48 protein-coding genes, 1 tRNA gene and 1 pseudogene are annotated in these 50,797 nt (G+C 60.6%); 28 read left to right on the forward strand and 22 right to left on the reverse strand.

Translation table 11 applies throughout. From position 1 onward, the window contains the following. Positions 1–268 (forward strand): annotated as a pseudogene (gene murQ, locus MAMT_RS11610) (N-acetylmuramic acid 6-phosphate etherase); the annotation flags it as partial. Positions 269–274: 6 nt separating this feature from the next. On the opposite strand, the gene nth reads toward murQ, so the two are convergent. From nth to MAMT_RS03500, 4 genes are read right to left on the reverse strand one after another with little or no spacing between them, the layout of a single operon-like run. After that, positions 275–967, reverse strand: a complete 693-nt coding sequence (gene nth / locus MAMT_RS03485; protein WP_178086896.1) for an endonuclease III — start codon at positions 965–967, stop codon at positions 275–277. Further along, positions 964–2,358, reverse strand: a complete 1,395-nt coding sequence (gene rimO / locus MAMT_RS03490) for a 30S ribosomal protein S12 methylthiotransferase RimO (protein ID WP_246186504.1) — start codon at positions 2,356–2,358, stop codon at positions 964–966. The genes nth and rimO overlap by 4 nt, the downstream gene beginning before the upstream one ends. Then, entirely contained in the window at positions 2,355–3,443 is a 1,089-nt protein-coding gene (locus MAMT_RS03495; RefSeq protein WP_142659632.1) for a helix-turn-helix domain-containing protein, read from the reverse strand. Before MAMT_RS03495 ends, rimO begins: the two co-directional genes overlap by 4 nt. A gap of 14 nt (positions 3,444–3,457) precedes the next feature. Next, a complete protein-coding gene (locus tag MAMT_RS03500) occupies positions 3,458–5,788 on the reverse strand; it encodes an FtsK/SpoIIIE family DNA translocase (RefSeq protein ID WP_142659633.1) in 2,331 nt (776 codons plus the stop codon). A 319-nt stretch (positions 5,789–6,107) separates the two neighbouring features. Between MAMT_RS03500 and MAMT_RS03505 the strand changes: the two genes are divergently transcribed. Then, positions 6,108–6,722 carry a superoxide dismutase gene (locus MAMT_RS03505; RefSeq protein ID WP_142659634.1) on the forward strand — a complete coding sequence of 205 codons (615 nt, stop codon included), beginning with the start codon at positions 6,108–6,110 and terminating at the stop codon, positions 6,720–6,722. Positions 6,723–6,761: 39 nt separating this feature from the next. Here MAMT_RS03505 and MAMT_RS03510 read toward each other — a convergent pair whose 3' ends face one another. Beyond that, complete coding sequence (locus MAMT_RS03510; protein ID WP_178086897.1) at positions 6,762–7,076, reverse strand: hypothetical protein; 315 nt, start codon at positions 7,074–7,076, stop codon at positions 6,762–6,764. 16 nt (positions 7,077–7,092) lie between these two features. On the opposite strand from MAMT_RS03510, the gene MAMT_RS03515 reads away from it, so the two are divergent. Both MAMT_RS03515 and MAMT_RS03520 read left to right on the forward strand, forming a co-directional pair. After that, complete coding sequence (locus tag MAMT_RS03515; RefSeq protein WP_178086898.1) at positions 7,093–7,680, forward strand: DUF192 domain-containing protein; 588 nt, start codon at positions 7,093–7,095, stop codon at positions 7,678–7,680. Continuing rightward, entirely contained in the window at positions 7,677–8,468 is a 792-nt protein-coding gene (locus tag MAMT_RS03520; protein ID WP_142659637.1) for a histidinol-phosphatase HisJ family protein, read from the forward strand. The genes MAMT_RS03515 and MAMT_RS03520 overlap by 4 nt, the downstream gene beginning before the upstream one ends. An 11-nt stretch (positions 8,469–8,479) precedes the next feature. On the opposite strand, the gene hpnC is transcribed toward MAMT_RS03520, so the two are convergent. Continuing rightward, a complete protein-coding gene (gene hpnC, locus MAMT_RS03525; protein WP_246186505.1) occupies positions 8,480–9,415 on the reverse strand; it encodes a squalene synthase HpnC in 936 nt (311 codons plus the stop codon). 155 nt (positions 9,416–9,570) lie between these two features. On the opposite strand from hpnC, the gene coaE reads away from it, so the two are divergent. The 4 genes from coaE to MAMT_RS03545 all read left to right on the forward strand — a co-directional run bounded on the left by coaE (position 9,571) and on the right by MAMT_RS03545 (position 14,242). Then, on the forward strand, positions 9,571–10,173 hold the full coding sequence (gene coaE / locus MAMT_RS03530; protein WP_246186506.1) for a dephospho-CoA kinase: 603 nt from the start codon (positions 9,571–9,573) through the stop codon (positions 10,171–10,173). 115 nt (positions 10,174–10,288) lie between these two features. After that, entirely contained in the window at positions 10,289–11,779 is a 1,491-nt protein-coding gene (gene rho / locus MAMT_RS03535) for a transcription termination factor Rho (protein WP_246186507.1), read from the forward strand. Positions 11,780–11,783: 4 nt separating this feature from the next. Next, positions 11,784–12,785, forward strand: a complete 1,002-nt coding sequence (gene galE, locus MAMT_RS03540; protein WP_342799820.1) for a UDP-glucose 4-epimerase GalE — start codon at positions 11,784–11,786, stop codon at positions 12,783–12,785. A gap of 113 nt (positions 12,786–12,898) precedes the next feature. Beyond that, entirely contained in the window at positions 12,899–14,242 is a 1,344-nt protein-coding gene (locus MAMT_RS03545) for a S1 family peptidase (RefSeq protein WP_142659638.1), read from the forward strand. Here MAMT_RS03545 and rbfA read toward each other — a convergent pair. The 3 genes from rbfA to nusA all read right to left on the reverse strand — a co-directional run bounded on the left by rbfA (position 14,239) and on the right by nusA (position 17,919). Further along, the gene (rbfA, locus tag MAMT_RS03550; RefSeq protein WP_142659639.1) at positions 14,239–14,616 is read right to left on the reverse strand and encodes a 30S ribosome-binding factor RbfA; all 378 of its coding nucleotides are present in this window, start codon (positions 14,614–14,616) and stop codon (positions 14,239–14,241) included. The genes MAMT_RS03545 and rbfA overlap by 4 nt on opposite strands. A gap of 132 nt (positions 14,617–14,748) precedes the next feature. Then, positions 14,749–16,572 carry a translation initiation factor IF-2 gene (gene infB, locus MAMT_RS03555; RefSeq protein ID WP_246186508.1) on the reverse strand — a complete coding sequence of 608 codons (1,824 nt, stop codon included), beginning with the start codon at positions 16,570–16,572 and terminating at the stop codon, positions 14,749–14,751. Positions 16,573–16,665: 93 nt separating this feature from the next. Next, a complete protein-coding gene (nusA, locus tag MAMT_RS03560) occupies positions 16,666–17,919 on the reverse strand; it encodes a transcription termination factor NusA (protein WP_142659641.1) in 1,254 nt (417 codons plus the stop codon). Between the two features lie 179 nt (positions 17,920–18,098). Here nusA and MAMT_RS03565 point away from each other — a divergent pair, with 179 nt between their 5' ends. Genes MAMT_RS03565 through lpxB form a run of 3 tightly spaced genes read left to right on the forward strand, consistent with a single transcriptional unit; the run spans position 18,099 to position 21,138 of the window. Beyond that, positions 18,099–18,947: an LpxI family protein gene (locus tag MAMT_RS03565; RefSeq protein WP_142659642.1), complete on the forward strand. Its 849-nt coding sequence runs from the start codon at positions 18,099–18,101 to the stop codon at positions 18,945–18,947. Further along, positions 18,947–19,876, forward strand: a complete 930-nt coding sequence (locus MAMT_RS03570; protein WP_142659676.1) for a Gfo/Idh/MocA family protein — start codon at positions 18,947–18,949, stop codon at positions 19,874–19,876. Before MAMT_RS03565 ends, MAMT_RS03570 begins: the two co-directional genes overlap by 1 nt. Continuing rightward, positions 19,873–21,138, forward strand: a complete 1,266-nt coding sequence (gene lpxB, locus MAMT_RS03575; protein ID WP_142659643.1) for a lipid-A-disaccharide synthase — start codon at positions 19,873–19,875, stop codon at positions 21,136–21,138. The genes MAMT_RS03570 and lpxB overlap by 4 nt, the downstream gene beginning before the upstream one ends. 47 nt (positions 21,139–21,185) lie before the next feature. Here lpxB and MAMT_RS03580 read toward each other — a convergent pair whose 3' ends face one another. Then, the gene (locus MAMT_RS03580) at positions 21,186–22,490 is read right to left on the reverse strand and encodes a tetratricopeptide repeat protein (protein ID WP_142659644.1); all 1,305 of its coding nucleotides are present in this window, start codon (positions 22,488–22,490) and stop codon (positions 21,186–21,188) included. 67 nt (positions 22,491–22,557) lie between these two features. Between MAMT_RS03580 and MAMT_RS03585 the strand changes: the two genes are divergently transcribed. The 4 genes from MAMT_RS03585 (at position 22,558) to MAMT_RS03600 (ending at position 25,820) form a co-directional block, all read left to right on the forward strand. Further along, complete coding sequence (locus MAMT_RS03585) at positions 22,558–23,160, forward strand: RNA polymerase sigma factor (RefSeq protein ID WP_142659645.1); 603 nt, start codon at positions 22,558–22,560, stop codon at positions 23,158–23,160. Positions 23,161–23,198: 38 nt separating this feature from the next. Next, complete coding sequence (locus MAMT_RS03590) at positions 23,199–23,747, forward strand: hypothetical protein (RefSeq protein ID WP_142659646.1); 549 nt, start codon at positions 23,199–23,201, stop codon at positions 23,745–23,747. A gap of 55 nt (positions 23,748–23,802) precedes the next feature. Beyond that, a complete protein-coding gene (locus MAMT_RS03595) occupies positions 23,803–24,804 on the forward strand; it encodes a S1C family serine protease (RefSeq protein WP_178086899.1) in 1,002 nt (333 codons plus the stop codon). A 101-nt stretch (positions 24,805–24,905) separates the two neighbouring features. Continuing rightward, positions 24,906–25,820 carry an OmpA/MotB family protein gene (locus tag MAMT_RS03600; protein WP_142659648.1) on the forward strand — a complete coding sequence of 305 codons (915 nt, stop codon included), beginning with the start codon at positions 24,906–24,908 and terminating at the stop codon, positions 25,818–25,820. Here the strand turns inward: MAMT_RS03600 and rpsU are convergent. After that, on the reverse strand, positions 25,795–25,989 hold the full coding sequence (gene rpsU, locus MAMT_RS03605) for a 30S ribosomal protein S21 (protein WP_142659649.1): 195 nt from the start codon (positions 25,987–25,989) through the stop codon (positions 25,795–25,797). The two genes, MAMT_RS03600 and rpsU, sit on opposite strands and share 26 nt — an antisense overlap. A gap of 70 nt (positions 25,990–26,059) precedes the next feature. After that, entirely contained in the window at positions 26,060–27,049 is a 990-nt protein-coding gene (locus tag MAMT_RS03610) for a zinc-dependent alcohol dehydrogenase family protein (RefSeq protein WP_142659650.1), read from the reverse strand. Positions 27,050–27,260: 211 nt separating this feature from the next. On the opposite strand from MAMT_RS03610, the gene MAMT_RS03615 reads away from it, so the two are divergent. Next, positions 27,261–27,710 carry a host attachment protein gene (locus tag MAMT_RS03615; protein ID WP_142659651.1) on the forward strand — a complete coding sequence of 150 codons (450 nt, stop codon included), beginning with the start codon at positions 27,261–27,263 and terminating at the stop codon, positions 27,708–27,710. A 40-nt stretch (positions 27,711–27,750) separates the two neighbouring features. On the opposite strand, the gene MAMT_RS03620 is transcribed toward MAMT_RS03615, so the two are convergent. From MAMT_RS03620 to MAMT_RS03635, 4 genes are all read right to left on the reverse strand, one after another. Next, positions 27,751–29,637, reverse strand: coding sequence for a pyruvate kinase (locus MAMT_RS03620; RefSeq protein ID WP_142659652.1), 1,887 nt, complete (start codon positions 29,635–29,637; stop codon positions 27,751–27,753). Then, entirely contained in the window at positions 29,634–30,338 is a 705-nt protein-coding gene (gene deoC, locus MAMT_RS03625; protein ID WP_142659653.1) for a deoxyribose-phosphate aldolase, read from the reverse strand. Before deoC ends, MAMT_RS03620 begins: the two co-directional genes overlap by 4 nt. 69 nt (positions 30,339–30,407) lie before the next feature. Then, on the reverse strand, positions 30,408–31,490 hold the full coding sequence (locus tag MAMT_RS03630; RefSeq protein WP_142659654.1) for a hypothetical protein: 1,083 nt from the start codon (positions 31,488–31,490) through the stop codon (positions 30,408–30,410). Between the two features lie 22 nt (positions 31,491–31,512). Then, entirely contained in the window at positions 31,513–32,469 is a 957-nt protein-coding gene (locus MAMT_RS03635) for a YpsA SLOG family protein (RefSeq protein ID WP_142659655.1), read from the reverse strand. Positions 32,470–32,585: 116 nt separating this feature from the next. On the opposite strand from MAMT_RS03635, the gene MAMT_RS03640 reads away from it, so the two are divergent. Further along, a complete protein-coding gene (locus MAMT_RS03640) occupies positions 32,586–33,041 on the forward strand; it encodes an acyl-CoA thioesterase (RefSeq protein WP_142659656.1) in 456 nt (151 codons plus the stop codon). Between the two features lie 39 nt (positions 33,042–33,080). Here MAMT_RS03640 and MAMT_RS03645 read toward each other — a convergent pair. After that, positions 33,081–33,152: transfer RNA gene (locus tag MAMT_RS03645), tRNA-His, on the reverse strand. 140 nt (positions 33,153–33,292) lie between these two features. Here MAMT_RS03645 and MAMT_RS03655 point away from each other — a divergent pair. After that, on the forward strand, positions 33,293–34,867 hold the full coding sequence (locus tag MAMT_RS03655) for an NAD(P)H-hydrate dehydratase (protein WP_142659657.1): 1,575 nt from the start codon (positions 33,293–33,295) through the stop codon (positions 34,865–34,867). Here MAMT_RS03655 and MAMT_RS03660 read toward each other — a convergent pair. Next, positions 34,839–35,426 (reverse strand): Slp family lipoprotein, encoded by a 588-nt coding sequence (locus MAMT_RS03660; protein ID WP_178086900.1) that lies wholly within the window; start codon positions 35,424–35,426, stop codon positions 34,839–34,841. The genes MAMT_RS03655 and MAMT_RS03660 overlap by 29 nt on opposite strands. Positions 35,427–35,602: 176 nt before the next feature. On the opposite strand from MAMT_RS03660, the gene MAMT_RS03665 reads away from it, so the two are divergent. From MAMT_RS03665 to MAMT_RS03695, 7 genes are all read left to right on the forward strand, one after another. Further along, the gene (locus tag MAMT_RS03665) at positions 35,603–36,487 is read left to right on the forward strand and encodes a carbon-nitrogen hydrolase (RefSeq protein ID WP_178086901.1); all 885 of its coding nucleotides are present in this window, start codon (positions 35,603–35,605) and stop codon (positions 36,485–36,487) included. Next, positions 36,484–37,575, forward strand: coding sequence for an agmatine deiminase family protein (locus MAMT_RS03670; protein ID WP_142659660.1), 1,092 nt, complete (start codon positions 36,484–36,486; stop codon positions 37,573–37,575). Before MAMT_RS03665 ends, MAMT_RS03670 begins: the two co-directional genes overlap by 4 nt. 7 nt (positions 37,576–37,582) lie before the next feature. Beyond that, positions 37,583–38,134: a hypothetical protein gene (locus MAMT_RS03675; protein ID WP_142659661.1), complete on the forward strand. Its 552-nt coding sequence runs from the start codon at positions 37,583–37,585 to the stop codon at positions 38,132–38,134. A 99-nt stretch (positions 38,135–38,233) separates the two neighbouring features. Further along, positions 38,234–39,400, forward strand: coding sequence for a cysteine desulfurase family protein (locus tag MAMT_RS03680; protein WP_142659662.1), 1,167 nt, complete (start codon positions 38,234–38,236; stop codon positions 39,398–39,400). After that, positions 39,397–40,566: an aminotransferase class V-fold PLP-dependent enzyme gene (locus MAMT_RS03685; RefSeq protein ID WP_142659663.1), complete on the forward strand. Its 1,170-nt coding sequence runs from the start codon at positions 39,397–39,399 to the stop codon at positions 40,564–40,566. The genes MAMT_RS03680 and MAMT_RS03685 overlap by 4 nt, the downstream gene beginning before the upstream one ends. A 3-nt stretch (positions 40,567–40,569) precedes the next feature. Further along, positions 40,570–41,364, forward strand: coding sequence for a histidinol-phosphatase HisJ family protein (locus tag MAMT_RS03690; RefSeq protein ID WP_142659664.1), 795 nt, complete (start codon positions 40,570–40,572; stop codon positions 41,362–41,364). A gap of 8 nt (positions 41,365–41,372) precedes the next feature. Then, positions 41,373–41,963 carry a DNA-3-methyladenine glycosylase gene (locus tag MAMT_RS03695; protein ID WP_142659665.1) on the forward strand — a complete coding sequence of 197 codons (591 nt, stop codon included), beginning with the start codon at positions 41,373–41,375 and terminating at the stop codon, positions 41,961–41,963. A 27-nt stretch (positions 41,964–41,990) separates the two neighbouring features. Here MAMT_RS03695 and MAMT_RS03700 read toward each other — a convergent pair whose 3' ends face one another. Then, positions 41,991–44,867: an MMPL family transporter gene (locus MAMT_RS03700; RefSeq protein WP_142659666.1), complete on the reverse strand. Its 2,877-nt coding sequence runs from the start codon at positions 44,865–44,867 to the stop codon at positions 41,991–41,993. 158 nt (positions 44,868–45,025) lie between these two features. Further along, positions 45,026–45,163 (reverse strand): hypothetical protein, encoded by a 138-nt coding sequence (locus tag MAMT_RS11290; protein ID WP_178086902.1) that lies wholly within the window; start codon positions 45,161–45,163, stop codon positions 45,026–45,028. 106 nt (positions 45,164–45,269) lie between these two features. Between MAMT_RS11290 and MAMT_RS03705 the strand changes: the two genes are divergently transcribed. Next, the gene (locus tag MAMT_RS03705; protein WP_142659667.1) at positions 45,270–45,869 is read left to right on the forward strand and encodes an HNH endonuclease; all 600 of its coding nucleotides are present in this window, start codon (positions 45,270–45,272) and stop codon (positions 45,867–45,869) included. Positions 45,870–46,015: 146 nt separating this feature from the next. Here MAMT_RS03705 and purH read toward each other — a convergent pair whose 3' ends face one another. Together purH and MAMT_RS03715 are read right to left on the reverse strand one after the other, a co-directional pair. Further along, positions 46,016–47,548 carry a bifunctional phosphoribosylaminoimidazolecarboxamide formyltransferase/IMP cyclohydrolase gene (gene purH, locus MAMT_RS03710; protein WP_142659668.1) on the reverse strand — a complete coding sequence of 511 codons (1,533 nt, stop codon included), beginning with the start codon at positions 47,546–47,548 and terminating at the stop codon, positions 46,016–46,018. Further along, positions 47,545–48,258, reverse strand: coding sequence for a CehA/McbA family metallohydrolase (locus MAMT_RS03715; protein ID WP_142659669.1), 714 nt, complete (start codon positions 48,256–48,258; stop codon positions 47,545–47,547). Before MAMT_RS03715 ends, purH begins: the two co-directional genes overlap by 4 nt. A 139-nt stretch (positions 48,259–48,397) precedes the next feature. Here MAMT_RS03715 and MAMT_RS03720 point away from each other — a divergent pair, with 139 nt between their 5' ends. After that, positions 48,398–49,198, forward strand: a complete 801-nt coding sequence (locus MAMT_RS03720; protein ID WP_246186509.1) for a class I SAM-dependent methyltransferase — start codon at positions 48,398–48,400, stop codon at positions 49,196–49,198. A 286-nt stretch (positions 49,199–49,484) separates the two neighbouring features. Next, positions 49,485–50,747 (forward strand): DEAD/DEAH box helicase, encoded by a 1,263-nt coding sequence (locus MAMT_RS03725; RefSeq protein ID WP_142659670.1) that lies wholly within the window; start codon positions 49,485–49,487, stop codon positions 50,745–50,747. The last annotated feature ends 50 nt before the right edge of the window (positions 50,748–50,797 follow it).

The following is a 50,797-nucleotide window of genomic DNA, read 5'->3' on the forward strand; positions in this document are numbered from 1 at the left end:
CTCGACCCGCCTCAAAGCGGGAACGGCCACGAAGCTGGTATTGAACGCACTGTCGACCATCGCAATGATTCGGACCAACCGGGTTCGGGACAACCTGATGGTCAACGTGCAGCCGAATAGCGAAAAGCTTCGCTATCGCGCCCTTCGTCTCGTCATGGAACTGGTTCCCTGCGGTGAGGGGGAAGCTCTGGACCGCTTGGAGCGAGCGCAATGGCGGGTGGTAGCCGCCATCGACCTGCCGAAGCAATTGCCTCCGGCGAAAGATTAGCTTGCTTTAACGCTGGAGCGAGGGCATGGGCGGCAGTCCCTGCCGGGGACAGAGGGAGCGGAGCTCGCAGTGGAGGCAGTCCGGCTTGCGGGAGCGGCAACGCGCTCGCCCATGGAAGATCAGGCGGTTGCTGAACGCGATCCATTCCCTTCGGGGAATCCGCTCCATCAGGTCCGCCTCGATCCGTTCCGGAAGCTTCTGATCGGTGAGGCCGAGCCGGTAGGAGACGCGCGCAACGTGGGTGTCGACCACAATGCCGACGGGCAAGCCGAATCCATTGCCTAACACTACATTGGCCGTCTTGCGTCCCACTCCGGGCAGTTCGATCAATTCCTCCATCCTCTGCGGCACCTGCCCATCCCAGCGCTCCTTCAGGATCTTTGCGGCCATCCGGATATGGCGCGCCTTAGTTCGAAAAAATCCGAGGCGCCGCAGGGCATGCTCGAGATCTTCGATGGGGGCAGAGGCATAGCTGGCGGCGTTCGGGTACCGGGAGAAAAGCCCGGCCGTAACCAGATTCACCTGCCGGTCGGTGCAGCGGGCAGAAAGAATCGTAGCGATCAGAAGCTCCAAAGGGTTCCGGTAATGGAGCGCCGGCCGGCTATCCGGATAGGTAGTGGCAAGTTGGCGGCAGAGGGCGGCCGCTCTCCTACGCTCCTTCGGCAGCAGGTCGGAGGGAGGGGGCCGGAAAGGCTTCACGAGCAACGGACACAATCGGTCTCCCTGGCGATTAGATCGTAATCGGAGGCTCCTTGGATCACCACATCGGCGAATGTTCCCGGGGCCAGCTTCGGGGAGACAAAGACCCTTCCGTCGACATCCGGCGCATCGGAGGCGGAACGGGCGAGGCCGGGAGAATCGACCAGCACCCGGATCGTTCTCCCGATGGCGTCGGCAGCCCGGCTTCGGACGATCTCCTTTTGCCGAGCCATGAGCTTTTCCCAACGTCGCTTCTTCTCCGTAGCGGAAATCTGTCCTTCGAGCCGGGCGGAGCGGGTTCCCTCTTCCTGGGAATAGGAAAAGACACCGAGCCGCTCGAAGCGTGCCTCGCCGACGAAGTCGAGCAGTCTCTGAAAGTCGTCTTCGCTCTCCCCGGGAAAGCCGACCAGGAAAGTCGTTCGGATCGCTACTCCCGGAATCTCCCGGCGTAGAGAGGCGAGCAGCTCGCGCAATTGCGCTTCCGAGGTGCCGCGTTGCATCCGTTGAAGAACCGGATCGGAGACATGCTGAAACGGAACGTCGACGTAGCGCACCACCTTTTGAGATGCGGCAAAAGTCTGGATAAGCCGATCGTTCCAGTGCGCAGGGTGGGTATACAGGACCCGGATCCAGAAGTCTCCCGGGATCTGATCGAGAGCGCAAAGGAGATCGGCGAGCGTTTCTCCTCGCGTGGAACCATCCGGCGCCGTTTCGCTTCTCATGCGATCCCTGCCGAAATAGGTGGAATCTTGGGAGATGAGAATGACCTCCCGGACGCCGCGGGCAATCGTCTCTTCCACCTCATGGACGAGGGAAGCGATCGATCGGCTCCGGAATCGGCCGCGGATCCGAGGGATGATGCAGAAGGTACACGGATGATTGCATCCTTCAGCAATCTTGACGTAGGCCAAGTGGCTGGGGGTTAGCGGGAAGCGTGGAGAGGAGAAATCGGGAAGAAAGCGGGAGTCGGAGGAGATCGCATCCCGGCGGAAGCCCTCGTTGCGGATGGGGAGCAGGCGAGCGACATGCTCGGCGATTTTGTCGACTTCGTCCAAGCCAAGAAAGAGATCCACCTCCGGGAGAAGAGAGGGCAGATCTTCGCGATACCGTTGGGCAAGGCATCCGGTCACCACGATCTTCTGAGATGGGCTTCTGCCCGAGCGCTCGCGCTCCGGGTGAGAGGAGAGGACCGTACGGATCGCCTCTTCTTTTGCCGGATCAATGAATCCGCAAGTGTTAATGATGAGAACGTCCGACGACGCAGGCTCGAAAGAGACGACGGCACCCGCCTCCGCCAGCCGACCGAGCATGATCTCGGCGTCGATCAGGTTTTTTGCACACCCGAGCGGGATCATCCCGACGGTCTTCCCCTCAAGCGATAAGGGGGTCATGGGGTCGGAAGGGTAAGTTCTTGCGAAGGCGAGGCGGCGGAGGCCATCGAGACCGTCTGTCCGTCGAGGACGATATCGACGACGGAACTGTTGGCCATCTTGATCTGGAACTTGGGGCCGACAAACTCCTTGCGCTCTCCGGCGTGCAAGAGGCCCGCAAACACCTGACGGCTGTGGCCGTCTTCGATCACGTTGACGTGAATCCACGACTCCTTCTTAGCTTGGAGGACCAGATGGTAGGCCTTTGTCGGGGAGGCGAAATCGGCCGAAGGGGAAGCCGTGTCACCCGAGGTTTCCTCTTGCCCTCCTTGCTCCTCGGTCGTATCCGCTTCCTCCGCCGAAGCGGGCGGAGCCGAGGCCGAAGGTGATTCATTCTGTAGAGTACTCTGCGGAGCACTCGGTTCTTCGATGGGATGGACGGGAATCGCCCGGGCGATTCTTACGGGGGGAGCGCTGGCGGACGCCGGCGGCTCCGAGGGCGAGGAGTTCACAGGAAGGGCCTTGCGAACCTCAACGAATTGCGGCGGCGGGGGAAGCGGTGCCCTCTTGCGGATTTCCGGTTCGACCGGCTTCCGGGCGGCCCGACCTTCGGGGGAGAGCTCCAGGCCGGTGATCTCCTTTGGCTCGGACGGCAGGGGGCGGCGATAGGAGGCTACTTGGTAGACGCGGTAGGCGCCCACCGCGCACATGAGGGCGAAGAGCCCGGCAGCCACGAGGAATGCGAAGAGTTGCGGAGTGAACCAACGCCGCGTAGCGGTCTGGGCTCGGCCTTTCAGGAGAAGCGGCTTTTCCACGGTCGGGTACGGCCCTCGACGCATCGGCCAAAACGCCTGATCCAATTGATCGAGCAGTACCTTTTCGTCCAGGTGGAGAACTCGAGAATAGGTACGGAGGAAGTTGCGAACGTAGGCTGGCGCGGCGAAGCTAGCATAATCATCCTGCTCCAAGGCGGCAATCTGCTCGGGCAAGATCTTGGTCGCTTTGGAGGCCGTATGAATGGTCCATCCCAATGCTTCGCGCGCATCGTGCAGCTGATGGCCGATGCTCTTCCCGGGGGGCAGTCTCTTAATGTTGTCGATTGCCATGGCAGAACATGCCTTTATGCAGTCGGGACCGGACCGTCAAGATCAGCGAGAATTTCCCGGGGCTTGGCGCCGTTTTCCGGCCCGACTAAGCCTCGATCTTGGAGTAGATCCATCACCCAGGCAGCTCGATTGTACCCGAGCCGCAGGCGCCGCTGCAGGAGCGAAGTGCTGGCGCGTCTCTCTTGCCAGAGGATTTCCAAGCACTTTTGAACGAGTTCACGATCCGAATCCGAAAGATCGCTGGTCGGGGATTCCCCAGTAAGCTGATCGTGGAGTTCGTTCTCCATTACCGGCCCTCCTTGGGCGCGAACATAGTCCACGACCTCGGCAACCTCCTCTTCCGTAATGTATGCTCCCTGACCTCGAACCGTTTGACCCACCCCTGGAGGCAAATAAAGAAAATCCCCCTTTCCCAAGAGGTTTTCGGCACCATTTTCGTCCAGGATTACCCGGGAGTCAAGAGAACTGCTGACCTGAAAAGCGATCCGGCTGGGGATGTTGGCCTTGATGACTCCGGTGACCACTTCTCTCCGTGGGGTTTGGGTCGCGACAATCAGATGGATCCCGGCTGCGCGCGCCTTGGCGGAAAGACGCGCAATCGCGACTTCAACGTCCGCGGACGCGGCCTGCATTAAGTCGGCCAACTCGTCCACGACTACGGCAATCGCCGGAAGCGGCTTTGGGGGGGCTTCCTCCGGAGCTTTCTCGCCGGAATCTTCTTGGGAAGGGGGAGACGCGCTTGGTCGCCCGGAAAGCTTCTTGAGAATCTGTGCATTGTAGGCGGCGATGTTGCGCACACCCGCCGAGGCCAAAAGCTTGTACCGCTTCTCCATCTCGGTCGTCACCCACTTGAGGGCGGTAATTACCTTCTTGGGATCGACGACGACGGGTACGATCAAGTGGGGAATTCCGTTGTAGATCTGCAGCTCGACCTGCTTGGGATCGACCAGGATGAGGCGAAGCTCTTCCGGACCGAAGCGATAGAGCAGAGACAGCAAGAGAGAGTTCACGCAGACGGATTTCCCGGAGCCGGTCGCTCCCGCGATGAGCAGATGGGGCATCTCGGCGAGATCGGCGATCAGCGGTTGGCCATAGACGTCTTTCCCGAGGGCGATGGGCAGGCGAGCCCGGGTCTGCTGAAACTCAGGAAGCTCTAGGATGTCACGGAGAACCACGGCAGACTTGTTCGGATTCGGAATCTCGATGCCCACGCTGTCCTTCCCTGGGATGGGAGCGAGAATATTAATTTTCTCCGCCCGCGTCGCCCGGGCAATATCCCTTTGGAGGCTCAGGATCCGGTCGACGCGGACCCCTTCTGCCGGATAGAGTTCGAACCGGATCACCGTAGGTCCCTTGGTGATCGTTCCCAGGGTGGTTTCGATGCCGAAGCTGGCCAGGGTTTTTACCAAAAGATCCCCCGTGGTTCGGAGGTCGGCGTCTCCCGGGCCTCCTTTGCGGGGAGGGGGAGCAACTCGGAGCAGACGGAGGGGAGGAGGACAATAGTCCGTCGATCTGCCCGGGGTTGCTGCGCGGATAAACGGCTCGGCCGTGGGCTTCCGGATCGGCTCGAGAACAGCAGGAGAAGGATCACGCGGTGGAGGCGGCTCGGCCGAGTCGATGATCTTAGGGGAGGGCGCTTCTCGCCGCAAGCTGAGCCGATTCTCCTTACCGGAGAGCTTTCGGGAAAGCAGCCTCTCTTCTTCCGCGAGCTTGCGTTCGGCAAGCTCGATGTGACCCCGCACTCCCTCGCGGCGGAGACGTTCTTCCCGGAAGGACGCCCAGCGCTCTTGGGTCCAGTGTCCGAGACGGATGAGGCTGCGAACGGGTTCCGCCTCATAGAGAATCACCAGCAGGAGAAGGCAGGCGACACCCAGAAAGATCTCATTTCCCGTTTTGCCGAGGGCAGGAGAAAGCACGGGGCGATCGAGTAGCTCTCCGACAAAGCCTCCGCTGCTGCCGATGTTCACGCGATACCGCCAGTCGTTTCCGATGTAGGGTTGAACGTTGAAGAACCCGGCTGCGGCGATTAGGAAGAGAATCGCCCAGAAGAGCTTCCATTTCCAGACCACCCGGGCCTGCAGGCTGAAGGCCATCCCTGCGGTCAGCAGCAGAAACGGGATCAGGTAGGCTCCGAGCCCGAAGAGGGAGTAGAGGGCGAAAGCCGTATAGCCCCCCGCCGGTCCGATCGCGTTGGCGGCCTCGGTCTGATGAGGCCACTGGTTGAAGCTAATATCGCTTGGGCGATAGGATACGAGGCTTAAAAGCAGAAGAAGTGCTAGACCAAAGCAGCAGATGCTGCTGACCTCTGCCAGGAGGCGACTCTTGGCTTTCTCCCAGAGCTTCACGGCGCACTTTATCGCGCCCGAAGGGATGCGGGCAACTCGTTTATTCGTTTGCTCCCCAAGGTCGGACGGCTCATGGCTTCGCGTCGTCGCCGGCGGGCCCGGGGAAACGCTTGGAGCAGGGTGGGAAAAAGTCCTTGCCTTTCCGGAGTGGTTGACGTTTGAGTGACTTTATACCCCGTCGGCTTCCGGTTCGCAGCGTCTTCGGTCAAAAAGGCAAGCCGAGTGCCGCGAGTACGAGGGCGCATCGGTCGGTGCCGGTTGGCGAACGGGTTCGGCAAAAGAGGTAGGAAAAACACAAAGAGCAAAAGGAGGACTCCTTATGGCATACGAAACACCTCAGCTTCCCTATTCTTTGGATGCGTTGGAGCCATACATCAATACGCTGACGATGGACTGTCACTACAACGGCCATCACAAGGCTTACGTGAACAACCTGAACAAGGCTCTTGCCGACTATCCCGATCTGGCGGCGAAGAGCCCGGAAGAGTTGATTCGCGATCTGGCGGCCGTTCCGGAAAAGATCCGCACCGCCGTGCGCAATAATGGGGGTGGCCACGTCAACCACTCGATGTTCTGGAAGATGATGGCTCCTCGCGCCGGTGGCGAACCTTCCGGAAAGCTCCTCGAGACGTTAAAGTCCGGTTTCGGAGGCTTCGCTGAATTCCAAGCAAAGTTCGAGGCGGCGGGCCTTGCTCGCTTCGGGAGCGGCTGGGTCTGGCTGGTGCGCAACCCGGCCGGGGCGCTCGAAATCACGTCTACGCCGAATCAAGACAACCCACTGATGGAAGGGAACTATCCCCTTCTCGGATGTGACGTCTGGGAACATGCCTACTATCTGAAATACCAGTTCCGGCGTGGCGACTGGCTGAAGGCGTTCTGGAGCGTGGTGAATTGGCGAGAAATCGAACACCGCTTCGAAACGAAGGCAGCCTAGGCTCTCCCGCTCCGGTCGAAAGTTTGTAGGAAATGCAGGCTAGAAGGCCATAAATTCAGCGGTGCCGAGAATTAAGTCCGCAAGCAAGCCAAGTCCCCCGTAGGTGACGTCGGCCACTCGCGGGAGAGAGCGGCGCAGGCTGGCATAAGCGCATCCGAAGAGCCGTAGGCGTGGACCGACCCGGGGAAGCAGCGTCTGGATCTCCCGAACGCCATCGTCAAGGCAGTAGAGGTACATATCGTCTCCCTGCTTGCTTCGTTCTTCCATGGTCTTGAGAAATGCCGCAAACAAGGGATTCCTTCGATCGACGGTCAGAAGAATGCAGAGTTGTCGAGAGAAGGGAGCGCGTGGCATGGGCAGCGGGAGGTTAATGCCGGACGTTTCGTGGGAAAGCGAGGTTGAGCCGTTGCGCCGATGGGAGGGGGACGGGCATGCGAGCAATCTTCCTCTACCCGGTTCCGGGTGCAAGGGAAGATGCGGAAGAGTTGTCTTTCTGCTGCTGTTGGCGCAGCTTGGATGGATGCACCCGTTCTCGAGCGCGACGGCTGCGCAGAACGCTGCCGCCCCTTTTCGTCTGTCCGTGGGCACGGGCTGCCTGACCGTCGAGGTGGCACGCACGCATGAGGAACTTTCGCGCGGGCTGATGTACCGCCGAGCGCTGGGTGAGGATGCGGGAATGCTCTTTTTGCTCCCGCGCGAGGGCGTAGCGTCATTCTGGATGGCGAACACCACGATTCCGCTTTCGGTCGCTTTTCTCGATCGAGACGGCATTATCCTCGAAATCCACGATCTTCAGCCGCTGGATACCCGCATCGTCTCAAGCCGGAGCGCGCGGGTTTGCTTCGCTCTCGAAGTCAATCAGGATTGGTTCACCCGACATCGCGTCCGAGAAGGAGAAGGGATCCAGCCGGAGGGAGTCACCTGGCAGGATCTCGCCGCCCAGAAAAGTAAGCCATGAACATCTTTAGCGACTATCATATGCATCCTCAGGGCCATCGGCTTCAGCCGTATGGCCGTGCCCTTCTGGAGCCCTGGTCGGATGCTGCCCGCAAGAAAGGGATTCGAGAATTTGCGATCACCGACCACGATCGTTATCACGCGGGAGTCGACTTCGACAGCTTTCGAGAATGGCGTGATCGCAATGAAGATCTGACGATTCGAATGGGAATCGAACTCGACAATGATCCGCAGAACAGCGAAGTCGGGCTCGCTTGGGTGCAACGGAATTGGGAAAAGCTCGATTTCGTGCTAGGCTCCGTTCACTTCCTGGGCGATTGGCCGTTTGATCGTGCCGGAGAGGATGTCGGCTTTTCTCGGCGACCGATCGAGGAGATTTATCGGGAATATGCCGACGCCTTGCGGAAACTCGTTGAAAGGGGATGGATCGATTGCTTGGCTCACCTGGATTTGATCAAGATATTCGGATTTCGGCCCAAGGCCGGCTTCCTGGGCTACTTTGAAGAGGTACTGCTTCTGGCACGGGAGAGAGACTTGGCCCTGGAGATCAGCACAGCGGGCTGGAGAAAGCCGGTGGGCGAGGCTTATCCGGACGAGGAGATCATACGGCGGGCACGAGAGATGGGCATCCCGATTACCTTGGCTTCGGACGCCCACTCCCCCTTTCAGATCGGGGAAGACTATGAGCGGCTCTCCCTATTGTTGAAAAGGTTGGGGATCGGCGAAGTCGCCCTCTTCGAAGGACACAAGCGGAAAATCGTCCCGCTAGCCGCAGCAGAACGCTTGTGAGACCATTCAGGCTAGCTGCGGCCGGCGTGTAGGAAGGGGCCGAGGGCGGCTCCCTCCGGCGACCGGGGCGAGCCGTCCCGAATACGGAAAAACGCCTTTGCCAAGAGAGTCGGAGCATCGAGAGCGCCGAGGGTAGGACGATGGTGAAGGGTGTCGAAATCGAGGTCGACGATTTTTTCGAGAATGCGCCGCCCGCTGTGCCAAGTGAGCTCGATTTCCCAGCGGAGAGGCCGGGGAAGCGTTTGCATCAATCCGTAGCCTTCGTCGAAGAGTTGAAAGGCTCTCTCCACCTCCATGGCGAGCAGTGCTCGAAAGCCGGGGCTGGCGCAACCGGCGAAAAGACTCTCTTCGGTCACTCCGAAGCGCGCCATCTCGTCCCGCGGCAGATAGATGCGGTCCTTCAGAAGATCGACGGAGACATCTTGCCAAAAGTTCGTGATCTGCAAGGCCGTGCAGATGGCGTCCGATGCGGCGAGCTGCTCCTTTGTTCGCTCTCCGTGGATCAAAAGAACGAGCCGTCCGATCGGATTGGCGCTGCGGCGGCAGTAGTCGAGAATTTCAGCAAACGAGGCGTAGCGTTGCTTTTCCACGTCCTGAGCGAAAGCGCTGAGGAGATCCAGGAAGAGTTGAATCGGCAGGTTGAATTGCTGGATCGTGTTGTGAAGCGCCACGAAAATCGGATCCTCCGGCTCGGAGGCCGGATCGCGGACAGCGGCTTCGAAACGGCGAAGGCTCGCCAGTCGGCCCGAAACAGTCCATTCCGGCGGCATCTGTTCGGTGGCGAGGCTCCCGTATCCCTCATCCGCGATATCATCGGCTAAACGGGCAAAAGCATAGACCGCGTGGATATGAGGCCGCAAAGCGTGGCGGACTAGGAGGCCGACCGGAAAGTTCTCGTAATGATGAGCGATGCGTCGGCAGGCGGCATAGGCCATATCGAGAGTCACGTGCTCCTTCTTTTCCGAAAGAGAGATGTTGTCAACTGGGAATGGATGGGTCGTGTGCAAACGGGATCGACGCCGCGCCTCGGCTACGAACTTTGTGAGAGATGCAGGCTAACCCGGCCCACCCTTCCACTGAATAGACGGGAGCGAATCTTCCTGTGTCCATTTCCTACCTTGGTCTGACTGGGGGGATCGCTGCCGGCAAGTCGACGATCTCGGAGCTGCTCCGGCGAGCGGGCTGGTTCGTGATCGATTGCGATGCGATTGCGCGAGAGTTGACGGCACCGGGAGAGCAAACTTGGCAAAAACTGGTTGACGCGTTTGGTGGGGGGATCTTAAATGAGGATCAGAGTATCGATCGAAAAAAGCTCGGGTCGATAGTTTTTGGTTGTTCTCAGTCGCGGAAAACGCTAAACGAGCTCACTCACCCAGCCATCCTCGAAAGGTGGCACAAGGAAGTGATCCATTTTAGGGTCCGGAACCCGAACGGAAAAATCGCTGTTTCGGTTCCGCTCTTGCATGAAGCAGCCCTGGAAGGAGAGTTCGAGAGAGTCCTCTGCGTAGGTTGCTCCTACGCGACGCAACTGCGACGGCTCCTGGCTCGTGGTTTGGAAAGGGAGGAAGCGGAGGCACGGATCGACAGTCAGTGGCCGACGGCGAGGAAAGCGGAGCGCAGCGACGTGCTCCTGTGGAACGACGGTTCGTTGGAACTTCTTGAGCAGCAATTTTCACACTTTGCTCTCGCCTGTGAGGCGTCCTGAATGCGTTAGCCTTCTTTCGCAGGAAAAGGACGTGCAGCGGAATCCGATCGGAGTCCAAGGGAGGTGGGCGGGCTTTTTATGAAGAGGGGAAGAGGGAAACCTCTGTGGAGAAAGAATGAATGCAGATGACATCGATCAGGAGAAGAGCGAACCCAAAAGCGAACCCAAAAGCGGGCTGAATCGGAACGCATCGGTCGGCACCGGTCCCGTGGAGCAGGACGCTCCTCCCGAAGAACAGCGGCAGTCTCGGAGCAATAACCCGGTGCGCAGCGGCGAACCGCGCGGCGGAGAGCAGCAGAACCGCAAGGAGGGAAGCGGGGAATGGGCGCGGTTTCATCCAAGCGGCCAGCCGCTGGGCTTAAGCGAGCTGCAGCGCCTCTCCTTTTCCGATCTCCAGCAGAGAGCCGCCGAATATCAGATCGAGAATCCCGGCCTGCTGCGCAAGCACGAGTTGATCTTTGAGACGTTGCGCCGGCATGCTCAGCGAAACGGTCCAATTGTTGGAGAAGGCGTCTTGGAGGTGCTCTCCGAGGGTTACGGTTTCCTGAGGTCTCCCGCCTATAACTATTTTCCTTGCCCGGAAGATGTCTACGTCTCTCCGGCGCTTATTCGGCGCAATGGCCTCAAAAAAGGGAACCTGGTTTCTGGGCCCATTCGTCATCCCAAGGAAAAAGAGCGATACTTTTCTCTTCTGCAAGTCGAGCGAGTCGAAGGAGAATCGCCGGAAAAGGTTCGCAATCGGATTTTTTTCGACAATCTCACGCCTCTCTTCCCGAACCGTCGGATTTTTCTCGAAGGGAAGTCCAAAGATCCCTCTCTGCGAGTGATCGACTTGGTGACCCCGATCGGCTTCGGTCAACGCGGACTGATCGTCGCACCGCCGAGAACGGGAAAGACGGTTCTCATGCAGAAGATCGCCAATGGGGTCAGCGAAAATCATCCGCAAGCGCACTTGATCGTCCTGCTCGTGGACGAGCGGCCCGAAGAGGTCACCGACATGGAGCGTTCCGTGCGGGGAGAGGTGATCAGCTCGACATTCGATGAAACCCCGGAACGTCATGTGCAGGTCGCGGAAATGGTGATCGATCGGGCGAAGCGATTGGCGGAGACTAAGGTGGACGTGGTCATCCTGCTCGATTCGCTGACGAGGTTGGCCCGTGCTTACAACACGCTTCAGCCGCACAGCGGGAAGATCCTGACGGGAGGAGTCGACGCCAATGCCCTGCAGAAGCCACGGCGTTTTTTTGCAGCGGCAAGAAACTTGGAAGAGGGTGGGAGCGTTACGATTCTAGCCACTGCCCTGATCGACACCGGGTCCAAGATGGACGATGTCATCTTCGAGGAGTTCAAGGGAACCGGCAATATGGAGGTCCATCTGGACCGTGCCTTGGTTGACAAGCGAATCTATCCCGCGATCAACATCGCCAAGTCGGGAACGCGGAAGGAAGAGTTGCTCTACCACCCCGACGAGATTGCCCGCATTCACGTTTTGCGCCGGGCACTCTCCTCCGTTCCTCCCGTGGAGGCAATGGAGTTGCTGCTGGAGCGTCTGCGGAAGACCAAGAGCAACGTCGAGTTTCTTATTTCGATGAATCTCAAGGATTAGCTTTGTGAGACCCGCGGAGTCCGACCACATGAAGATCCTGGTGACCGGAGGGGCGGGATATGTAGGGAGCATCTGTGTCGAGCACCTCCTGGATTCAGGCATTGCCACGGTAGTCGTCGACAACCTTTCGGAAGGACATCGCGCCGCCGTGGATGAGCGGGCGGCGTTTCACTGTCTTGACTTGCGCGACCGCGAGCCTCTTCTGGCCTTGATGCAGAACGAGAAGCCCGATGCGGTCATTCACTTCGCGGCAAATGCATACGTAGCGGAGTCGATGCGCGATCCATCGACCTATTTTCGGAACAACGTCTCCCACGGGATTCATCTTCTCGACGCCATGGTGGCGACCGGGGTGCGGAAAATCGTATTTTCCTCCACCTGCGCGGTCTACGGACTCCCGTTGAAAATCCCGATCGAGGAGCGAAGCGAGACGCGGCCGATCAATCCGTACGGCGAGTCCAAGCTCTGTTTCGAAAAGATCTTGCGCTGGTATGCTGAGATCCATGGGATCGTCCCCCTGATCTTGCGCTACTTCAACGCCGCGGGAGCATCCGAGCGACGCGGAGAAGACCACAGAGAAGAACCGCACCTGATTCCACGGGTCCTGCAGGTGGCTTTGGGACAGCGCAAATCGGTGGAAGTATGCGGAGATGGCTATGCCACATCCGATGGCACGGCAATCCGGGACTATGTGCATGTGCGCGACCTGGCGGCAGCGCATCTGGCCGTGCTGCAAAGAGAGCAGCCGAGTCTCTACAATGTGGGGACCGGCGAAGGATATTCCGTCCTGCAAGTCATCGAAACGGCGCGCGAGGTTACCGGTTGTCCCATTCCCCATAAGCTGTGCCCTCCGCGCCCGGGCGATCCGCCTCGCTTGGTGGCCGATGTCCACAAGATCCGGCAAGAGCTTTCTTGGGCTCCGGCGCATTCCCGGCTTTCGAAAATCATCGAGAGCGCCTGGCAATGGCACCGGACCCATCCGGCTGGCTATCCGGAGCACTTCTAAAAAAGAGAAAGGCGCGGCAGAGCGCGGGGATCAGGCAAAGAAGGGGTGTTTTGCGTCCATGCCTCGTGCTCTTCCGAAGGGGGCGGGCGCAGCCCTTCCGGAAGGAAGCATGAATGCTGCGATCTCGCCTTTTTTCCCTTGTCGAGGGAGCCATGCGGGGGTACACGGAGACAATGGTCGGTCGAGACCGGGAGAGCCAGGGGAAGGCGTGCGCTAAGCCCTTGGTTCGGAATGGCGCCTTCTCCCTTCTGCTAGGGAGAGCGCACAATGGCCTTCCCACTGATTCCATGGTTCCGACTCGCGATCGCGGCAAACAGAACGACGCCGCGAGAAACGTCTGGCGCAGCTCCAAGGCGGCTCAGGCGGTCGCCGCCTTTCTGTTGGTGTCGCTGCCCATAACTGGTCTGGCGGAGAGCATCCGCCTCGACCGAGCCGATCCGCCGAACGAAGCAATCGTCCGGGTAGTCGCCTATCAACAAGGCCATGATCGCGGCATTGTCCGAATGACTGGAACCGGTTTTTTTGTCAATCCGCATGGGCAGCTCATCACGAATCGTCATCTCTTGTCGCGGGCGGTCTTCTGCTCGGTGCTGGTTCACGGCGTCGAGCCGTTCCGGGTCGATCGCATCTTGGCGGAAGCAGGAGATCTGCTCTTGGTACAGATTGCTCTCCCTCCTGGCGTAAAGGTGGGAAGTCTGCAGCTTCGCAAGAGCCGGCCGGTTCCGGGGGAACCGATCCGGATCCAAGGGTATCCTCTGGGCATCGGACCTACCACGGCCACAGGAAAGGTGATCGGGTTTCGTCAGCACCCTTACCACGGATCTCTTTCCTTCGTTGTGGATGTCCCCACCTTTGCCGGTAATAGCGGGGGACCGGTCCTCGATGAGAAGGGGGAGGTCATCGGAGTCTCGACGTTCCGTTCGCTGGAGGGACCGAGCAGGCTCGGAGGCGCGCTCTGCCCGTACATCCTGATGGAAGAGAGCCGGGTTGTCGATCTTGCGTTTGAGGATTGGTCTCGGCGAACCAGAGGAGGAAGAGGTGCCGTCGGTTTCGCCGCAAAAGGATGGAGGGCGTTACAGCGCAGAGAAACCCGCTCGGCCCGAGTCTATTTTGCGTCGGCTCTCCGAAATCAATCCAAGGCTCCATTGGTCTATCAAGGACTTGCCGAAGCTCTCTTGGAGAGTGGAAAAGCGGAGGAAGCCGCCTCGGCTCTCTCGACCGCAATCGAGGAGAGACCGAAAGATTTCCTCGCTCACCTTCGACTTGCGTCCGTCTATCAACAGCTCGGGAAGCCGGAATTGGCAGCTTCGCAGGAAGCAATTGGCCAAAGGATCGAATGGGCGATCTACTCGCGAATCGAGACGGAGGTTGCGGCGCGCGAGGAGACCGGCCTTCCCGGTCTCTGGCAAAAGGCGCGCTTTATTTTTCAGGGACCGGCTGAGTCCCATACCGATTAACCGCTTTCGGCCGGCGGGTTCTGGTGCGGGACTTGCTGCGTCTCGATTTCCTGAAGGATGCGTAAGATGCGATCGCCTCGTTCCAGGGAATCATCGAAGCGAAACGTGAGTTGGGGAGTGAACTTGGATTGGAGCTTCTTTCCTAGGCGATGCTGCCACTCCCTTCGATGACGATGGAGCAGGGAGAGCAACTTATCCCTCGGAATGGGAGACTCCCATGCGCTGATAAAGACGAAGGCTTCCTTTAGATCAGGGGTCGTTTCGACCGCGGAAATCGTGAGGAGCAATCCTTCGAGCAAGACCTCCCTTTGAAAGAACTGAGCAAGCTCCTTTCGGATGACTTGAGACACCCTGATGGCTCGATGTGTACCCATGGTTGCGACTCCAAACGGTTCTTGCCAAGCGAGACGAAGCAGAGGGCGGGCGAAGGAAAAGAGTGGGGAAGCGGAGGCAAGCGAGCTTCAGAAGAGCGGGCTCGGGCCGCGCTCGGCGGCAAAGCACAACCATCAGAGGCTTTGAGGCACTCGCTCCAACTGATAACACTGAATGATATCGTTCGGCTCGTAATCATCGAAATTGCCGAGGCGCATGCCGCACTCCAGCCCCGCGCGAACCTCCGGGGCTTCATCTTGAAAGCGCTTGAGAGTTTGGATGCTCCCGTCGTAAATCGGCTGCTTGCCACGGAGGACCCGTGCCTGCGCTTTTCGGACCATCCGGCCCGATTGCACCAGGACACCCGCAACGGAAAACTTGTTGAGCTCAAACACCTTTTTGACGAGCGCGGTCCCAAGCACGGTTTCGCGGAGTTCCGGTTCGAGCAGTCCTGCCATCGCGTCCCGCACTTGATCGACCAGCTCGTAAATTACGCTGAAGAGCTTAATCTGGACCCCCTCGCGCTTGGCGGCGGCAGCCGCCGAACTATCGGTTTTGACATTGAAGCCAATCACGATGCCCTCGGAAGCTTTTGCGAGAAGGATATCCGATTCGGTGACGGGTCCGGCCGCCGAGTGAATCACCGAAAGTTCGACCTTTTTGCTCGGAATCTTCTCAAGCTGGCCGACCAGCGCTTCAATCGATCCCTGGGTGTCGGCCTTGAGGACTAGGTGTAAGGTCTTGCGTTGCCCTTCTGCGATTGCCGCGAAGAGATTCTCCAGCGTGACCTTCGGACCCACTTCCTGGCGCGGGCGTTTCAACAAGGCCAGTCGTTCCTCTGCAATCTGCCTTACCCTGCGCTCATCGCTTTCTACGAGGAGCTCTTCTCCCGGAGAAGGAAGGCCGCTTAGGCCCGTTACCTTGACAGGGGTGGACGGTCCTGCTTCACGAACCGTCTTCCCGAGGTCATTGATCAGCGCCCGAACTCTCCCCCAATAGGGGCCGCAGAGCACGACGTCGCCGGGACGCAGGGTCCCTTTCTGAACCAAGATGCTCGCCGTCGGTCCGCGACCGGTCTCCATTTGTGCTTCGATCACCCGTCCGACCGCGGGGCCGTCGAAAAGGGCACGCAGCTCGAGAACCTCGGCCTGGAGAAGAATCATCTCCAGAAGATGGTCGATTCCTTTCCCTTTCAGGGCCGACACCTCGCAGAAGATGGTTTCGCCACCAAACTCTTCGGGAGCGAGACCTCGCTCCTGAAGCTGGGTTTTAACCCGGAGCGGATTGGCGCCGGGCGCATCGATCTTGTTGATGGCGACTATGATCGGAACGTTGGCCGCTCGGGCATGATCGATCGCCTCGATCGTTTGGGGCATTGCACCGTCATCGGCCGCCACGACGAGAACGACGATATCGGTGATCGAAGCTCCGCGAGCCCTCATCGCGGTAAAGGCTTCGTGGCCGGGCGTATCGATGAAAGTGATCGATTTGCCTCCATGATGGATCGTGTAGGCACCGATATGCTGGGTGATCCCCCCTGCCTCTCCTGCCGCCACTCGGGTATGCCGAATCGCATCCAAAAGAGTCGTCTTCCCGTGGTCGACGTGGCCCAGGAAGGCCACGACCGGTGAGCGAAGCTGTAAGTCGGGCGTCACCTCCGGCGCCGGCGGCGGTTCTTCCACGACCTTTGGAGCCGGCGGAGGAGGCCCATGCCGTTCCTTGCGCTCCGTTTGGATCTCAAAACCCATGCGAGCGGAAACCTTTTTGGCGACATCCTCGTCCAAAAGCTGGGTCAGCGTTGGGAAGATGTTCAACTCCATCAGGTGGTGGACCATCTGGAAGGGCTTGATTCCCAATAGGCCGGCCAGATCTTTGACGGCAATCGGTCCTCGAAGGGAGATCGTCTTTCTGCCCTCCGCAGCGGAATCGGCGGGAGTCTCCTTCAGAGTTTCTTCCATGGCAGCTACCGGGCTCGCACTGCTCGTCGGAGGATCCTTTCGTTTCGGAGGAGAAATGGTCTGCTTGGTTTTCGGCATGAAATACTCGAGGGCTTAAGAAGCTTTGGCACAAAGCCGCGCGTTTTCACGCATTTTCTTTACAGTCGCTAAATCAACTTCGGGAAGAACCGAGGCCAGATCCGTCTCTTCGCTTTCGGCTACGGCGGCCGGACTCAAAAAGCCTGCCCGTACGATCTGCTCCGCCGTCGACTGATCCACAGAGAGTGCGGTTGCCATCTCCTCGGTTGCTCGGGCCAGCTTTTGCGCAAAGTTCTCTTCCGCAGATTGCTCCCGGGCGACATCGATTTCCCACCCGGTGATCTTGCTGGCGAGCCACGCGTTCTTCCCTTTTCGTCCCAGGGCGATGGAGTAATTCTCTTCGTCCACCACAACCTTCACGCGCTTGCGGGCCTCATCCAACTCGACGCTTTTGATCCGAGCCGGCTTGAGGGCTTCGACGGCCAACTCGGCAACATCGGGTGACCAGCGGAAGAGGTCGATCTTTTCGATGTGGAGCTCCCGCACGATATTCTTGACCCGTGCACCGCGTACGCCCACGCAGGCTCCCACCGGATCGATCTTCGGGTTGGCGCTCCATACGGCGATTTTTGTGCGAAATCCGGGCTCTCTGGCCATAGCCTTGATCTCGACCGTATGATCCGCCACTTCACTCACTTCCAGTTCCAGCAGCTTGCGAACAAAGTTGGGATGGCTGCGCGAGAGGAGAATTTGGGGCCCGTGCGGGGTGTTGTCCACCGCAACCACATAGGCGCGAATCCGATCCCCGATCACATACTCCTCGGCGGGTACTCGCTCACGTGCCGCCATGACGCCTTCATAGCGACCGAGATCCAGGATCACATCCGAGCGCTCGAAACGGCGCACGGTCCCCATCACGATGTGATCCACACGATCCTTGAATTCGGCGAGCACCATCTCCCGCTCGATCGAACGGATCGTTTGATTGATCGACTGCTTGAAAACTTGCGCGGCGATGCGACCAAAGTCCTTTGGGGTCACCTCCACATCGATCAACTGCCCCAACTGGGCCGAGGGGTCCATCTCCTTGGCGCGCCTCAGGGAAACCTGGTCTCGGGGATCGACGACCTTCTCCACGACCTCAAGATTCGCCCTCGCCGTGATTTTGCCGGTCTTCGGGTGGATTTCTACCCGCAAATCTCGCGCCGGCCCGATACTCTTGCGGGCCGCGGCGAGGAGAGCCGACTGCATGGCTTCCAGAAAGGTTTCTCTACGAATCCCCTTCTCCCTCGCCATGTATTCGATGATGGCCAAGACTTCTTGATTCATGACTCTCTCCGGCGATACTTCCAAAGAAAAAAGTGGAAACCCTGCAAGTTTCCACCTTTCCTTTGTAGCAGAATCGCCTTACCGAAAAAATTACGAACGCTTCCTCCAACGGTCAAGGTTTGAATTGTTCCGCTCCACTCCGGAGCGGTACGGAGCGAAGGAAACGAGAGCGAAGTCGAATGGACGGCGGGGAGAGCATCCATGAGGACCAGCTAGGGTTGATCGCCGGACGGGGCGTCTACCCCGTTTTGTTGGCCCGAGCGGCCCGTCGCGCCGGAGTCGAGCAGCTCAACACGGTCGCCTTCGTGGGGGAGACGGATCCGGAAGTGGAGAAACTCAGCACTCGGACCGAGTGGCTGCGCGTCGGGCAACTGGCAGGCCTGCTCCGCTTCTTTCGCCGTAGCGGCGTTTCTCGCGCCGTCATGGCTGGAGCCGTGGCACCCTCTCACCTGTTTGACTTGCGTCCCGATCTGAAAGCTCTTTTACTGCTGGCCCGTCTCAAGGTGAGAAACGCGGCAACCATCTTCGGAGCCATTGCAGAAGAACTGAAGGCTTCCGGGGTCGTCCTGATGCCTGCTACGACCTATCTGGAGGACGAGCTTGCCCCCGTGGGACATTTCGGAGGACCGTCCCTTCGGCCGAGACAGAAGGAGGATGCCGGATTCGGGTTTCGGATGGCAAAGGAAATCTCGCGGCTGGATATCGGGCAGTCCCTGGTCGTGAAGCAAGGCACGGTCCTGGCCGTGGAGGCATTCGAGGGAACCGACAAGACCTTAGAGCGCGGCGGGGTTTTGGGCCGCGGCAAGGCCGTATTGATCAAGGTCAGCAAACCGGACCAGGATTTCCGATTCGATGTTCCGGTCATCGGTTGGCAGACGATCGAAGTGGCACGAAAATCCGGGGTGGCGCTGATCGTTTGTGAAGCGCAGAAAACGTTGATCTTGGAAAAGGAGAAGGTCGTCCAACTTGCCGGGGAGATGGGGATTTCGCTTTACGGAATGAAGCAAGAAGACGGGGGGATTTCTTGATGCAGCGGATTCGGATCGGGGTGATTGGCGTGGGGCATATCGGCCGACATCATGCCCGTCTTTGCGCGGAGCTTCCGCAAACCGAGCTCGTCGGCGTCTTCGATGTCGACAGGCAACGATGCCGTGAAGTAGCGGACCTGTATGGAGTTGAGCCATTTTCCTCCATGGAGGAACTCATCGCTCGCTCTGTGGCGGTGACGGTCGCGACTCCCACGGGGACGCACTTCGCGGTGACAACGGCTTGCTTGCAGGCGGGTTGTCATGTGCTCGTCGAGAAACCGATTGCAGACCAAGTCGAGGAAGCGCGGGCGCTGGTTTGCCTGTCTCGCGAGAAGGGCTTGCTGCTGCAGGTGGGCCATGTGGAGCGATTCAATCCCGCCTTCCGCGCGATGGAACCCTTTCTGAGGACTCCTAGGTTCATCGAAGCTCATCGCCTCTGTCCCTATCCTGGGAGGAATACCGAGATTGGCGTAGTCTTCGATCTCATGATTCACGATCTGGAGATCATCCTGCATCTGGTCCAGAACCCAGTGGTCGCCATCGATGCGGTCGGAGTGGCCGTCTTGAGCTCGACCGAGGATATTGCCAACGCGCGCATCCGCTTTGCGGGTGGGACCGTTGCCAATTTGACGTGTAGCCGGATCAGTCCGGAAAAGATGCGGAAGATCCGGATCTTTCAGGACGACGCCTATCTCTCCCTTAATTATGGAGACCAGTGCGGCGAGATCTACCGGAAGAAGAATGGGCGAATCGAACGGGAGGCGATTCCGGTCGAAAAGGATGAACCGCTCCGGCTCCAGATCGCCGCGTTCGTCGATTGCGTGAGATCCCAATTCGCTCCGGTCGTGGATGGAGGGAAAGGGGTTGCGGCTCTCGACTTGGCCATGCAGATTTCGGATCGGATCGGAGAGGCGGCTGCTACTCCATGATACGATCGCGTCGGAAGAGAAAATTCTACCTGGTTGCCGGAGAGCCGAGCGGGGACACTCTGGGAGCTTTGTTAATCGAAGCGCTCCGGCGGCAGGAGCCGGAGGCGGTTTTCCGCGGCGCGGGTGGGACGAAGATGGCGGCGGCAGGCCAAAGGCAGACGGTCGATCTCACCAAGCACGCCGTCGTGGGCCTCGTAGAGGTTCTCCGGCATTACCCCGAACTGCGGAAGCTCTTCCATCGACTCGTGCGCGAAATCGAGGCTGCTCGCCCCGAGGCGGTGGTTTTGATCGACTATCCGGGATTCAACCTGCGGCTGGCTCGGGTTCTTCACCGCCGCTTACCAGGGCTGAAGGTGATTTTTTATGTCAGTCCCCAGGTATGGGCTTGGAAGCCCGGGCGTGCCGAGCTTTTAACCGAAAGCGTCGACGAGTTACTTGTCCTCTTTCCCTTCGAAAAGGAGTGGTACGTCCAGCGCGGCAGCTCGCTTCCCGTTTCCTGGGTGGGTCATCCACTCTGGGATCGGCTCCTGGACAACGAGCGGCCGAAGCTCCCTCCGGACCGGCATACCCTTGCGCTCTTGCCCGGCAGCCGGGAAAGCGAAATCCAGCGCCATCTGCCGCTGCTTGTGGGAGCCGCCGCGGAGATGCAGGGCCAACGGGACGACTTGGAGTTTCTCTGGATTCTTCCCGATGCCCGGCGGGAGGCGTACGCCCGCGAGCAGTTGGCTCTGTGCGGCTCCGGCTGCCCGGTTCGCTTGCGAGTCGGCTACCCTCTTTCCCATCTCTCCCGCTGCAGCCTAGCACTGCTCTGCTCGGGATCGGCTTCCCTGGAATGCGCCGCGGTCAGCACCCCGCAGATTCTCGTTTACAAGGCCAACCCGATTACGTACAGCGTCGCCAAGCGGGTGGTTCAGGTTCGTTTTCTGAGCATGGTGAATCTCTTGGCCGATGAGGAAATCATTCCCGAACTCGTCCAGGAAAGGCTGACTCCGGGCGCGATCGCCGAAGCGGCGTTGCATCTTCTGGCGAACCCTGGCGAGTGCTCTCGAATGGTCCATGCGATGCGCGAGACTCTACGGCCGCTTGCTGAGCCAGGAGCGAGCGCCCGGGCCGCTGCGCGCGTCTTGGCGGTGGCTACACGGACGAGCGAGAGCAACGAGGCAGAAAAGGAGACGGGCGGCGGGCGCTCCCGAGAGCGGGAGGCCTCCTCGCCCGAGGAGTCTGCCGCAGGGAGCTTTGCTTCGGAAGGCCGTCCCGGCTAGCCGGCATCTCCGACAAGGATGTTCTTGCGGCGATCGCAAGGAGAAGCTCACTTCTCCTTCGCGGAAGGCAATCGCAGGAGTAGCTCGGGCGGCTCGGCCCGCTGAGTCTGTAGGATGCCGCTGTAAAAGAGGCGGAAGACATACCCGTAGAATCGCTGATGCGGGACGGGATGATCCAAGCGATAAGTAACCTGGAGAACCTCGACACGCTTGCCTCCCCAGCGAGGGAAGGCATTCTCGAAGCCGACGGTCACCTGAGCATTGGTGGGCACGATGATGCCCGCATCGATCTGGTCGTAGGCGTAGAACTGGTAGCGGATCTGCCCCAAGGAGATTTTCGTCCTAGGGTCGGCTGCGATCCGAAAGCGGAAAAGTAACTCCTGACCAAACGGGCTGCCGTTGCCGTTCCGGCGCTCGACTCCAATCAGTTGAAGCGGGGTTTTGACCTGATGACGGAAGGCAGCTTCACTCGAATCGGTGCCCTCCGCTTGCGCTGCTTCTTCAAGACGGTTGCGGGCTCTTTCGTAGGCTGTCCCGGCTGCCGGCCCGATCGCAATGATCCGACTCCAGTACTCTGTAGCCCGCGCGACGTCCTTTTCTTCTTCGGCCAATGTGCCCTGTCGTTCCAGGACGGTCGGATTTTGTGGGTCGAGACCTTCGGCTTGCGAGAGGGCCGCTCGCGCTAAGGTCCGATCTCCTTCGTTTGCAAAACGCTTCGCTTCCTGGAGAAGAGCCGCCACCCGCTCGCTGTTGGTGAGAGCCGGTGGAGCCAGGCGCCCTCCACTGGAACGAGGGTCCAGGACGAGGGAGGGAAGATTACGATCGTACTGGCCGGACGAAACGGGAAGGCGAGGGCTCAGAAGAGCCGGGAGCGGCCGCTCCTGCGTCAACTGCGAGAATTGGGCGTGGGGCATCAGGGCGGGAGCGCGCGTGTCCCCTTTGATCCTGTGGCGGAGCCAGAATACCGACAAAAGCGCCAATCCTTGGGTGACGACTACCAGAGAGGCAAACCAGAGAGACCAGGCGTAGATTTTCGGGATGACTCGTTTGAGAGGAGCGGGTGCTGGTTGCGGGGAACTGGTCGCTTTTGGGAAAAGCGGCGGGGGAGGAGGAGCCAGCACCGGTTCCTCCAGAGGCTCTCCACGTATCGTGTCCCTGGCTGGCTCCAGTTGCGGCTCCTCGGCGCCGACGCCTTCCGTAGGGGAAGAAGGGGAAGCAGTGCCCCGGGTTTCGGCGAGCAGCAGCGGCAGGCGTCTGGCGGCAGCCCGGAGAGCAGCCGCGTTGACTTTTCTCCGCGTCGCCGGCGAAGGCAAGGCGGGGGATGAGGAATCGAGAGGAGCGGTTGCCGACACGAAGGAAGACGTTGATTCTCGATCCGGCGAGACTAAGCTATCTGCGTCAGTCCTTTTCTGATCTTGCATGGAAAAACCCACGCCGGACACTCCCATTCGAGAGCCTACCGACCGAGAACTGGTTCTCTGTCTGCAGAACGGGGATCTTGGAGCGTTCGACCAGCTTGTCAAGCGGTATCAAGCGCGCCTCTATCGGGTGATCTACGGAGTGCTGCTCCACCACGAGGATACGAACGACGTTCTCATGGAAACATTTGTAAAGGCTTACCGCAACATGGGCCGATTCCGGATCGGGGCCTCCTTTTATACCTGGATTTATCGGATCGCGGTCAATACGGCAATTAGTCATCGGCGGAAATTTGCTCGCTTTCGGCTGGCAGGCGGCTCCGGAGAAGGGGACGACGAAGAAAGAACGCCGGAGGCGTTCGTGGACGAATCGGCGGGAAAAGAGGCTCTGCGGAGAATCGAGCTTCAGGAGCTCCATCGAGAGCTCGATCAAGCGCTTGGCCAGTTGAGCGAAGCCCATCGGGCGGTGGTCACTCTTTTCGATATTGAAGGACTAAGCCATGGGGAGATCGCCAAGATTCTCGGATGCTCCGAAGGAACAATTCGATCCCGACTCTTTTACGCACATAAACGTTTGCAGCAGCTGCTGCGTAATTATGTTTGACGCCGTCGGCGGTAACAGAGCAAGGTTTAGGGTCAACGATGAAGGGAAAGCAAGTGATCGAGACGAAACTCAACGAGCAGTTGCGTAACTTTTTCGCCAATCGTGTAGCGGAAAAGGCAACCCCTGAGTATTTCGAGGGGATGCTGGGGCAGGTTCACCGGCGGTTACGGCAGGAGCTTGTCGGCCGTCCGAGTTGGTGGGATCGGTTCGCGGAACTGTTCAATCTCTCCTTGCCGGAACTCCGACCTCTGTTCGTTCGGTATGCTCTCCCGCTGGTTCTTTTCGGTGCCGTCGCAGGCTTTGCCCTGCAGCATGACCGCGTGGCCCCTTTGGCCCCTAAGGGAGCTCTTCTTGCCGCCGGTGGAACTCCATCCCTGATGGCAGACCCTTCCTTGACGCATGGTCTCGGTTCGAACCAGGATCTACTCATTGACCAGAGAGGAGCCGGGGCGCCGGCCTTCATCCGGCCGACGATTGTATGGGGAGCGGGGGAGGGAGTGGTAACCAAGGCAAAAGACCGGGAAGATGGAGGACGATCGTTCGCGAGTGTGCTTCCCGTCCGGTATGAAGCCAGCGTTGACTTTTAGAGTTTCGCTTTTTGGGATTGGCGTTCTGCTATTCGCGTCGAGCGCGGTTCCAGTCTTGGCGTGGCAGGAATCCGTCGCTGCTCTCGGGACTGAAGTCAGCCGGGTATTTGGAGTCGCGCAGCATTCTGTCGTCCGCGTACGAGTTCGGAACAACTCGGTAGATGCGGTCGGAAGCGGTTTCTTCATCGATGCGAGCGGGACGGTCGTCACGCTCGCGGAACTCGTGGGACAAGGGCAGGAGATCCGAGTGGAGTCGGAGAGCGGAAGCTTGCCCGCCGAGTTGGTGGGGCAGGATAGCCGGAGTGGGTTGGCTCTGCTGCGGACTCATCCAGGTCGGCCTACGTCATTTCTCCCTATCGCCTCCGGTAAGGAACCTCCGCCGGGAGCTTTTGTCGTCGGAGTGGGATATCCGTTTAATCTATCCGCGTCACCGATCGTAGGGGTGGTGTTGGGTTCAGACCGGCAGTTTCAGGATCGCCTCTTTTGCGTATCGCATTTACGGGTGGATGTTACCGTCAGCCCGGGAGAGCTGGGAGCGCCACTGCTCAATCTTCAAGGATCTGTCGTGGGGGTGGTGATGGCGGTCGTCAACGAGGGGAGGTGGGCGTATGCATTGCCCGGAAAGGCTACGGAGCGTATCATTGCCGACGTGCGGGAGTATGGCCGAGTCCGGTACGCATGGGCCGGGGTCGGCGTGGCCAGGGTCGGAGATGACCGAACGCAGAGCCCTGTCATCGTAACCCGGCTCTTTCCCAATTCGTCGGCTAAAGAGAGTGGACTGCAGGAAGGAGATCGGTTGGAACGGATTAACGGAAAACCGATCCATCGTTTATCGGACGTCGTCGATGCATCCTTTTACGCATCGGTTGGCGAGCCGATGAAGGTCGCTGTTTCCCGAAACGGGAAGACCAAGCATTTTTCGCTGCGTGCCGGGGAGCGGCCTTCGGATAATACGGGAGGAGCTCCCGGCGCGCCGGCCGTCACGGTCGATACCTCCGCGGCGCAGCCTGTCACAGCACCTCCCGTCCAGAAAACGGTGGGAGGCGGCCCGAATTAGAGCGCCCGCGTCATGGCGGCTTCCCACCTACCGATGCGGGCATCTGCACAGGCCCGGACTATAGGTAGAGGAGCAGCCGGCGGATTCCCTTGGTAACCGAGATGGAGAGTCAAGAGCCCGCCGTCGTTCCAGTCGACGTTCAAAAAGTTCGTCCGAGCGTCATCCCGTACGGCGGCATCGGCGGGCTTCTCTTCTGGATCAGCGTCTGCGTCTTTCTCGGAATCAGCACCATTCACTTCTACGGCAAGTTTACGGTTCGAGACCGGGATGTCCGAGCCCTGCAAGGCGACTCCGAGCTTCTGCGAAGAGAAAACCAAAAGCTTCACGCAGTGGTCGACCAACTGCAAACCGAACTCAGCCAGACGGGCAGTCTGTTGCGGTTGCAACAAGATCTGATAGGACAATCTGCCGCTACGAATGGAACGGGCGATTCGAAGAGGGAAGAGCCGAGATCACGAACTCTTTCGCCCTCGGAAACCCTGGAACTCCGGACTCTGGAGGAGCGGCTGGATAAAGCTTTCGCGGCACGGACGATCGCGAAGGAAGCGGCCATCCTCCGGCGAGAAGACGGGATCGTGATCGTCCTCGACGATCACACCCTCTTCCCCGGAGCGGGCCTCAAAATCGGGAGTTCCGGCTTGACGCTTCTTCACGAACTGGCGGCCGGCCTGAAACCTCTTCCGCCATCCGTCGAAGTCCGGATCACGGGTTTCGCCGAGCCGTCTCCGACGCTTGCGGGCGCTCGCAAAACTCCCCTCTCCAACTGGGAAGTATCCTTGCTGCGCGCCTCGGCGGTCGCAAAACAACTCGTGGAAGGAGAACATCTCCCCGCCGAGAAAGTTATTGCTTCTTGTCGTGGGGCACAGCTTCCCTCGGCGAAGACTCCCGGGGCGGCCGCCGGACCTTCCGCCCATCCGCTCGAAATCGAACTCATCTTCAACCCGGACACCCGTGGCGACCAGAGAGAAGCGACGAGAGGAGGAGCCGGTTCTAGCGAGCGGCAAGGTGGAAGGTGAACACCTTTAACCTTGCTTCCTTCGCCTTTCGGCGTCGGCGATCGGAAGGCTTTTCGAAGGAACGCCGCGCTCGCACTTCTCGTAGCGTTCCTTCGCGGTCGAGCTTGCGCTTGAGCCGTCGTAATGCTTTGTCGATCGATTCGCCTTTTTTTACTCGGACTTCGGTCATTTGCCTCCAGGGTCTATTGCTTGTCGACGGGAAAAGAAGCTCTTTTCCCAAAGATGGGATCCACTTTTTGTCAGCTGTCAGGAAATAGGACGGCCGCACCCGCGAATCGGCCCTCCCGAAGCGCACCGAGCGCCTCGTTTGCCTGCGAGAGCGGGTATGAGTGGATATGAGTACAAAAATGAACTCGCGCTGCCAAGGAAAAGAATTCTTCGCCATCTTGTCGAGTCAGATTCGCAATCGAGGCGATCTGCCTCTCTTCCCAAAGGAGATGGTAGGGGAAGGAGGGAATGTCGCTCATGTGAATTCCCGCGCAGACGACCTTCCCGCCGCGGTCGAGTACACGCAAAGCCGCTGGGATCAACTCCCCGACGGGAGCAAAGAGGATGGCCGCATCGAGAGGAACAGGAGGAGCTTCCGTCGAGGCGCCCGTCCAGACCGCGCCCAACTCTCGAGCGAGGGTTTGCGCCGCGACATCACCGGGCCGGGTAAAGGCGTAGACCTCTTTCCCTTGCGCAACGGCTAGCTGAACAAGCAGATGCGCGGCGGCTCCGAATCCGTAGAAGCCGAGCTTCTCCCCTGATTCCGCCTGCCGATACGAGCGGTAGCCGATGAGACCGGCGCAGAGCAGCGGTGCAGCCTCCCCGTCGCTGTAAGCCGGGGGCAGCGAAAAGGCAAACCGCTCATCGGCCACCAGATATTCCGCGTAGCCTCCATTGCGGGTGTAACCCGTGAATTCGGGATCTTCGCAGAGGTTTTCCCGACCGCTGCGGCAGAAGCGACAGTGCCCGCAGGTTTTGCCCAACCAAGGAATTCCCACCCGCTGCCCGATCGCAAATCGTTTTGCCCCGGGGCCCGGGCGCACGACATTCCCAACGACCTCATGGCCGGGAATTAGGGGTAGCTTTGGTTCTGGGAGCTCGCCGTCGACTACATGGAGATCCGTCCGGCAGATGCCACAGGCGCTGACCTTGACGAGAATCTCGCCCTCTCCCGGTTCGGGCGTCGGCAGCGAGCGCTCGACAAGAGCCTTTCCTGGCCCGTCCCAGACCATGGCTTTCATCAATGGAAGGGCATCCTTTCCGCGTCCGACCGGACGCAAAGTCCCCACAGTATCCCGACAGGCGCCTGCCGTCAATCGGACCTCTTTCTGGTGTCTTGACGAGAGCAGGGGAAAGTCCCTAGGTTAAACCACTGGCTCAAAACCCGGTCCAGAGAAATGGGTCGGGAGCGGGAAGGAACGAAACCAACGAGTAGGCTAGGCGGAAGATCTCATGCGGATAGATATCTTGATCACGGCGGACTTGGGACACCTGAAGGCTTACCGGGTGTCGGTGGATGAGCTTACCGGGAAGCCACATATTCAGATCCTGGCGGATCAGGTTCTTCCGGACGCGCATAAGAAACTGGGGGACATCGAAACAGATGAGCCCGGGCGCTATTCGGTTCGAACCGGAAAGATTACGTTAGGGCGCCCCGCCGGAGAGCAGAACACCATTGAGCTGGAAATTCGCAAGCGATTGCTGGGCCAACTGGCTCATGAGATTGACGCCCTGATCCATCGGGAAGATTGCAAGCGCTGGGGCTTGGCCGCCTGCTCCGAAGTGCTTCCGAGGCTCTTGGAGAAGCTCTCGTCTGCCACCCGGGAACGGCTGATCAAGACGATTCCCTCCGATTTGACGAAACTCGATAAGGAAGACGTTCTCGCCCGATTTCTCGGATAGGAAGGCCGGCCGTTTAGCCTACCTATCTCACAAGCGCAGGTTAGGAACGCCGCGGCTTCCTTCGCGCCGTCGGCCTGACGGGATGGCGGGCGCCGCCTTCCTCGAAAAGGTCGGCGAGATGCAAGTGTCGGAGCATGGAGCGCTTCTTGGTCTGGTGGGCTTCCATTCGCCCTAAGACATCGTCCAGGAAGCGCAAGGCCTCTTCGAGGTGAGGCCCTTTGTTGAGCATCACGCACTCCGATCGTTCCGCCATGGCTGCGTCGGTGACTTCCGCCCGGGAAGGGAAACCCGTCGTCGCGAGGGTTTCCAGGACTTGTGTCGCCCAAATCACAGGCAGATGGGCAGCTTCCGCTACCCACAAGATTTCTTCCTGCACTTCCGCGAGCCGCTCGTAGCCGCACTCGACTGCCAGATCTCCCCGGGCGATCATGACCCCAACCGAGGGGCTGCGCATCGCCGTGAGCAGGATGGTCGGGAGCGCTTCGAACGCCTTTCGGGTCTCGATCTTGACGATGATCGGCAGCCGCTCGTCCCCGGCTCCTCGCAGAGCTTCCTGCAGCATGACGACGTCAGAGGGAGTGCGCACGAACGAAAGGCCGATGCCATCCCCGTGCTCGATGATCCAGGGAAGCAGCGCACGATCCTTTGGAGAAAGAGGAGGCAGGTCGAGGTCGGTTTCCGGAAGATTGATTCCTCGATTGGGGCGGAGCTTCTCTCCCCGTAGCCGGGCTCGGGTCGTTTCGATGACGACTTCCTTAGGCGTGGCGGAGCAGACGCTCCCTGCGATTCGCCCATCGTCAAACCAGACGTTCTGCCCCACGTGCAAGAACCGCAAAACCTCGGCCGGTTCCACTTCGATTGCGGGAAGCGCTCTCTTTCCCATGGGAGCGACGCGCCCTTTTGAATCGGGCGAGACCAACCGGAAGCGGCTCCCACGATGGAGAAGCAGGAAAGAACTGCCGTCGCCCATCCCCTGGGCGAATGCGGCCCGCTGGCCGAGATGCTCCAGGCTGGGAGTCGGGTCGAAGGAGACGAAAGCGGTCTCTTCCGACACCGTCGCTCCTTGGCGAGATTCTGCCAGAAGGCCGGCTTCAAGCCGGTCAACGATCCGCAGCGAACGGGGCTTCCCGCGGATGTCGAAAAAGAGGATCTCCTTCCCCGGCGTGAGCTGCCGTACCCAATCCTCGGGAAAGAGGAGGGCGGCGCAGACCCCTTCGGGCATGCGGCCGGGGAGGACTGCGAAGAGTCCGATCCGCGCGGGCTCGATCACCCTGCCGAATCGATCGGCCACGGGCTTCCAGGTGGTGAAGCGCGGGCCGTTCCGTATGGCGCCGGTCCGCAGCTTGGGTCCCGCGAGGTCCAGGATGATGCGAATTGGCCGACTCTCCTTCCGAGCTGCCCGGCGGAGGTTCTCCACCATCTGAAGCCAGACGGCCTCGCTGTCATGGGTGCAATTGATTCTCGCGATATCCATGCCTGCTCGAAGAATTCTGCGGGTGAACTCAGGATCCTGCGCTGCTTCCGACGGCATTGTCACCATGATGGTCGAGTTTCGACCCGCGGGCTTGGGACCGAGAAGAGAAGCCGTGTGTGCTTGGAGAAGCTCTGCTCCCTCCTGCCGGGTCAGCGGTGGGTGAACCTTGGCCAGCTGCGGGGGGACCTCTTCCCCCAGCGCATGCAGGACGGCCTGCAGACTGAAGAGCACACACCCTTCCGCCCGGCCGAGCGAAGAGAGTCCTCGGTCGGCAAGTTCCCCCTGGAGCCGGCGCAGGTCAAAGCGCCGGAGGGCCAGGTAATGGACGAGATTGCGTGCGCTCGCCTGGTAATCGGGATGAACCTTTTCGAGCAAAACCCGAAACTTCTCCTCCAGAGCGATTGCCGCGTCTCCAATCTCGACCAGCTTTTTGATTAGATTTCGGCGGGTCATCGACGGTCCGGTTGCACGATGTCAACGCCCGAAGAAGTGCCCAGCCGGGTTGCTCCGGCTGCGACAAGCCGTTCGGCGGCGGCCCGATCCCGAATTCCTCCCGAAGCTTTGATCTGCACGTCCGGGCCGACCGCCCTCCGCATCAGGGAAACCAGTTCGGGGGTAGCCCCGCCGAAGCCGAAGCCGGTGGAAGTCTTAAGAAAAGCTGCTCCCGCTCTGGCTGCATGGACGCAGGCGGATCGAATTTCCGCTTCCGTTAATGCTCCGACTTCGAGGATGGCTTTCACCGGATGAGGAGCCGCCGCCTGCACCACAGCAGCGACGTGGGCCTCGACGCGGTTCCAATCTCCCTCTTTCGCCGCACCCAGGGGAATGACCATGTCGAGCTCCTCGGCTCCCTCCTCGACGGCAATCTCGGCTGCCCGTGCCTTTAGCCGAAGACTCGATGCGCCGTGGGGAAAATCGATCACCGTGCAGAGACATACTCCGCTGCCTTCAAGCCGGCGCCCCGCTTCGGGGAGCCAGAGGGGCTGAATACAGACCGAATAGAAGCCGTAAGCCAAGGCTTCCTGACAGAGCCGAGCAATCATCGCGGAGGTAGCGTCTGGCCGCAAAAGCGTCTGATCGATCATGGAGGCGAGCCTTTTGCCCGTCTCGTCCAGAGCCGCATTTTCCGTCGCGTTTTCTGTCAGGTCGGTCATCTCTATTCTCTCCGGGAATTGATTCTACTTCTTTTGGCTTACAAGAGAAGGGAGTCTCGCATGGACAATTCATCCCTTGGATTCCTTGGCCGCCGCGAAACCGATCTCGCCCTGTACTTCCAGGCGTTCGGTAAATTTGGGTCTCTTCTCCACCTCGTCTAAAAAGCGGAAGAACTCGTCCGCCGTCTCGAAAAGATGGCCCTTTTCCACATAAGAATCGGTGGTAAAGGGAGAGAAACCTCCCGGAAAAATCATGTAACGGGCCTTCATGTAGTCTCGAGCATGGCCGAGCTCATCCATCATGCCCGCGGAAAGCGGCGGTCGCTCCGGATAGGGATGGATCGCGACGACGGCATGCACCTTGCCGACATACCAGTGCAGGTCGCGGTGGACGGTATAGGCGTAGATCACCTCCCGATCGATGGGAGAGTCGAACTCTCGGGCGATCTCGACCGTCTGCGGGTCGATGACGACCGCATATTCCCGCAGGCGCTGGACGATGCGGTTGATTTCGAGCCGCATGGTTGGTTCTGCGTGCGTCATCGAATAGCTGACGTAGACGACCCAGGGTTTGGGATGGCAGACCAGCTTGTAGAGCGCATCCGCTGGTTCGTTGACGGCGAGAACGTAGTGGGGAATCCCCATATAGCGTGCCCAATCCTCGGAGAGGGAGACCTCCTCGTTCATCCAGGAAAGAATCTCGTAGATCGTGTGGTGGCGCTCTTTGAGTGCCCGCAGGAAGCGATCGGGATGATCAAGGGACTCGAGTTCCTTCTTGATGACCCATTCGGCCTCGATCAAGGTCACGACCGCGTCCGGCGCGATGAAGTCCCGGAGGATCCGTTGGTCCTTGAACTTCCGATTGATCCGGTTCCATTCGATGGTCGCAGGGAGGCGGACAATCACATCCGAGCAGCCGTGCTTGGCGATCTCGTAGCCGATCTTTTCGTACTCCCGCTCGCGAGTGAGCTCGAAGACATAGTCGGTCGTTCCCAAGAGACGCTCCAGAGGTTTTTTCCCATGCTTCGTAAACTCGCCCACCGCATCGAAGACCCGGATGTCTCTCCCGTTTTCCTTGCCGAGAGCAACCACCTTCCGCAGATAGGAGGCGTCACTCATGCCTGCGACCATGCCCGTGACCAGAAGTTTCATAATCCGTGCCGATGGGAAAAGGTTACGGGACACGGAGCCGATGCGATGGCTCGTCGGCATCCTGCGCCGCCCTCCAGGCCGGGTCGGGGGACTCGCTGCGATCGCGCCACAGCGAGACGGCGACGCCCTCCGCCTGGGGGAGCGGAAACTTTTCCAAAACGACCGAAACGCTTTTCACCTTGGGGCGGCGGAGAACCGCCGCGGCAATCTCTTCTGCCAATCGTTCGAGGAGGTTGCGGGGCCGGGCGCCGGCTACTTGTCGGACCTCTCGGGCAAGCTCGTCGTAGTCGACCGTCTCCTGGATCTGATCCGAGCGGGCGGCCTCTTCGAGGCCGCCGACCTGGAGGCGAAGAGAGACACGGAGAGGTTGCGCCCGACTTCTTTCCTCCTCGGTGATCCCGATTCGGCTTTCGAGCCAAAGCCCTCGGATCTCAATCGCGTCGCCCATCGCTCCCCTTGCGTCCTTCTGCGCTGCTTTTTTGTAAAGAAGATGGGCGAGGAAAGAAGGAAAGAAGGCCTCTTCCAGCGTAATCCAGACGAGCCGGCTGACCCCCGGTTCCCGGCTGCTCCGGGAACCGGCAACATTGAGGACGCGAATCTGGTGCTCTTCGAGGAAGGCGCGCAGTTTCTCCGCCGGGTAGGGTGTTCCTCCGTTAAGATGGACCCAAGGCTTGCGAAGACGAGCCGCTTCCTCCGCCGTGAGGCGGGAGCCCCCGCTGAGCGTCCGGTCAACGGTGAAGATGACGGTGCCATCGCTATCGCGCACGTTCCACAGAGTGCGCTCCACATAATCCTCACTCGGCGTCTCTTCCAGAGGATAGCGGTGGGGAATGGCGCCGTCTTCGGCGCGACGCCCCCGCGGGCACCAGCCTCCTGCCGCGATTCCATGGGCGAGCGCCCAATCGAGAGCCGCGCGATCGGCTCCGGTTTGCCCGCCGGAAACGATCTTTTCAAGGGGCGATCGAATCTCTTGGCGCATAGAGGGATTTCTATCCGATCCCTTGATTCCTGGCGAGCGTCCTTGCGAAGGGAAGAGGCCGCGGGGAAGCCCTTTTCCCTTTTCGACTGCTTCGGGATCGTGGCAGAAAAAGAGCCATGAGCCCCTTGCCGCCGGAGCCCCGGATCGAGACGCGCCTTAAGGTCTACTACTTCGATACCGACGCGGCGGGAGTCGTCCACAACGTGGCTTACCTGCGGCTCATCGAAGTGGCCCGTTCCGAGCTGGCGGAGACGCTCGGCTGGAGCCTTCAAGAGATGGGGAGGACGGGCCTTGTCCCTGTCCTGGTTCGGACCGAGATCGACTACTTGCGACCAGCTCGGCTGGGCGAAGATCTCTCCATCGAGTCGAGGCTGACTCGGCTGGAACGAGTGCGCTTCGTCATCGAGAGCGTCATTCGGAAGCGGGGAGAGCCGGACGATCTCGTCCGCTGCCGTCAGACCCTCGTCACGGTGCGCCTCGCGAACGGTCGCCCCCAGGCCGTACCGGAGAGCTGGGTGATGGCCTATCCCCACCTGTCGAGCGGGGGCACCGGATCAAGGACTGTCTCTTGAGAGGGGAAGCTTCTTTTTCGTCCCACCGGGGGAGAGCCGGGCGGCCGACGGGACTCGAACCCGCAACAGCCAGAACCACAATCTGGAGCTCTACCATTGAGCTACGGCCGCCGTCTGCTTCCGAGCCACCATAGGGCAGCGAGCCCCCCGGCGCAAGCGCCGGCTCCACCATCTTGCCTGCGGATCCGGGCCGAGAAAGCGAGGCCTTTCTCGCTTGTTCTTAGGCGATCCCGGGGAATACTGGAGAGAAGATGATCATCCTTTCGACCTCGGCGATCCGACGGAGCGAAGAGAAGGAAATGGCCCGTGGAATTTCCGACGAAGAACTGATGGAACGGGCGGGAAGGGGGTGCGCCGAACGGATTCTCGAGGCGTTTCCGGGAAAGAAGAGGGTGCTTGCCCTAGTCGGGCGGGGCAATAACGGCGGCGACGGGCTGGTCATTGCGCGTTGTCTCGCCCTCGCCGGTTGGGACGCAACCGTCTACCTCTCCACCGAGCGCGAGGGGCTGGGAGCGCTCTGCGCAAAAAAGCTCGGGGAGTGGGAGCGGCAAGGCGGACAGGTGGCTCCCTTCGGCTCTCCACCCTGGGCAGAGGTCGATCTCGTCCTCGATGCCCTGCTCGGCATTGGAATGAAAGGAGAGCTTCGGGGAGAGATGGCCCAGCTCGTCTCCAGCCTCAACGACGAGCGGGCCAGGCGATTTTTCCGGACGGTCGCGGTCGACACGCCCTCTGGCCTTTGGGCTGGCGCGAACGCCGCTTCCGCGGCCGTGGTGGCGGACCTCACCCTGACGGTTGGCTACGGCAAGGATTTCCTCTTTCGGGAAGCCCTTTCCCGCTTCGTGGGCCGGATCGAAATCGTGCCGATCTTCTCCGGCCGCGAAGAGTGTGGAGGCGGAGCCGAAGCGATCGTTCCCGAGGAGGTCGCCCGGTGGCTTCCGAGACGCAGCGCGCACTGCCATAAGAATCAGTTTGGCCGGGTTCTCCTTTTGGGCGGCTCCCGCGGCTTCACCGGCGCCCCTGCCATGGCTGCGAGCGCAGCGCACCGGGTCGGCGCGGGACTCGTGACCCTTGGCGTACGGGAGGAGGTCTATCCCGTTGTCGCCGCCCACAGCCGATTGGAGACCATGGTCTTCCCGATCTCGGATGAGTCGCTGCTCGCCTCGAACCTCTCCCGGGCGACGGTCGTCGCGATCGGTCCCGGTCTCGGCTTGGATCGAGCGGCCGAGGATCTCCTTGCCCTTCTTGTGGAAGAAAACCGATCCCCCGCCGTCTTCGATGCGGATGCCCTGACCCTTTTCGCGAGAAATCCGGGGCTCTTGGATCGGTTACGCTTCCCGGCGGTTCTCACCCCTCATCCGGGAGAGATGAGCCGGCTTCTCGGACGGAAGATCAGGGACGAAGAGAGGGAAGAGGCGGCGCGCGAATTCGTCGAGCGGACTCCGGCGACCCTCGTTCTCAAGGGCACTCGCACGCTCGTCGTCCGGAAGGGAGAGTCTTTCTGGTACAATACAACCGGAAATCCCGGCTTGGCCGCCGGAGGATCGGGAGACATCCTTCTGGGAATCCTGGCTGGGTTGATCGGTCAGGGAATACCGCCCTGGGAGGCGGCAAAGCTGGGAGTCTGGCTCCATGGGCGGGCAGCCGATCTCCTCCTCCAGGCAAGGGAGGTCGAAGAAGGGATCCTGGCGACCGAGGTGGTCGAGAGCTTGGCTGGAGCGATCCGAAGCTTCCGTGCGGCGGCCTGCCGGGCCCTCCGCGAGCGGGAGGAGTGGTCTGCGGGCAACCTCGCTGTGGCTCCTACCACCAGCCGGGCCCCCAGCCCATGACAGTCGGTTCCCAGCCGATCGGATTCCAGTATTGGTCGATGGCGCCGTATTCGTCGATCGACCCGTAGGCTGCCAGCTCCTTCTTCTGCTCTTCTTCGATCACTTTCGGCTCGTGCGGCCAGAGAGAGAAGTGAATGGCCTCCATCCGGATCGTTGGACCCGGACGGAGCGCCGGGTTGGGGAGGACGCGTCCGGCCACGACGAGCCTCTTCCCTGGGCTGTAGACCGTGGGATCGAGTCGACCCTCGTATTCGGCGAGGATCCGGCCACCGGATTCTGCTGTCCTAAGCGGCACGTCATGGGCGCTCAGTGGTCGCTGCGAAAGGAGCACGACGCTCCCCTTCTCGAAGAGTCGGGTCTCGATGATCCGGCCGCCGAAGACGACGATCCTGCCTTGGAAGGCGGCCGGGTCGGCTGCGATCTCCGAAAAAAGCGGCTGACCTTTGGCCTTGTGGCGCAGGGATTCCGGAACGGGGCTTAAGTTGGCGCATCCCGCCAGGGAAAACAGACAGAAGATCAAGAGGCTGGGAACAACCAGCCGCTCCTTGCGGTTACCCATCGCTAGAGGGGAGTGAAGCAGGCTTGCCTTTCTCGGCCAAGACCGGAATGCAGATCGAATCGGTTTGCTCGGCCGGTGAGGGAAAAAAGACTTGGCGGGCCGACGGAAAATGAGCATGAGAAGGCAGATCGGCTCCCGTGATATAGGGACTGCCCGCGAAGATGTCTCGAGAAGCCATGGAATCCCGGAAACCCGTTCGCGTCGCCCTTCTCCAGGCTGGAGCGGGAAGAGATCGAGACGACAATCTCCAGCGGCAGGAGAGACTCTTTCAAGAAGCGGCGGAGCAGGGGGCGGAGGTCATCTGCACGCAAGAACTCTTCGCCGCGCCGTATTTTTGTCAGGAAGAGAATGTCGAGGCCTTCCGATGGGCCGAGGCGATCGACGGCCCGACCGTCCGGTTTCTGCGGAAGCAGGCGCAAGGAGCCAAGGCGGTGGTGATCGGCTCCTTCTTCGAACGGCGTGCCCCAGGACTTTTCCATAACACCGCCGTGGTGATCGACCCTGCCGGGACTCTACTTGGCTGCTATCGGAAGATGCATATTCCCGACGATCCCGGCTATTACGAGAAGTATTACTTCACACCCGGGGACTTGGGCTTTCGCGTCTGGCCAACCCCCGCCGGTCGGCTGGGGGTCCTGGTCTGCTGGGATCAATGGTATCCCGAGGCGGCTCGGCTGACCGCCTTGCGAGGGGCGGAAGTGCTTTTCTACCCTTCGGCGATCGGCTGGCACCCGCACGAGAAGGAGAACGAGGGTGCCGCCCAGGCGGATGCTTGGCGGACAATGCAGAGAAGCCATGCCATTGCCAACGGGTGCTTCGTCGTTGCCGTCAATCGGGTTGGGCGAGAGGAAGGGCCGGGCGGACGCGCGATCGAGTTTTGGGGGCGCAGCTTTGTAGCCGACCCGATGGGCCGAGTCCTCGCGGAAGCCTCCGGGGAGGAGGGAGTGCTCTTAGCGGATCTCGACCTCGGCCGGATCGAAGAAGTTCGTGTTCATTGGCCCTTTTTGCGCGATCGCCGAGTCGACGCCTACGGAGAGATCGCTGCGCGCTACTTGGGGTGAGGACGAAAAACGGAGTGGAGGGCAGCAGGGAGGAGTCACAGGGAAGGAGCCCGAAGGGGACCCCTCGGGCTTTCGGGTTTCGCATGCCGCCCGAGTGGGCGCATCATCGGGCGACCTGGCTAACCTGGCCGCGCGGGGAAGGGATCAGCTTCCCCGGGAAAGAGAAGAAGATGATCGCCTTCTGGGCGGATCTGGTCCAACTCCTCTCCTCCGGAGAGATCGTGCGGGTGAACTGCTTTTCCCGCGAGCAGCGCAAATCGGTGCAGGATCTGCTGCAAGCCCGCGGTCTTGCCCTCGGCCGCAGAGTGCTTCTCTACGAGAGTCCCGCCTACGAGCCATGGTGTCGGGATCATGGGCCGATCTTCGTTCAAAATGGCCGGGAGACCGCGATCGTCGATTGGGGCTATGACGCCTGGGGGAAAAAGTATCCGCCCTACTCGCTGGACGACCTGGTGCCGCAGCGGGCCGCCTTTTTTCTCGGAATGCGCTGTTTCGAACCCGGGATCGTCCTGGAGGGGGGAGCGATCGACACCAACGGAGAGGGAACTTTTCTCGTGGGCTCCCGCTGTCTTCTCGATCCAGTCCGCAATCCGGGAATGACGCGGGAGCGGATGGAGTGGGCCCTGCGCGAATATCTGGGTGCGGAACGGATCATCTGGCTCGAGGCCGAAATCGTGGGGGACGACACCGACGGCCATGTGGACGAGATCGCCCGCTTCATCGACCGCTCGACGATCGTGGTCGCACGCGTCCAAGACCCCGAAGACCCCAACTACGCCCCTCTGGAAGAGAACTTCGAGCGACTTCAGGCGGAAGCGGCAAGGGGCCCCGAGAGACTTCGCCTGGTCGCGTTGCCGATGCCGGGGGCGATCTACGAGGGAGAGACGCGGCTTCCCGCCTCCTACGCAAACTTTTATTTCTCGAACGAGGCACTTCTCTTTCCCGCTTTCGGAGATCCCATGGACGCCGTCGCCGGCGAGATCTTCGGCAAACTGGTCCGCGACCGGCCGACGGTCCCCGTGCCGGCTCGCGATCTTGTTTGGGGATTCGGCGGCTTGCACTGCATCACCCAGCAGGAGCCGGAATGAGGCCACTATGATCTACCACGTTTCCCTGAGCCTGACAGCCCTCGTCGTCGGCCTGCTCCACGGCCTGGGCGGGATCCTTGCCCTTCTTTTTCCCGATAGAATTCAGCGATTTGTGCAGCGGTTCCCGAGAGACCGTGCCCTTGGACGGATTCTGCTGGGAGGTGTGACCGTATGGGCAGCAATCCTCTGCGCCACGACCGATTTGGGGGAATATTCCGCATTCCGTTCGGGCCTCGTTTCGGGGTGCCTCATTCTCGGGACGCTTTCGATCTGGCTCCTGGACGACTTTCCTTCGGTCCGGGGGCTCTCCATGCTCTTCCTGCTAGCGGCCAACGTCCTGCTCGATGCCGCCTTCCTGAGCGATCGTCCCGGGAAGATCGCCCTGGTCCTCCTGGCCTACCTCTGGGTGGCTGCCGGGATCCTTTTTGTGAGCCTTCCCCATCTCTTCCGCGATCGGGTCTGTGAGCCGCTGGGGCTTCCCGGCCCCCTGCGCGCAGCCGCGTGGGCTGCCCTGGCGGTAGGCGCGGGCTTCGTCGCCTTCGGCCTTGGCCTCGGATAGATGTCGACGGGGACGAAGATTGACAAGTGGCGGCTCTCCTCCGAAAGTGTACCCTCCGGTTGGAGAACGCTTGGGAGACATGCAGGCTAGGAATAGGACGTGAGCAGGCGACTGATTTACCTGGATAACAACGCCACGACGGCGGTGCTCCCGGAGGCGGTTCGGGAGATGGTCCCTTTCCTTTCAGTCTACTATGGGAACGCTTCGAGCGCTTACTCCCTCGGTCAGGAGTCCAAAGAGGCCGTCCAGTCGGCCCGGCGCCGCGTCGCGTGTCTGTTGGGCTGTCTGGAGGAAGAAATCGTCTTTACGAGCGGAGGCACCGAATCGGACAACACCGCGCTCTGGTCTGCTCTGCGCACTTCCGGGAAACGGGAGTTGGTCACCACGGCTGTGGAGCACCCGGCCGTCTATCGTTTCTGCCAGGAGCTGGAGCGAGACGGGTATCGCGTCCGATGGCTTCCCGTCGGTTCCGACGGTCGTCTCGACCCGGCGGACGTCGCTCGGGCGATCCACTCGGAGACGGCGGTCGTCTCGATCATGTGGGCAAACAACGAGACCGGGGTGCTCTTTCCGATTCGTGAGATCGGAGAGATCTGCCGCGCGCATGGAGTTCTCTTTCACACCGATGCCGTCCAGGCAACGGCGAAGGTTCCGATCGCCGTGGCGGAAATGTCCGTCGACTTTCTCTCGGTTTCCTCACACAAGTTCGGGGGTCCCAAAGGAGTGGGCGTTCTCTACGTCCGGCAGGGAGTGCCCTTTCATCCCTACTTTTGGGGAGGCTCGCAGGAACGTGGTCGGCGCGCGGGAACCGAAAATGTCGCTGCCATCGTGGGCATGGGCCGAGCCGCTGATCTTGCCGCGGAGCGAGTCGGGCAATTCGCGGAGCGGGTCGGGAAGCTGCGGGACCGCTTTGAGCGAACGATCCTTGCCGGCCTGACGGAGGTACGGATCAACGGACAGCCGGCCGAGCGCGTTCCGAACACCTCCAATCTCTGCTTCCACAATGTGGAATCCGAAGCCCTCCTCATGGAACTCGATCGTCAGGGGATCCAGGCGTCGGGCGGATCGGCCTGCAGCACCGGGAGCGCCAAGCCCTCCCGCGTCCTCGTCGAGATGGGGCTGAGCGTGCGGGAGGCCTTCTCCAGCGTCCGCTTCTCGCTCGGCTGGAATAATACCGAGGACGAAATCGACCGTGCGGCGGCTGCAATCGTTGCCGCAGTGCGGCGCATTCGGGAGAAGCTCCCGGCGGCGTTGGTTGCGGAATGACCATCGATCAGATCGTAAACGATGCAGATCTCCGGTCCCGGCTCTTTCCGGTGACCAAGAGGAAGATTTTTCTCGCCCATGCGGGCGTCGCTCCGATCACCCAGGCGGCTGTCGATCGGATCCGTACCGCAGCCGAAGAGGGAGCAAGCCAGGAGCAGGAGACCGAAGGGCTTCTGCGAGAACTCGAAGAGAGCCGCCGGGTGGCTGCTCGCCTTTTGAAGGTCGATGCGAGCGAGATCGCTCTGGTCGGGCCGACAGCCTTTGGCTTGAATCTCGTGGCGCTGGGCATCGAGTTTCAAGCGGGAGACGAGGTGGTCTTCTATCCAGACGACTACCCGTCCAACGTCTATCCCTGGTTGCGACTGGAGAAGCGTGGCGTCAAGCTGGTGCGGCTCCAGCCCGTCTCCTTGGGTAGACTCACCCCGGAGCTGGTGCTGGACGCGGTCGGCCCGCGAACCCGTCTGGTCGCACTCGCCTCTTGCCACTTTCTTTCCGGCTACCGGCTCGATTACCGAACGATCGGGGAAGAGCTTCGCCGCCGAGGCGTGCTTTTTTGCCTCGACGGGATTCAAACACTGGGCGCCGCTCCCGTGGATGCAGCTTACTGTGATTTTTTGAGCGCCGACTCGCACAAGTGGCTTTTGGGCCCCTTGGGAGCGGGCATCTTCTATGTTCGCAAAGAGCGGCAGCCCCTTCTCCCGCCGGCGCTCCTGGGCGCCTGGAACATCCGATCGCCGGGTTTTATCGCTCAGGAAACGGTCGAATGCGAGGCGGGTGCCCGTCGCTACGAATGCGGGGCACTCAACGCATTGGGTATTTTGGGCATGCGTGCTTCGATGGAACTCCTGCTGGAGCTGGGAATCGAGGCGATTGGCGAGCGTCTCCTCTCGCTGCACACTTTCCTGGCCGAAGGACTGCGCAAGCGTGGATGGCATCTCCTCGCAGAGGAGTTTCCCGAAGAGGCCCGATCCGGGATCGTGACGGCGACCCACGACCAGCGTAATCTCACCGCAGCAGTCGAGGCTTTGAAGGAGCAAGAGATCGTCGTCTCTCTTCGGTGGGATCGGCAGGGGAAGCAGTATATTCGTTTCTCCCCCCATTTTTACAACACTCACGCAGAACTCGCCAAGGTGGTCGGCGTCCTTGACCGGAGCGGTTTGGGATAGCGAATGCTCTTCGACTACCATATCCATACTCCGCTCTGCCGTCATGCCGTGGGGCATCCAGCCGAATATGTCCGGCAAGCCCGGGAGGCCGGTCTGGGCGAAATGGGATTTAGCGATCACAACCCGATGCCGACCGCTTTCGACGATTGGAGGATGGGGCCGGAGGAGCTGCCGCTCTATCTGGCCCTCGTGGAAGAAGCGAGGGCTTCGGCGGGAGACCTTCCGATCCGTCTCGGGCTCGAGTGCGATTTTCTCCCCGGCTATGAGGATCATATCCGCTTTCTGGCCAAGCAAGCCGACTGGGACTACCTGATCGGCTCCGTCCACTACGTGGAGCCCCATTGGGATATCGACAACCCGGCGAAATTGGCCAAATGGGAAGAAAAGCCCGTCGAAGAGGTCTGGCGGCTCTACTTTGCGGCATACGCCCGCATGGCCGCCTCGGGGCTCTTCGATTTCCTCGCCCATCCCGATCTTGTCAAAAAGTTCGGACGGAGACCCCCAGGGAATCTGGATGACTACTACCGCGACGCGGTCGACGCCATTGCGGATGCGGGATTGGCGATCGAGGTGAGTACGGCGGGGCTCCGCAAGGAAGCGCAAGAGATCTATCCGGCGAAACGCTTCTTGGAGATGACTCATCGCCGCCACATCCCGGTGCTGCTCAGCTCGGATGCCCATCGTCCCGAGGAGGTCGCTTACCGGTTCGACTTGGCACTCAGCCTGGTGCGGGAAGTGGGCTATGAACGGCTCCTCCGCTTCGAGCGGAGAAAGCCGATTTCCGTGGCGATCGGATAGCGCGAGACATGACGGCGGGCCGGAAGCTGGCCGAGGAAGAATTCCTCGTGAACGATCCGGCCGATCGGGCCCGGTTCTTTCTCGGAAAGCTCCTGATTTGCCGATCTCCCGAAGGCCGGGTCAGCGGTCTCATTTGCGAGACCGAAGCTTACGGGGGAGCCGAAGACAAAGCCTGCCACGCCTACGGAAACCGCAAGACGCCTCGCACCCGGATGCTCTTCCGTGCCGGAGGAGTTGCCTACGTCTACTTCTGCTACGGCATGCACCACCTGCTCAACTTCGTGACAGGTCCCGAAGGGATTCCCCAGGCGGTTCTGATCCGGGCCATCTGGATTCAGGAAGGCCATGCCCTTGTTCGGGAGAGAAGAGGTACCGTGCCGGAGCGGGAATGGGCCAATGGTCCGGCCAAGGTTTGCGAAGCTCTGGACATCGATTTGGGGCATAACGGCCTCTCCCTCCACGGCAATACGGTCTGGGTCGAAGACCTCGGGTTGGTTGTCCCGGAGAAGCAAATCGTGCGCACGCCAAGGATCGGGGTCCGCTACGCGGAGGAGTGGGCCGAAAAGCCGCTCCGCTTTGTCTGGCAGCCCAAGGCGTGAGCCGCGTTGTGCATCCAGGCTAGGAGGCTAGGATCGCCCGTTGCGTGCCCGAGCCTCCTCAGGCAGGCCCTCGAGCGCACCTTCCGGCGATCGGGCGAGCTCCCGCGGCTGGGGAGGGAGGGGCAGAAGCTGCTCCTCGCCTTTGCGACGGTGGCAGACGAGCCAGAAGATCTGCGGAAGTACGACGAGGCTGGCGATGAGGCAAAAGCCGATCGAGAGCGTCATGAGAAGACCAAGGCCGAAGAGGCCGCGGTAGGAGCTGATCATGAGCGACCCAAACCCGATTACGGCGGTCATTCCCGAGAGCAGGATCGCCTTCCCGGTGCTGCTGGAAAAAAGTTCGGCTCTCCCGCTCTCACAGAACCGGTCGACCGTATAGATGCCGTAGGCGACACCGGCGCCAATGGCGAGGGGAAGCGTAATGATGTTCGCCGGGTTAAAGGGGACATGAAAGAGAACCATGGTGCCGAGGGTCCAGAGGACGGCCAGGCCGAGCGGAAGGATCGCCAGAAGGGTATAGCCCAGATGCTGGAACCGGAGGAAGATCACGATCACGATCGCGAGGAAAGCCCACTGCGCCGCCTGCACATAGCTGGATCGCAAGAGCTCGATGTATTCGTAGTTCTGCACGGGGGTTCCCGTCACATTCGGATCGACCGTCCGCAGATCCCGCACGAAACGGACGTCGGCTTCCCGGTTCCAGACGTTTTCCTTGGGAAGCACCTCGATCAGGATCTTCCCGTGCGGGGAGAGATAGCGGTGCGCGATCTCCGGAGGGAGATCCGCCACGGTCACCCCTCGGCTGGTGTCCTGGGTCCGCAGCCACGAAAGGCCGCTCTGCATCGATCCGAATACCCGCTGATTGGCATTGCGAAGCCGGGAGTTGAGTTCTGCGGGCGAGAGATTTGCCATTGCGCCTTCGAGATGCTCCAGCGCGGGGATCAGCTTGCCGAAGATCTCGACCGCATCGCGTGCCTGTTGGGCTAGAGCAACGTACCGCTTGGCCGCTGCCAGACCTTCTCGCGACTTCGCCAGCAGCTCTTGCACGGCCGTTTGAACTTGCTCCCCCTTGAAGGGCGGAGGCTCCCGATCGACCGGAATCGACTGGATCCGTTGGACAATGCGGCGGACGATGGTCTGCTTCTCCTCTTGCTTTTCCGGGAGGACGGACGAGAGCGAGTGGACCTCGCCCACGGTGGGAAGCGATTCGAAGGCGGCGATCCGCTTGGCGGCCTGCTCGGAATTGTCCGCAATGGAAAGACCGAAGAGAAAAGCCCGGGCGGGGGAGTTGACGAGCGCCTCCTCCTCCTTCACGGATTCGAGCGTCGGATCCTGAAGGTTCAAGAGGTTGTAGTCAAAACCGACGCGCGGCGCAAGCCAAGCCGCCCCGGTCGCTATCAACAGTGCGCCGATCAGGATCGTTCGGGGCGCGCGGAAGAGAGCCCGATTGAGCCACGGCGGCGATGACCAGTTCGAGCGCAGGGCGGTTTCCCGGAGAGCCCCGGAGTCCTTCTTGCCATCGATCCAGGCGTATGCCGCGGGAAGCACCAGAAGAGCGCCCACCAAGCAGAAGAGAATCCCGGAGCCTGCAATGATCCCGAATTCCCGAAGACCGATGAAGTCGTTGAAGCACATCGTGAAGAAGGCGAGGGCGGTGGTGCTTCCCCCGGTCACCACGGCGACTCCCGTATGGGCCGCTGTCACCTCGAGCGCCTCGCGAACGGAGAGGCCGTTCGCCAACTCTTCCTCGTATCGGCCCATGATTTGAATGCTGAAGTCGATCCCCATACCGAGCACCATTGCTACGAATGCTTGGGAGATGATGTTCAGGTGGCCGATGACCAGAACCGCGAACGCCAGCGACCAGAAGAGCGCCATAACGAGGACGAGCAACCCAAGCCCGGGCCGGCGAAGCTCCCGGTAGCTGAGGAGGAAGAGAAGAGCGACCAGGCCGAACGCCAGCTCCGCCGCATGGATACTGTCCACCGAACTCTGATCGAGCTGATCCTCGTCGAGGACCGGCTCTCCCGTCAGCCCGAAGGAGACCTCCGGATAGTCAGCGCCCAGGTACTTGATGATCTCGCGGATCTTGCGAATCGTCTCTGTCCGGGCAGGACCGTCCGTGGCGTTGAATCCTGGCGCAGCCGTTACGAGAAAAAGATGGCCATCCTCGTAGGAGATATACTCGTGATCCGCGATCAACTTCTGGATGTCATCGGCTCGAAGGCGGGCGAGATCGGTGTCGGGAGCATTCCCTCCCTGTTTTCCATTCGTGACCGTTGCCGCGCTCACCGTCGGAGCCGGATTCTGGGCGACCGCATCCGCCATCTCGTTGAGCATGTCGACAAACCGGCCGATGAAAGGCTTGAACTCCGTCCAGTTCTCTTTCTTCCGCAGATAGCTGGCCTGGAACTTCTCATTGGCTTGGGAGAGCACTGAAGCGATGTTGAGCTTCATCTTCGGCTGCGCCGCCAAGGCATTGATGTAGCCACCAACCTCGGTTTCGATCTTGGCGAGCTCTTCGAGCTCCAGAAAGAGGAGGGCCCTCTTCTCCAGTCCCGAGAAATCAAACCGATAGGTCACATCCTGGACGAGAGGCTCCAGACCCTTGAGCTGCTCTCCGAGCGCCTTCGCCGCGCGCTTGTTGGTTTCCGGATCGGGAGAACGGATCGTGACAAGATACTCCTCGGCGGCACGAAATTCCTGCCTGTAGGCGAGGTAGTTGCGGTGAATGGGCGAATCGGCGCGGATCAGCGCATTAGTATCGTTGATCACACGCAGGCGAGTTGCCACCACCCAGGCTGAAAAGCCGGTGACGACCACCGCGGCTAAAAGCACGAGGCCGGGAAATGCGACCGCGAGCCGCATCAGGCGAACCAGGAGCCACTGCAAGAGTCTCTTCATCTCTTCCGAATGACACCGCTTCCGAAAAGACGCCCCAGGGCAAAAACTTCCAAGATCGATCGCCTCCTCAAGCGATGAGCCGATGGCGGCTCGTTTTCCAGCTATGGCCGTCTATGTTCGATTCAATGCGAAAGAACGGCTCGGTCTCGGGCACTGGATCAGAAAACCGGCTGTTCGGCAAGGAGCGACACAACCCGTCGCGCTACGACGGAATTCCGAACCATGTTGCGGCAGGGTAAACCATCGAAAAACGGAGGAATCAGCGCCTCCCTCCGCTGCACCTTCCACGGCATCATCTTTTACTCTTTCAGATGGCAACCATCCAGGCAAGAGCGAAACACATCACTGTCTTTGCCTTGACACGGCGATCCATAGTCGGTATCGAAGAGAACCGGTAGGTCGATGACGGCCCTGGATACCTCCGTACTCGTGCTCAACCGCCTCTGGCAGGCGGTGAATCTCTGTTCCGCCCGGCATGCATTTGGGCTTCTCTATCAAGGACACGCCCATGTCGTGCATGCCGAGGAGAGCGACTTCTACTCTCTGGACTTCGCGCACTGGGCGGAACATTCTCGCGATTATGCCGGAACCGACGTTGTCCACACCGTATCCGCTCGGCTTCGAGTTCCTCGTGTCATCCTGCTTGTTCTTTTTGAAAGGATTCCGAATAAGGACGTGAAGTTTACCCGGCGTAACGTCTTTGAGCGCGACAACCATACCTGCCAGTATTGCGGCCACCGATTCGACAACCGCTCGCTGAATCTCGATCATGTTGTTCCACGCGAGCGTGGAGGTAAGACAGTCTGGGAAAATATCGTCTGCTCCTGTATCTGGTGCAATAGCCGCAAGGGAAATCGCACGCCGCAGGAGGCGGGGATGAGGCTCCTGCGCAGGCCACGTCGGCCCCGCTGGCGCCCGCTCGTCGCATCCGAGACCGCCGGCGTCCCCGAGGCTTGGCGACGGTTCGTCGATGTCGACTCCTGGACGGTCGAGCTCAGTTAGCTTGCCTGTCTCACAAGCGTTTTCCTGCGGCTTGCGAAATGGACCAGTCTGCTTCGTTGGCCTTGCATCCAGGCCCATCCGCCGCGCCTCGGGTACGAACTTTGTGAGACAGGCAGGCTTTGCCGAGATGGGGCCTAGCCAAAGCTCTAGTGGCGGAAGTGCCGCCGCCCCGTGAAGACAAGGGCGAGTCCGCGCTCATCCGCCGCGGCAATCACCTCCGGGTCCCGAATGCTTCCTCCCGGTTGAATCACCGCCGTCGCCCCCGCGTCCGCGGCGTGGAGAAGAGAATCGGCAAAGGGAAAGTAGGCATCAGAGGCGACGGCACTTCCGGCCAGAGAGAGGCCGGCATGGCCGGCCTTGGCAATCGCCAGGCGAGCAGCGTCGACGCGGGACATCTGGCCGGCTCCGATTCCGAGGGTTCGATCGGCCGCCGCAAAGACGATGGCATTGGAGCGCACATGCTTGCAGACCCTCCAGCCGAACTCCATTGCCTCCCACTCCGCCGGAGTCGGAGAGCGGCGGCTGGCCACCTGCCGACTCTCGGTGGAAATCGAAGCGGTGTCAGGCTCTTGAGCGAGGACCGAATCGCCTAGGATCGACCGGAAGGAAAATCGGTGACGCGGAATCTGAGCGAAGTCGGCGGAAAGGAGCCGCAGATTTTTCTTTTTCTGTAAAAGCGCCAATGCTTCTCGATCGAATTCCGGCGCCACCACTACCTCGGTGAAAATTCCCGAGAGGGTCTCCGCAAAAGAGAGATCGAGGGGACGATTCACCGCAACCACTCCTCCGAAGGGAGCTTCTCGATCGGTCGCCAAGGCTTTTTCCCATGCTTCCCGAAGCGTGTCGGCCGAGCCGATTCCGCAAGGGATGCCGTGCTTGAGAATGGCCACGGTCGGCCGGTCGGTAAAATCAGCGAGAAGTCCGACCCCGCTGTCAATATCCAGCAGGTTGTTGTAGGAGAGCTCCTTCCCGTGCAACTGCTGGAAGTGGCGCCAGAACTCTCCGTAGAGGGTTCCTCGTTGGTGAGGGTTTTCCCCATACCGGAGCGCTTGGCCGTTCTCGAGCGGCAGACTCCAAGCGGAAGGAAGCTCGGTAATCCCGAAGCGTTCTTGCAGATAGCCGGCAATCGTCGCGTCGTAAGCGGAGATATGCCCAAAGGCCTTGACGGCCAGCCGCTGACGCAATTTGAGGCTCGTCTCCCCCGATCGGACGATCTCCCCAGTGACTTCCTCGTAATCCTTGGGATCGACCACCACCGTCACATGACGGTGATTCTTGGCGGCGCTACGAGCCACCGCACAGCCGCCGATATCGATCTGTTCGATCGCGTCCTCGAGGCTCACGTCCGGCCTTCGAATCGTCTCCCGGAATGGATAGAGGTTGACCACCACGAATCGAATGTCGGGAAGGCCGAAGGCTCTCCGCTGGCGATCCTGTTCTTCATCGTCGCGAAGCCAGAGGATGCCTCCGTGGATCTTCGGATGCAGTGACTTGACTCGACCGTCCAAGATCTCGGGAAAACCCGTGACATCCTTGAGCTCCTGTACGGCGACGTGCGCAGCCCGAAGGGCTTTTGCCGTCCCCCCGGTGGCGAGGATCGTGACGTCGGCCTGGGTGAGGGCCTGAGCGAACGGGACGAGCCCTGTTTTATCCGATACGGAAATCAGCGCGACGCTCATGGGTTCCTGCTTGGCGAGGCGGAAATGCGATAATGGCGAAAGCGAAAGACATTATGCCAGGTCTTGCGCAAGGCCGCTTGTGCCTTGATGTAGTGCTCTTCGCGCTTCACGGGCCCTTTGCGAAGCGCGGCAAAGACCCCCGCCACGGAGAATTCCTCCGCCTCCAAGATCACATAAGCGGTCCCGATCGCGTCGGCCTCGTGAGAGTCGCTCGCCGCCACCATCGGAAGCCCCCGCGCCTTGGCGCTACGAAATGCTTGCCGATTGCTCCGGCGCAACGTAGCCGCCGCGTTAAAGACCTCGATCGCGTCCACAGGCAAGGTGTCGAGCGTCCGGCTACGGATCCCGGCACGAAAATAATCGAACGGATGCGGGGCGATCGAGAATCCCCCTTGGCTGCGGATCAGGGCGACGGCCTCCGCAGCCGAAATTCCATGGAGATCCGGCAAACGCAAGCCCAGGGCCAGCAGATGACCTTCCCGCGTGCTGATCTCCTGACCCGGAATGACCAGGAATCCATCGACCGGAGTCCCCTCGGGGCGAAGCAGGCCCTTCGACTCAAGATAATCGACTCCCGCGCAGCTATTGTGATCGGTCAGGGCAATGGCGTTCAAGCCCTTCTGCCGAGCGACACGGATCAACTCCTCGGGCGGAGCGACCCCATCGGCTGAAAAATAGGAGTGGCAGTGGAGATCCGCTCGAATCTGCATATCCGTCCCTACCATACCACAGGGGTGTCAGCGAACTCCAAGGTCTTTCGCTATCAGTTTCCTGTGCCCATCCTTCTCTTCGCTTGCGCTCCCTTGCTCGGTGCGCCAGCATGGGCGGTAGTTCTCGGAAACGTTGTTCATGGCCCCTTCCCCCCAGCCACGCCCGCTTTCGGTGGAGGATTGTCCGAAAACGGCCGGATCGATGGGCGAGCTCTTCGATTCGGTCGCGCAGCACTACGACTTTCTCAACCATCTCTTGAGCCTTGGGACCGATTGGTGGTGGAGAGAAAGGGTTGCCGCCTCCGTGCGCCGGCGCGGACCCCAGCGGCTACTCGATCTCGCGACCGGTAGTGGAGACCTCTTGCGGCTACTCGAGCGGCGCATTCCCGGACTCGAGGAAGCTTGGGGGGTGGACGTTTCTCCCTCGATGCTCGCCGTGGCCCGCGGCAAGGGTCTATGCCGCTTGCTCCAGGCCGATGCTCTGGCGCTGCCCTTTCCCGATGGGAGCTTCGACGTCGTTACCGTCGCCTTCGGGCTGCGCAACTTTCCGGAACGAGGCCGAGCCTTTGCCGAGATGCAACGCATCCTCCGGCCGGGAGGGGCTGCTTTCATCCTCGAATTCTCCCGTCCCTGGGCCTGGCTTGCTCCGGCCTATTTTTTCTACCTCAGGTCGATCCTTCCGGAAATCGCCCACCTCTTCGGAGCGCCACGCGAAGCCTACCGGTATCTCGCCTCCTCGATCGCCGCTTTTCCCGGGGCAGAGGAGCTCGCCGAGGAGATGGAGCGCGCCGGGTTTGGCTCCGTCCGCTTTCAGCGGCTGACCGGTGGGGTGGTCGCCCTGCATGAGGCAGAGGCGGGAGGCGTCGGAGCCGTTCCCGAGCAGAGCGACCAGAGTCGCCGCTCCTCTTCCGGAACGAACTTTGTGAGAGAGGCAGAGTAAAGGTCTGCCCCATTCCCCTCGACCGTTGCCAATGCCATGGGCGAGTAAGAAAGGCGGATTTCTTTCTCTGGAGAAGGGAGAGAGAGAAACTTTCTCCTTGCCGAAGCACGGGTCGCCTCGTTATGTTGCATATAAGTCTGTGAAGGTTCGCTTGCTGTTATCCCTATGGTCACCCCTTCGGGAAACAGTTCGGCATTAATTAACCGCCCCATTCAAGGGGTTTCGTCTACCGAGCCGTCTGTTCGGCGCGCCTAGGGGAATACCACAGCACCGAGTGAGTATCCCTATGCATTCTTCTCTTTCCTTTCGAGATTTTCCTCTGGGAACCAAAATTTGGCAAGCAGTCGAGGAGGCCGGCTACACGAAACCGACTCCGATTCAGGCGGCGGCCATTCCCCCGATTCTCGCCGGACGCGACCTCATCGGCATCGCCCAGACCGGGACCGGAAAAACCGCGGCCTTCACCTTGCCGATTCTCGCCAAGCTTTGTCCGGAAGGGAATATCCCGGCGCGCAGCGGTACCCGGGCGCTCATCCTGGCTCCGACACGAGAGCTGGCGGCGCAGATCGAGGAGAATGTGCGGGCCTATGGCAAGCACCTTCCGCTGCGAATGGCCACGGTTTTCGGAGGAGTAGGCGGACGACCCCAGGTCGCCGCTCTGCGCTCCGGCGTGGACCTCGTCGTGGCGTGCCCGGGCCGGCTTCTGGATCTGCTGGAGCAGGGGTACGGCAACCTCTCCCGGCTTGAGTTTTTGGTCTTCGACGAAGCCGATCGCATGCTCGACATGGGCTTTCTGCCCTCGATTCGCAAGATCATGAAATGGATCTTGCGCAAGCGTCAGACTCTGCTCTTTTCGGCCACCTGTTCGGCCGAGATCGAGGCTCTTGCCCAGGAATTCCTCATTTCGCCCGAGGTGATCGAGATCGGTCGCCGGGCCAATCCGGTAGAGACGGTCAAGCAACTGGTCTACGAAGTTGCGGCATCCCGAAAAGCCGATCTGCTCTGTCGCGTATTGGAGGACGCCGAGTTGCAGACCGTGCTCGTCTTTTCTCGGACCAAACATGGCGCGGATCGGATTGCGAGGACGCTCGAACGCGCCGGAGTGCGGACGGCGATCATCCATGCCAATCGCTCCCAGAGCCAGCGGACCCGGGCCCTAGAGGTTTTCAAGGCGGGACAGGTCCGTGTCCTTGTGGCAACCGACATTGCCGCGCGCGGGATCGACGTGGCCGGTATTTCACACGTCGTCAATTTCGATTTTCCGGCGACCGCCGACGACTATGTTCACCGAATCGGTCGGACGGGACGCGCCGAGGCTACAGGGGATGCGATCAGCTTCGTGACCCGGGAGGACTTTGGCGCTCTCCGGGCGCTGGAACGTTTACTCGGTCGGAGCCTCGAAAGGAAGCGGATCGAGGGATTCGCGCCGGAAGAGTCTTCTCGGACTCCCTCCATCGGAGGGCGAGAAGGAGCGGCTCCCAGACGCTCCTCTTGGAGAGGTCGGCGGCCTGGCGGCCTGCGTCGTAGGCGCTTGGTGCCTCAGACCTAGCTTGCATGTCTCCTAAGAGTTCTCCTGCGGGTTGCGCTTAATCACGCGCA

This window comes from Methylacidimicrobium tartarophylax, from assembly GCF_902143375.2.
Classification (GTDB): domain Bacteria; phylum Verrucomicrobiota; class Verrucomicrobiia; order Methylacidiphilales; family Methylacidiphilaceae; genus Methylacidimicrobium; species Methylacidimicrobium tartarophylax.

What these genes read in the sequence shown, in the direction of transcription:
- lpxB (WP_142659643.1), top strand. Translation starts at nt 19,873, where the DNA reads ATGATACGATCGCGTCGGAAGAGAAAATTCTACCTGGTTGCCGGAGAG.
- MAMT_RS03665 (WP_178086901.1), top strand. Translation starts at nt 35,603, where the DNA reads ATGGAATCCCGGAAACCCGTTCGCGTCGCCCTTCTCCAGGCTGGAGCG.
- MAMT_RS11290 (WP_178086902.1), bottom strand. Translation starts at nt 45,163, where the DNA reads ATGATGCCGTGGAAGGTGCAGCGGAGGGAGGCGCTGATTCCTCCGTTT.
- MAMT_RS03640 (WP_142659656.1), top strand. Translation starts at nt 32,586, where the DNA reads ATGAGCCCCTTGCCGCCGGAGCCCCGGATCGAGACGCGCCTTAAGGTC.
- MAMT_RS03655 (WP_142659657.1), top strand. Translation starts at nt 33,293, where the DNA reads ATGATCATCCTTTCGACCTCGGCGATCCGACGGAGCGAAGAGAAGGAA.
- MAMT_RS03720 (WP_246186509.1), top strand. Translation starts at nt 48,398, where the DNA reads ATGGCCCCTTCCCCCCAGCCACGCCCGCTTTCGGTGGAGGATTGTCCG.
- MAMT_RS03690 (WP_142659664.1), top strand. Translation starts at nt 40,570, where the DNA reads ATGCTCTTCGACTACCATATCCATACTCCGCTCTGCCGTCATGCCGTG.
- MAMT_RS03545 (WP_142659638.1), top strand. Translation starts at nt 12,899, where the DNA reads ATGCTGCGATCTCGCCTTTTTTCCCTTGTCGAGGGAGCCATGCGGGGG.
- MAMT_RS03515 (WP_178086898.1), top strand. Translation starts at nt 7,093, where the DNA reads ATGCCGGACGTTTCGTGGGAAAGCGAGGTTGAGCCGTTGCGCCGATGG.
- MAMT_RS03520 (WP_142659637.1), top strand. Translation starts at nt 7,677, where the DNA reads ATGAACATCTTTAGCGACTATCATATGCATCCTCAGGGCCATCGGCTT.
- rbfA (WP_142659639.1), bottom strand. Translation starts at nt 14,616, where the DNA reads ATGGGTACACATCGAGCCATCAGGGTGTCTCAAGTCATCCGAAAGGAG.
- MAMT_RS03585 (WP_142659645.1), top strand. Translation starts at nt 22,558, where the DNA reads ATGGAAAAACCCACGCCGGACACTCCCATTCGAGAGCCTACCGACCGA.
- MAMT_RS03620 (WP_142659652.1), bottom strand. Translation starts at nt 29,637, where the DNA reads ATGACCCGCCGAAATCTAATCAAAAAGCTGGTCGAGATTGGAGACGCG.
- MAMT_RS03705 (WP_142659667.1), top strand. Translation starts at nt 45,270, where the DNA reads ATGACGGCCCTGGATACCTCCGTACTCGTGCTCAACCGCCTCTGGCAG.
- MAMT_RS03510 (WP_178086897.1), bottom strand. Translation starts at nt 7,076, where the DNA reads ATGCCACGCGCTCCCTTCTCTCGACAACTCTGCATTCTTCTGACCGTC.
- MAMT_RS03565 (WP_142659642.1), top strand. Translation starts at nt 18,099, where the DNA reads ATGGACGGCGGGGAGAGCATCCATGAGGACCAGCTAGGGTTGATCGCC.
- MAMT_RS03505 (WP_142659634.1), top strand. Translation starts at nt 6,108, where the DNA reads ATGGCATACGAAACACCTCAGCTTCCCTATTCTTTGGATGCGTTGGAG.
- MAMT_RS03660 (WP_178086900.1), bottom strand. Translation starts at nt 35,426, where the DNA reads ATGGGTAACCGCAAGGAGCGGCTGGTTGTTCCCAGCCTCTTGATCTTC.
- MAMT_RS03630 (WP_142659654.1), bottom strand. Translation starts at nt 31,490, where the DNA reads ATGAAACTTCTGGTCACGGGCATGGTCGCAGGCATGAGTGACGCCTCC.
- MAMT_RS03610 (WP_142659650.1), bottom strand. Translation starts at nt 27,049, where the DNA reads ATGAAAGCCATGGTCTGGGACGGGCCAGGAAAGGCTCTTGTCGAGCGC.
- MAMT_RS03685 (WP_142659663.1), top strand. Translation starts at nt 39,397, where the DNA reads ATGACCATCGATCAGATCGTAAACGATGCAGATCTCCGGTCCCGGCTC.
- nusA (WP_142659641.1), bottom strand. Translation starts at nt 17,919, where the DNA reads ATGAATCAAGAAGTCTTGGCCATCATCGAATACATGGCGAGGGAGAAG.
- rho (WP_246186507.1), top strand. Translation starts at nt 10,289, where the DNA reads ATGAATGCAGATGACATCGATCAGGAGAAGAGCGAACCCAAAAGCGAA.
- MAMT_RS03600 (WP_142659648.1), top strand. Translation starts at nt 24,906, where the DNA reads ATGGAGAGTCAAGAGCCCGCCGTCGTTCCAGTCGACGTTCAAAAAGTT.
- MAMT_RS03590 (WP_142659646.1), top strand. Translation starts at nt 23,199, where the DNA reads ATGAAGGGAAAGCAAGTGATCGAGACGAAACTCAACGAGCAGTTGCGT.
- MAMT_RS03700 (WP_142659666.1), bottom strand. Translation starts at nt 44,867, where the DNA reads ATGAAGAGACTCTTGCAGTGGCTCCTGGTTCGCCTGATGCGGCTCGCG.
- MAMT_RS03570 (WP_142659676.1), top strand. Translation starts at nt 18,947, where the DNA reads ATGCAGCGGATTCGGATCGGGGTGATTGGCGTGGGGCATATCGGCCGA.
- MAMT_RS03495 (WP_142659632.1), bottom strand. Translation starts at nt 3,443, where the DNA reads ATGGCAATCGACAACATTAAGAGACTGCCCCCCGGGAAGAGCATCGGC.
- MAMT_RS03615 (WP_142659651.1), top strand. Translation starts at nt 27,261, where the DNA reads ATGCGGATAGATATCTTGATCACGGCGGACTTGGGACACCTGAAGGCT.
- infB (WP_246186508.1), bottom strand. Translation starts at nt 16,572, where the DNA reads ATGGAAGAAACTCTGAAGGAGACTCCCGCCGATTCCGCTGCGGAGGGC.
- rimO (WP_246186504.1), bottom strand. Translation starts at nt 2,358, where the DNA reads ATGACCCCCTTATCGCTTGAGGGGAAGACCGTCGGGATGATCCCGCTC.
- MAMT_RS03695 (WP_142659665.1), top strand. Translation starts at nt 41,373, where the DNA reads ATGACGGCGGGCCGGAAGCTGGCCGAGGAAGAATTCCTCGTGAACGAT.
- MAMT_RS03675 (WP_142659661.1), top strand. Translation starts at nt 37,583, where the DNA reads ATGATCTACCACGTTTCCCTGAGCCTGACAGCCCTCGTCGTCGGCCTG.
- deoC (WP_142659653.1), bottom strand. Translation starts at nt 30,338, where the DNA reads ATGACCGACCTGACAGAAAACGCGACGGAAAATGCGGCTCTGGACGAG.
- purH (WP_142659668.1), bottom strand. Translation starts at nt 47,548, where the DNA reads ATGAGCGTCGCGCTGATTTCCGTATCGGATAAAACAGGGCTCGTCCCG.
- rpsU (WP_142659649.1), bottom strand. Translation starts at nt 25,989, where the DNA reads ATGACCGAAGTCCGAGTAAAAAAAGGCGAATCGATCGACAAAGCATTA.
- MAMT_RS03715 (WP_142659669.1), bottom strand. Translation starts at nt 48,258, where the DNA reads ATGCAGATTCGAGCGGATCTCCACTGCCACTCCTATTTTTCAGCCGAT.
- MAMT_RS03635 (WP_142659655.1), bottom strand. Translation starts at nt 32,469, where the DNA reads ATGCGCCAAGAGATTCGATCGCCCCTTGAAAAGATCGTTTCCGGCGGG.
- MAMT_RS03725 (WP_142659670.1), top strand. Translation starts at nt 49,485, where the DNA reads ATGCATTCTTCTCTTTCCTTTCGAGATTTTCCTCTGGGAACCAAAATT.